Raw genomic sequence first — 49484 nt, 5'->3', positions numbered from 1 at the left:
ATTCGGGGGTAAAATTACGTTTTATACGTTTAGTCATACGATCACCTAAATAATAACGAGGCCATAATATCAACCTCTAACTAGATGGCCAAATTAACTATGCCACTTCAAGCTTAACCTTAATGTTGTTTAATATAGAGATATTAAAAGGATTAACGAGAATGTTGTCCATGATAGTGGCGAGCAAACAATATAGGGAATATGACGAGCGGTTAAAAAGTGGTGCTAAAAGACTGTTTTTAGGACGGATAAATGCAGAGGCGATCTGTGTCTAGTGAATGTAGGCGCAATCTATAGCTAAAAGAAAGCCCAACATTTAGCTGGGCTTTTCACTCAAGAAATCTGAGGTTTTACTTAGCTGACATTAACGCAACAGCGTTATCCAACATGCGGTTACTGAAACCCCATTCGTTGTCATACCAAGACATCACTTTGACTAAACGACCATTAACACGGGTCTGAGTCGCATCAAAGTTAGATGAGAACGGGTTGTGGTTAAAATCAATAGAAACCAAAGGTTCATGATTAACCGCTAACACTTCACTCAACGGCGCGATAGAAGCCGCTTTTTCAATGATAGCGTTAACTTCTTCAACCGTTGTGTCACGAGCCGCAACAAACGACAGGTCGACAAGAGAAACGTTAATTGTTGGAACACGAACGGCTAGACCATCAAACTTACCAGCAAGTTCAGGGACAACAAGACCTACTGCAGCAGCGGCACCAGTACGTGTTGGGATCATATTAAGCGCGGCAGCACGAGCACGACGCGGGTCAGTATGATATACATCAGATAAACGCTGATCATTGGTATAAGAATGGATGGTCGTCATAAGACCAGATTCTATGCCAATTTCATCGTTCAACGGCTTAGCAAAGGGTGCTAAACAGTTAGTGGTACAAGATGCACTTGAAATAACCGTCATGTCGCTTGTAATGATGTCGTTGTTCACACCGTAAACGATAGTTGCATCAACGTTTTTACCTGGAGCAGAAATAATAACTTTCTTAGCACCGGCCGTTAAATGTGGTTGGACTGATTCTTTAGAAGTGAATATACCTGTACATTCAAAAACAACATCAATCTCTAGCTCTTTCCAAGGAAGTTTTGAAGGATCACGTTCCTGGAACGTTAGAATTTTATCTTCATTAACAAAAATAGCTTCATCAGTATGTTCTACCTTCGCATCGAAACGACCATGAACAGAATCGTATTTAGTTAAGTGAGCATTGATTGAAGCATCACCAAGATCGTTTAGAGCAACAATCTTGATTGGGTGGTTCTTTTCGCTTTCATATAAAGCGCGTAGAACATTGCGGCCGATACGGCCATAGCCGTTAATTGCAACTCGGATAGTCATCTCATATCCCTCAAGGAAAAGTATAAATAGAATCTGGTTGTAAAATTACCAAACTGACAGCTACCGTCAAGTAATATCGGCCAAATAGGCCGAATTCTCTTAACAAAGTTGGTAATTTTTTTACATGGATCGCGTATTGAGCTATTTTTCTACTAAATATTGAAAAAAACTGTAAGTTGGCAAACATATTGCCGAATACAAATTACATGATGCTTTTTACTCAGTTTCTTGGTTTAAGTCCTGTTCCAATACGATTCTTAGCTTACTTTCTGCATACTTTCCAGATTTTAGTACATCTGCCAAATCTTTAGCTTCTTTATCTAATTTATCTTGCAACAATCTATTACCTTGGAGCATGGCTAACATCTCTTTTTCGGCAAAATTAGCTTGGGTAATAATGATATTGGTTTTTGACAGTAAGTAATGCATTTCTGGGCGCTGTTCTTGCTGGTAAATGGTCGCTAAGGCGAGCAACCAGTCAGGATCGAATGTGTCTTTATCACTTCCATCTAATGCTTGAGCATATAAACGTTTCGATTTTAGCGGATTTTCTCTTAAAAAATGTGCCGCAAGTTGGGCTTTTAATCTGATATCTTTAATAAGGCCGTTTCTTTCTGCTGCAAATAACACCTTGCCAGACTCGACATCATTAAATCGTGACCAATGATAATAGGCTAAATGGGGATCTTGACTATGTCTGGTGGTTTCTTGAAGTTGCATTAATGTTTGGGAGCTAAGGCCAAATGCTCGAGCACGATCATTAGAACGTTCAGGATGCAGTATATGTTGTACTCCTGCGGCTAGCTCAATGCACTTGTTATAATCTTCAAGGTACAATAACTGGTCAAATAATTGCTCACCTCTGGGCTCTTTAGTCTGCTTTAACTTGTAACGGCCACGAATAAGGTCACCTTTTTCGAATCGACACCAACTATCTTTATGCAAATCCGAACAAAGTTCAGGATTTTTGTTACATATAGCCTCTGTATTTGAGCTAGGTTCACAGCCAAACAGCCCAAAAAAAGCAATAAATACTAAAAATGATGTAAACATTACAAAGTTTCTACTCAAAAGGGGCTCCAAGCGTATTTTTTTCTAATAAAATTACATTGTTATATAAAATATCTAACTAGCCTGAAAGGCGACTTTTCATTACAATAGCGCCGACCAAACGGGGAAAGATAGCCTACATAACCTAGATTATTGGTCTTTTCTTTTTGTTACTCAAACATTTCTGATAAAAAATCAGAAAAGTGAGATAAAGGATCTGTTAATGAGCGCTGATAAACACCTACAAAGCTGGCAAGAACGTTTCGAAATGGCTGAGGCTATGCAGCCTCTACTTGGTAAGTTATATCGTAACCAAGGTGTAGAAGTTGTCGTCTACGGTAAACCCTTACTAAATGCCTCTACCATTGAAATCATTAAATCACATCGCCTAGTACGTCGCCATGTTGGTGACAAACTAAGACTACGTGAAAGCTTTCCATTTATCGAAGCTTTAAGCAAATTAGCGGTAAAACAGTGCAAAGTAGATATTGGTAAGCTTGCTGTTAACTACTGGCGCGAATATAAAGATGCTAGCCAAATCGAAGCTTACATGAGCAGTGAACTGGCAGCAGCAATCACACAAGAAGATACAGAAGCGAGAGATGTTGTACTTTACGGTTTTGGCCGTATTGGACGCCTATTGGCTCGCCTGCTAATTGAAAGAACAGGTGTAAGCAACAAGCTTAGACTTCGTGCCATTGTACTTCGTGGTGGCCGTAAGGGCGACTTAGAGAAACGCGCAAGTTTACTGCGTCGTGATTCAGTTCATGGACCCTTTAATGGTTCAGTTGAAGTTGATGAAGAGAACAATGCCATTATTGCAAACGGTACTTATATTCAAATTATCTATGCAAACTCTCCAGATGAAGTGGACTATACAGAGCATGGGATCACTAATGCGCTGGTAGTTGATAACACGGGTATTTGGAAGGATGAAGCGGGTCTTGGCTTACACCTTAAATCAAAAGGTGCTAGCAAAGTGTTGTTGACCGCGCCTGCTAAAGGTGCGATTAAGAATATCGTTTACGGTGTAAACGAATCAGACATTCTTGAAGAAGACACCATTGTATCAGCCGCAAGCTGTACCACAAATGCGATAACACCTGTGCTTAAGGCTGTTAACGATAAATACGGTATTGTAAACGGTCACGTAGAGACTATTCATTCTTATACCAATGACCAAAATCTGATTGATAATTATCACTCAGCTGACCGTCGTGGCCGCAGTGCTCCGCTAAATATGGTGATCACTGAAACCGGTGCTGCTCAAGCGGTTTCTAAAGCGCTACCGGTTCTTGAAGGTAAGCTAACGGGTAATGCTATTCGTGTTCCAACGCCTAACGTTTCAATGGCAATTATTAACTTGAACCTAAATGGTGAAACTAATAAGCATGAAATAAATGAATATCTGAAAGATATGGCACTACAGTCTGATCTGCAGAACCAAATCGATTTCACCGATTCTACAGAGATAGTATCAAGTGATTTAGTCGGTTCTCGATATGCAGGTGTTATTGATTCTCAAGCAACGATTGCAGATGGCAAGCGTGCGATTCTGTATGTATGGTATGACAATGAGTTTGGCTATAGCTGCCAGGTCGTTGGTGTTATGCAAAAGATGTTAGGCCTTAACTATCAATCATTGCCGCTTGGCTAAGATTGATTTGAGTTAATGCTATTAAAAATGCCTCTATTACAGAGGCGTTTTTGTTTTTAGTCTCTTACATTTATATCGGTATTGAATTTCAATTATCCAGCAGCCAATCACTCAGTAACTATTTCTAGATTAAACCCATTTGCTTGAATCATCGGCTTTTAATGAACATTGTTTTTATTGATAGCGATATAAAGGTAAAAGGGTAAAGCGAACTCTTCATTTATTCGTCTGAGTTAGCCGGGTATTGTTGAGCGGGCAGGGCGTTAAGCATTATCACTGAGCAAGTTTCGATCAATAAGAACAAAAAACGTTATCTTTGATGAATTTAACATCAAACAGTCATAAAAATGATTTTTGGAGATTGACTCTCTAGGGCAAATCGGTAGAATGCCATCCCGTAGTCAAGGGGAAGCGAACTAAGCAAGAACTAGGTTACAGATTAAATTGAAACGCGACATTAGCTCAGTTGGTAGAGCGATACCTTGCCAAGGTATAGGTCATCAGTTCGAACCTGATATGTCGCTCCAATTTAACACCGGCGCGATGGCAGAATGGCTATGCTGCGGATTGCAAATCCGCCTATCTCGGTTCGACTCCGGGTCGCGCCTCCAAAGATTAAGAGTTTGATGAGTGGTTAAGTGATTAACTACAGTGTTTCTACCGATAACACGCATCATCAAAATCAACGAGTTTGCCCGAGTGGTGGAATCGGTAGACACAAGGGATTTAAAATCCCTCGCTTAATAGGCGTGCCGGTTCAAGTCCGGCCTCGGGTACCATCATTTAAGCCTCGACATTAGTCGGGGCTTTTTTGTGTCTTTAATTTAGCAATCCTCGATAAAGACACTCGTCTTTACTGTGTGAATAAACTCGCCCATCACCAAGCTATCCGCGCTTATACACGCTTTAGATAGCGGTACGGACAGGGGAAGGGGAAAGTAACTCATGTACAACCATCAAATTACAACTCGATCCCCATTCATTTAGGTTCATGCACTACATTCATTGTTAAAGATCGTACTATCAATTGGCATTTCGCTGCCTTAGCCAAAAGCACTAGCCACAAAAAAGCCCTACTGATAGGGCTTGATGGGTCAATATTGATGATGCAATTGATTAGAACATCACTAAATGCATTTTGCTGGCTTAGGCAGTCCCGCGATTTTAGTTGCTTGTTTAGCGGGTCCAATAGGAAAAAGGGTATACAGGTATTTTGAGTTACCTTTATCGGCTCCTAGCTTTTGTCCTATCGCTTTGACTAACACGCGGATCGCTGGGCTTGTTTTAAATTCTAAATAAAAATTGCGGACAAAGTTAATGACTTCCCAATGTGCATCCGTAAGCACTATTTGTTCATCTTGAGCAATGAGCAACGCGAGTTCTGGACTCCAATCCTTGGCGACTTTTAAATAGCCTTGGTGATCTGTTTCTATCTGCTGTCCGTTATATTCAATCATCTATTACCAACTAATCACTTTCTTATGGGTTAACGTCTGTTCTACAAAGTCACTATAGTCAATGTGCTTATAAGCGCTTAAGCGGGCTTGTAAGCCACGCGCAATAACATCATCAGCGAGCAACATGAGTTTGTATGGACTCAATCGTTGTTGCCACTCTTGAGTCAGCAGGCAATTTACCGCGTTTCCTGACAGTAAAATGGTGTCAGAGGGGTCTATGTAGCGTAAGCATGTTTTTAACGCTGAGCTTTGCATTGGTGAAGACTGGATGTGATGTAAAATCATTAAAATACTAAGACCTCATCAACCTGGCTAAAGTGTGACGCTATCATGCGTGGTTCGCAGACCTCAGCCGCAAGTTTAAGATCATCTTCCACTAGCGATAACTCTTTCATCGAGTCCTTACACACCAAAATAGTATCAACATCATAAAGAGGTAGGGCGCCAAAAGTCGCAATATAATCCTTAGCACCAATGGTTTCTGGAGATTGATGATTAAGTAGGTTCAACAGGCCTTCATCAGTAAAAACAAGACTGACTTCCTGCTCAAAACTGGCACTCAACAACGCAAGATCGAGGGCTTCTCTACCTTGTGCAGTTCCATGAGGACCTTGGCGAAACACAATACACAGCTTTTTCAACGCTAACTCCTAAAAACTAATCAAGCGATCGGCAGATTCAATTCCAATCACCAGCTCACCTAAACCGCCCATTATAAATGGAGGTTCCATATTCCAATGAGATAATTGGTTTTCATTAGCGTCAGTTTGTGACAATACGCCACGGCGCAGAGCCGCTGAGACACAATTAATCAATGGCACGTTATAGCGATCACTGAGCGATAACCACGCCTTACCCAAATCAAATTCATCACTTGCTGGGCTGTTCAGATGATTAGTGTTGAGTACACCATCTTGATAGAAGAAAACTTTATCAACGACATGGCCATTCTTTAAGGCTGTTTCGGCAAAACGATAGGCATTATAACTCGATGAACTGCCGTAGGCAGGGGAGTTAACCTGGATAATAAATTTACTCATAATAAAAAAAATGGCCCTTAAGTAGGACCATTTTAACTCAATAAAAATTAATTGGTATTAGTCATCACTTCCGATACCCATTAAATGCAGTAGAGCGACGAAAAGGTTTAAGAAATCTAAATATAGTGAGATAGTCGCGCGGATGTAGTTTGTTTCGCCACCATTAATGATTCGACTGGTATCGTAAAGAATAAACCCGGTCATCAATAATGCAATACCCGCGTTAAGGGCCATAAAGACCATACCATTACCCAAGAACATGTTTACCAGCAAGCCGACAACCATGATCACCAAGCCAGCAATTAGGAAGCCGCGCATGAATGAAAAGTCTTTTTTAGTGGTAACCGCGTAACCAGACAAGGCCACAAAGATAACCGACGTTAAGCCTAGCGCTTGCATAATAAGCTGTGGGCCGTTAGCCATGCCAGCGTAATGGTTAAGGATATAACCCAGTGATGCACCCTGCATACCAGTGAACGCAAATACCCAGAAGAGACCCGCGCTAGATTCCGCTTTACGTAATGTCACGAACAGCAGTACCAAACTACCAATTGATAATCCCAAAGACATCATTGGGCTGATCGCAAGTGCCATTGCTAGACCTGCACATACTGCAGAAAAAGCTAACGTCATTGATAGCAGCATATAGGTGTTTTTAAGCAGTTTGTTCACCTCTACAGTCGTACTGCTGTAGGCGGTTTGTTGTGTCATATCTTTCATTTCTTTCTCCGAAGACAAATGCTCGAGCTGTATGTTTGAACCTTATTTAATCCGGTAGTTCCCGATAATCTCAATAAGTGTCAATTCTCTCGTTAAGTTACTGAATCATACCCTAGCTTTACGGTCGGATAAAGCTAATGGCCTGTATATCGGTATTATCAAGACGGATCACCATCGATTGACGAGCAAAATCTTTAGTCTAACCAATCTTTATGCAGTTTTTCGGTATCGCCCAAGTAATCCAATACCCACGCCATGGCAGGGGATTTATTGGCATCGTTCCACGCTAAACAGCAGGGACTTTTCTTTTTCGGACGCTCTAATTGTTTTTCAATTAACGCTCCTGTTTTTATGAAAGGATAGGCAAAATGTGCGGGCATGTAACCAATTCCTAAGCCTTCTCTGAAGCAATTAATGGCGCGGATCCAATCAGGTACCACTAATCGTCGTTGGTTCTCTAATAACCAGGTCATACGTTTAGGGATTTCTCGAGAAGTATCCTCTAAGCAAATCGAAGGGTATTGACGTAGCTCGTCATCAGTAATTGGCCGGTCAATAGTTGCTAATGGGTGATTTTTGCCGACAAGAAAACACCAGTCAATATTACCCATGTCTTTAAAATGGTAATCTCCACCCACTGGGATCGCGGTAGTTGCGCCAATGGCAATATCGCTTCGTCCCGTTGCAATCGACTCCCATACACCATTGAAGACTTCAATTCGAATAATCAACTCAACATTGTCAAATGTGCGATAGAAATCAGCAATTAAATTACTGATCTTATCAGCACGAACAATGTTATCTAACGCAATAGACAAAGTAGGTTGCCATCCATTAGCCACTCTAATAGTGTCAGAGCGCATGGTTTCCATTTCAGTGAGTATGCTGCGTGACTGTTTTACAAAATGTTCACCCGCTGGCGTTAAGCTAACACTGCGGTGATGCCTAATAAATAGGATCACCCCGAGTTCTTCTTCAATTTGCTTAACGGCGTAACTTACAGCTGAAGGGACTTTGTGAAGTTTGTTGGCGGCAGCGGTAAAGCTACCTACGCGCGCAACCATATCAATTAACCGCATAGATTGTTCTGAAATCATGGTTCACATCCTGCTGTGAGTTTTTTTGAAGGCTAATATGAAAAATAAACGTTTCACAGCCATTTAGCAAGTGTTTACACTGCCCGACTTAATTAATCCAAATTCAATTTTTTACTTATGAAATCTCTAATGAACGTTAAATACTATATATTTCTATCCTACCTAGCGCTGTTAAGCATGCTTGGATTCATCGCCACTGATATGTATTTGCCTGCTTTCAAAGCAATTGAAGACACAATGGCAACATCCCCCTCACAAGTGGCAATGTCATTAACATTTTTCTTGGCTGGGTTAGCATTAGGTCAACTTATATATGGTCCAATAGTTGAACGTTTTGGTAAACGAAACGCGCTTATTTTTGGCTTATCCTTATTTACATTGGCGAGTCTTTCACTTGCGACAAGCGAGTCAATGTTGGTGTTTAACCTTTCCCGATTTGCGCAAGCTATCGGTGCCTGCTCTGCCGGTGTTATTTGGCAAGCCATTGTGATTGAAAAATACGATGCTAACAAAGCACAAAATGTATTCTCAAACATTATGCCTTTAGTCGCGCTTTCACCTGCATTGGCGCCACTTTTGGGTGCCTTTATACTGCAGTATTTTGGGTGGGAAAGTATCTTCATTACATTGAGCTGTTTAGCAGTAGCCATGATTGCGTTAACATTTTTCTTTGTCCCTAGTGAAACTAAGGTCACTGAAAAACAAACCAGCCAGATTAGTTACCTTTCAATTTTAAAAAATACCAAATATTTAGGTAACGTTATTATCTTCGGTGCATGCTCAGGTGCATTTTTCTCCTACCTTACGGTGTGGCCAATGGTAATGGAACAGCATGGATTCGATGCAACAGCAATCGGCCTTAGCTTCATTCCACAAACACTAATGTTTATTTTAGGCGGTTATGCGAGTAAGACGCTTATTCGTAAATCAGGTTCTGAGGCTGCGCTTAAAGTACTTCTGAGTATATTTGGTCTCAGTGTTTTTGCCATTGTTATCGTTACTATTTTGGTTAAAGGACTTTCCATATTTCCATTGCTTGCAGCATTTTCTGTTTTAGCAGCGTGTAATGGTGCTATCTATCCGATAGTGGTAAATGGTGCGTTACAGGAATTTTCGAAAAATGCCGCTAAAGCTGCAGGACTTCAAAATTTCATACAAATTAGCTTATCATTCGGCGCTTCAAGCTTAGTGGCTATTTGGGCGAGTAAAGGCGAAACGGCAATAGGCTGGGGCATCATGCTCAGTTCATTTATTGTCTTTGTTGGCTTTAAACTGCGTAACTATAAGTCATGGGAAGAGGCTAATAAAAACTTTGTTTTCCCTGATCCGGCTAGAGTTGGCGTAGATAGAGACGAAAAGTAGTCAATTTGCAGTGTAATTGACCAAGTACATCAAAATCTACAATTAAGCCTTTACAAGATTAATCGAGCGCTATATTATTCGCGGCGTTCGGAGAGATGGCAGAGTGGTCGAATGCACCGGTCTTGAAAACCGGCATAGGTTTGTAGCCTATCTAGGGTTCAAATCCCTATCTCTCCGCCACATTAGAAAAGCCCGATATCGAAAGATATCGGGCTTTTTGCTTTTTGTTTTTCAAAATGGCCAAATAGAACCCAGGGGTTCCATTGTTTAGGTCAGCTATCTCGGCACAACATCAAGAAAAATGGCTAGCAGAAATGGAGTCCTTTCTATATACGTAATAACAGAGACGAGTGTGTAGCATTATCACGTAGGGTTACGATTGCCTAAGTCTGCTATCTCAGTGTCATCCTAAGAAGAAGCCCTCTACAGCAATGTTGGGGGCTTTTTTCGTATGTAAAATAAAAGTCTTTGCATTCGAGAGACGATACTTCGGAAATGTTAACGCTTTATTCTCCTCCTATACCTCCAATTAAGTTTTTCTAACTAGTCAATAAAACTTAATTGGCTTTTAAGCCATGCTAATTATTGCTAACCGACCGCTCGGTTAGTATGCGTTTGTCGAGTTAAAGAAGAGCCATTAATCGATAAAACATAATCAGTTTAAATTTTTAGAGGTATATAAAATGAATTTCTTAAAGCAACGTTTTGATGTCATTAAACAAGCTGCTAATCAGTCACCAGCATCAACCATTAATTATAGAGTAGAAAAACTAATCGAACTAAGAGCTGAGTTAGTTTTTAACATCCCGCAACTCGTTGCAGCATTGAGCGATGATTATGGCCATCGTAGCGCGGAAGATACACTTGTCGCTGACATCGTGCCATGCCTATCACATATTGATTACACACTAGAGCATTTGGATGAATGGGCCTCTCCATCGATCCGTGATGCCGGTAAGTTGCTTGAAATGACCTCGGAAGTTGAAGTTATTTATCAACCAAAGGGAGTTGTTGGCATTATTACACCTTGGAACTTTCCAATCTTACTTTCTATAGAACCCTTGATCGCCGCGTTTTCAGCAGGCAATCGCGCAATGATTAAGTTAAGCGAGTTCACTCCACGCTTGAATACAGCCCTACAGAATGTTCTTGCTAAGGTATTTAATGAAACCGAAGTGGTTGTGGTTGAGGGCGAGGCACAGATAGGTGCAGAATTTAGCGCACTCCCTTTTGATCATCTATTTTTTACTGGTTCACCTCGAGTAGGGAAATTAGTAATGAAATCTGCTGCGGATAATTTAACACCTGTCACGTTAGAACTGGGCGGCAAGTCACCCGTTATCGTAGATAGCAAAGTGTCTATCTCTATGGCAGTAGAGCGTATTATCTGTGGAAAAAGTCTCAATAGTGGTCAAGTTTGTGTCGCGCCTGATTATGTCCTGCTTCCTGAAGGAAAAGAGCAAGAGTTCATTACCGAATATCAAGCTCAGTTTAGTGTGTTATATCCAGAAGGTATAGACAGCCCTCAGTGGACTTCAATCATTAACAGCCAGCAGTTTGAACGTCAATTTGCATTATTACATTCCGAAATTGACCAAGGTAAATGGGTTGTCTCCGCCCATTCCAATGCCATTAACAAGGCTGAACATCGAATGGTGACACATTTAGTGATAAACCCAGAATTAACATCAACGGTCATGCAAGAGGAAATATTTGGTCCTATTCTGCCGATTATTACTTATCGAGAATTGGACGATGCACTCGCTATTATATCAAGTAAGGATAAACCGTTGGCGTTGTATCTGATGTCTGAAGATCAAGAGTTACAAGAACGAATTAAGCAAACGATGCATTCCGGTGGAATGTGTATTAATGACAGCATCTTCCACATTGCAGCTGATGATGCTCCTTTCGGTGGAATAGGAGGGTCAGGTATGGGGCACTACCATGGCAAAGAGGGTTTTTTAACCTTCTCACATGCTAAAACGGTACTCAAAACCGGAAAAGTCCACAACATGAAGTCACTGTTTGTGTCTGGTGACAATGACTTGAAATCAGCTATTAAAGCACATTTTAATTTTTAATAACCTAAGGGCAAGGATGCTGGTTTTTGAATTTATTGAGGTTTTACAATGAGTATTCAACATTGCGCTTTTACATTTAAAAAATATGTCTTCATTGGTTACGCTAAATTAATGAAACCGGTTTTTAATTATCTTAGTTTTCCTACGCCTAAAGTTATTGCAAACCATCATGCGGTTTTAGACATGATGGAACAAATACAGGAAAGAGGGGTTAAGCGGCCAATTATTATTACCGATAGTGTTTTTAGTACTTTGCCTGCATTTCAATTTTTAACTGAAGCACTTGATGACGCCTCTATCAATTATGCGGTATTTGATGGCGTAGAGCCGGATCCAGACTTTGCCCTGATTGAAAAAGGAATTGAAGCGTGTAAGCAGCACCGTTTCGATGCGGTTATTGCGATTGGAGGGGGCTCCTCTATTGATGCCGCGAAGGTCATTAATACTTGTGCCTGGAATAATTACGAGCCAAGAAAAACGGTTGGTATGTTCAAAATCAAAAATCATGGGGCTTATTTCGTTGCTATCCCGACCACTGCTGGCACTGGTTCGGAAACAACTGTGGTGTCAGTGGTTACAGACGAAATAGATCACCAGAAGAAACAAGTCATTAGTATGAAAATCGTGCCTGATCTAGCGGTGTTAGATCCAAGACTTATGGTTGGATTACCGCCAGCGATTACAGCTGCTACCGGAATGGATGCATTAACTCACGCAATGGAATCTTATTTGAGTTTGTATTCAACTCCACAATTGGATGAAATGAACCTAAACACCATTCGAGACATATTGACTTATCTGCCTCAATGTTTTGGTGATGAAGCTACTTCATTAGAATGTCGTTTGAAAATGGCTCAAGCATCACATAATGCAGGAGTCACATTTACCCAAACCAGTGTAGGCTGGGTTCATGGAATCGCTCATCAGCTTGGGGCTTTATATAATATGCCACATGGCTTAGCCAACGCATTAGTACTTCCTTACGTACTAAAGTTTTATATTCCTTCCGCGACCAAACGATTAGCTGAAATGGCTGAAGCACTTAACATAACCGATGGCAGTGAGTTAGAGAAAGCCAATAAACTGGTCGGTAAGGTGATAGAGCTTTGTGAATCGCTTAATATTAGACCTAAACCTAATATGATAAAGCTTTCGGACTTATCAATAATGAGCAAAAATATCATTAACGAGGTGTACGTGAGCCCTTATCCTGTTCCGCGCTACTTTAATTCTCAGATTGAGTTAGAAGATTTTATTTATACTATCTTTAATAAATAAGATAAAATTGAGATAAAATTGAGATAAAAGAGGGAACTATCTCTCTTTTGTATTTTACTTTTTAACATCAAATGGTATTTCTATGACTCAGAAACGACAGCAGATTTTAGATGCTACTTTGGAGCTAGCCGTTGATACCGGTATTGATGCTATATCTACGCTTAATATTGCAAAAAAAGCGGGCGTAGCCAAGGCCACACTATTTCATCACTTTCAAACTAAGGCTGAGTTGATTGATGCAGTATATAAATCAATCAAGTCTGATTTTGATTTTTTTTCAGCACCAGAAAATCTAAGTTTTAGCGACCAATTTATATATATGTGGCGAAGCAACCTTGGCTGGGCAATCGAAAACCCCCATAAAATTGTCTTTTTAAATGCCTACTATACGGCGATGTCGATCCCAAATGAACGGCGCTTAGTTGCAAAAAAAGAATCCACTATAGGACTTTATAACTTGATTGTCAGCGGGCAAGAAAGCAAACAAGTCGCTAGTGAGAAAGCAGATATACTCGTTGAATTTATATATTCATTATTTATGTCTACAGCCTTATTGATCCACTCTCAACTTGAGATTACAGCTGAGGAATATATAGAAGATAGTCTGAGTGTCATACTACGGGTTGTTAAGCCATAGACTCTAGCTTTAGACTTATAAGCTCACTTTAAGTCATTGAAATAAAAGTGTTCCACACTGTGCGAGCATTTAAACTCAACCTTCGTTAAAATGCCCATCCAAAAATCCAGAAGAGTAAGGTAAGAGTGGTGTTATTGCAGATGCTATCAAGGATCTTAAACCTTCTCTCGTCTCGACATGCTTAATTGTGCATCTTTGACAGCCTGTCTATTTATCACTCCATGCCTTCTCTCATTCAGCTAACTCATAAAAGTCACTTTGGTCTCTTTTAAAGACCTAATTAGCTTATTTCACCAGTACATTAACACTTCATTAGGATAGATAAGTAAAACTAAATTCAGATCTTAGGTAACCTAATTGATGGTGACCGACCGAGCGGTTAGTATATATCCATCAGATGAAGAGAGGAATTATGAAGTGCTATTACCTCTCCTTATTCTCTTTTTAATAAGTCAATTAACTTACAAGTAAGGTCTATCATGAAATTAACTAAAATAGCGGCTTTGATCCCTGCAGCATTACTGTTTTCAACGAGTGTCTATGCAAATGAGCATATTTCATTCAATGTAAATGTGGAGTCGGATCACCATCAAGTGAATGACTCAAACGTTTCGCTATGGCTTGCACAAGCTGGCCAATCACCGTTGATCATTGCTGAAGGAAAAAGTGGAGCTTCTGGTGATGTTTCTTTTTCTGATGTTAACAAGGTGGCGGGGGGCATTTATTACTTCATTGCTAAGGGCGGTAAAATCGATGGAAAAAGGGTAAATGACTACCACAGCTTATCTATTCTTAACCATGAACAACAAGGAGAAGTGGTACTGAATGAAATAACCACTGTCGGTTCGCTTTGGCCAAATGCACAGCTGTTTTCTACTAAAAAAGGGTTAACGGGCTCAAAAAATGGATTACTGATAGGTTCTGAGCAAGTACAAAACTTAACGAATGTACAGACCGGAGGCTTCGGAGAAACGGTATTGAACGGGTCTAATGTCGGTGAATCTGAAACGATAGGCAGAATGAATACCTTAGCAGCATTAATTACGCTGTGTGGAGCAGAGCAAAGCCGCGGGAAATGCGATAGCTTTTTGGAGATAACATCGAGCGACAATACGTTAGAGGCACTCTCAAAAATTGCAAAGCGACCTTACGAAAATAATGATGAGTTATTTGAATTATTTGCAAAAGCGTACCCATATCCTAAAGATGATGGCCGCAGAGATACTGATTACTTACCCTATTTGAGTTATCAGCCAGAAGACTTTTCATTGATGGTTCGATTGACTGGCGGCGGGATCTATTCACCAGGGCGAATGATGTTTGATAACCAAGGTCAATTATGGAGTGGTCAAAACTGGATGCCGGGATCACAATCGGGTTTGAATACCGCTATTGGCGGTGGGGTGGTTCGTTTAGCGCCTAGTGGTAAAGCGTTATCACCTGCACTTGTTGGCTACAATGGACAAGGACTCGATGGTGTTGGTTGGGGGACCACTGTTTCTAAAGATAAAGTTTGGATCTCTACGTTTAATGCAAAAGTGGGGGTTTTTGACTTAAACGGTAAAGCATTGGGGCCTGCAACGATTAACGGCAAAAATGGTCAATTACAAGGGTTAGCGACCGCACCTAATGGTGATGTATGGGTAGCAGATAATCAATTAGATCAGATGATTCTATTCCCTGGTGGAGATTACACTAAAGGCAAAATTGTGACAGTACCTGGTTTAAAACGTCCATTTGCCGTTGCCGTCGATAATAACAATGTTGTATGGGTGACTAATAATGGCTCAATGACTGTGACTCGATTTGAAGCCGATAAACCAACTGAAGCGATTCAAATTAAAACCGGGGTTGCACCAAGGGGTTTAGCGATTGATTCAAAGGGTAATGTTTGGGTTGGCGCAAACTTAACTCCAGGTTATCCATTACCAAACATTCCTAAAGGGACAAGTATTATTGATGAATTCCATATCTCTATAGATAACCTTTTTGCAAATCAAGCAAAGATCCCTAAAACGGGTAATTTAACAATGATTTCACCGGCCGGTAAAGTTTTAAAGTCTAACCTGTTGGATAAACAAGTTTACGCAGCTTGGGGCGTGAGTATTGATGGTGGCGACAATGTATTTGTGGGTGACTTTTTAGGGACTGGATTCATTCAAGTCTGTGGTGAGCATTCTGGGGATTGCCCTTCAGGTGTTAAGGTCGGCGAGCAAATTCACTCTTATAAAAGTGGTATTATGCAAGAAACTACTGACACTATGATCGATGATGCTGGTAATGTTTGGGTTGCAAACAATTGGAATGTTATTCCGGCGTTACTTGATAAGAATCCTGATCGTCGTACCGCGACTATGGGTGGTGGCACAGGTATGGTGGTTGTGTATGGCATTGCACAACCGGTTAAAAACCCACTTATCGGTCAAGTGCGTGCTGTAAACTAATTTAAAGACTAATTTAGTGGGTTTGAATATGATTATTCAGACCCATTTTTTTAATTAAAAAAGTAAAATATTGGCTTAACTTTGACGGTTTGAGCATCAATAGAATGGACCCAAGTATGAGTCTGTCTAGTCCTAAAAAAAAGCCTGAAGATTATCTTCAGGCTTTTTAAACAAAAACAGCTCGTATTAAGTGTTAATGTTGCTCTGCCAATGTATTTTGCAATACAGGTTCGGCATTAATAGATTCAATCGGCTCTTCCACTCTTGATTTACTGCCAATCAATCGCTTTATGTCTTCGATAGTCACGTAAAGACAAGGAATAAGCACCAAAGTAACCACTGTGGCGAACAACACACCAAAGGCGAGTGATACAGCCATTGGAATGACCATCTGCGCCTGCATGCTGGTCTCAGCCATAATGGGCACTAGGCCGATAAATGTCGTTAGTGATGTTAACATTATGGCCCTAAAGCGTCGACAACCCGCCTCTAGTACCGATTTTTTCATCGGAACCCCAGACTCTCTAGATTTGTTGATGTAATCGACCATCACCAAGGAGTCGTTCACCACGACACCTGCGGCGGCGATAATACCAAATACGGAAAGGGCACTCAGATCTAAACCTAACAACATGTGTCCTAGTACTGAGCCAATCACCCCAAAGGGTATAACAGCCATTATCATTATCGGTTGTGCGTATGATTTTAGCGGCACGGCAAGCAAGCTGTAGATCACTAGCATCGAGATGAGGAAATCTCTTAACTGAGTATCGGCACTATCAAGTTGCTCTTGGATATTGCCAGACACTTCACTTTTAACCCTTGGGTACTTAGTCAGTAATTCAGGTAAGAAGTTATCTCTAACATCTTTGGCTAACTTAAACGGTTCAGCCTGGTCTGCATCAACAGAACCCCAAACGTTGATGGTACGATTACCATTTTCACGTCGAATGCTGTTAACACCGTCGGTGACAACAATCACAGCCACTTCAGACAAGGGAATTTCAGCACCCTGTGGTGTTTTGATATTGACATCAGACACCTGAGCAATTGAATTTCGCTGCTCTTCAGGATAGCGAAGCATCACTTTTATCTCTTCACCATTACGTAAAATTCTTTGGGCTTCTAAACCATAAAAGCTGTTTCCTACTTGGCCTGCAATATCTGCCAGTGTTAACCCTAAACTATGTGCCAGTGGCTTAAGTTCGAACTGGATCTCTTTCGCACTCGATTGACGGCTATCGTTAACATCACCTACACCTTTTAAGGTGTTAAGCTTCGCTTTTAGCTCTTTAGCCGCAGCGACTAATTGAGCGTCGTCTTTACCTTCGAGTCGGAAGCTTATATCACCATCATCACGCCCACCACCAAAGAGGTTATCTTGAATGGTGAATGACTTCATACCAGGGATCTTTGGCATGTTCTGACGCCAAAGTTCGGCAACAGCAAAGGTATCCATCGGGCGAAGTTCAGGGTCAACCAACTTCGTCATTACCTGCGCTGAAGTTCGACCTCGCAACTCAACCTGCATGTCGGAGATCATTTTCTGGCCGTATTGAGCTTCAAGATCAACATCAACCTCTCGCAGCGCACGCTCAATCTGCAATGCCGCGGTTAACGTTGATTTTTCAGAAGCATCAATATTCATCTCAAAGGTAATGCGTGGAAAGTCATGAGGGATTTTTGGCTGACCAATAAATCTGACCAAACCGCCTGCATATAATCCGGCACAGATTAAAATCAAACTGATAAATATCATAATCACCGTGTAGCGATATTTAACGGCAAGTTCTAGAGAGGGACGATAATACTGACTGATCAGTATTTTCAGGCCGGTATCGACCTTTTTCTGCAGGTAATTAACAATATTACGCAGCCAATCTAATGGGTTTTTAGAACCAGGTTGGACGACTTTCGGTTGTTTCATGCGTGCCAAATGGGCTGGCAAGATGAGTTTAGATTCAACTAATGAGAATATTAAACAAAGAATAACCACAAAACCAATCGCCTTACCAAAGGCAGAAGAGGGGCCATCATCCAGTGTTATCGGTAAAAACGCCGCTATCGTGGTCAAGACTCCGAAGGTCGCAGGCATTGCAACCCGCTTAACCCCCCGAATGACATTGTCGATGTGCTGGCCTTTCTCTTCGCATTCGGCATGGGCACTTTCGCCCATCACAATGGCATCGTCGACTACAATACCGAGCACTAAGATGAAAGCAAACAAACTAATGACGTTAATTGTGACATCGATCATTGCTGTTGGCATGAAGAGTAACGTACCAAGGAAGCAAACAGGTAAGCCCATCATCACCCAAAATGCTAGTCTTACCCGTAAGAACAAAGCCAGTAGGATAAAGACTAAAATAGCGCCACTTTTCATGCTGTCTAACATCAAGTTAAGACGGCCTTCCAAGTAGTAGGTCATATCAACCCAGGGCTCTAGCGTCACGCCATTGGGCAGCTCTTTTTGCTTATCCGCAATGTAGCCTTTTACCACATCAGCAACGTCGGTTAGGCTTTGGTCATTGGCGGCACCAACAAAGAAGGTAACCGAGTTTTTACCATTAAACTTTGAATATTGAATGCCTTCTTCAAAGCCATCAATAACAGTCGCGACATCACCCAGCAATAGGGTTGTGCCATCTTGTAACGTGAGCAGCGGTAAACTTTCAAACTCATAACCGACGTAAGCCTGATTTTGTACTCGCAGATTAATATAACCATTTTCAGCGCGTATTTGCCCTGCTGACATGTTGCGCGAGTAACCCCGTACTGCCGCAGCCACATCATTAAAGCTTAAGCCAAACTCCCTTAAGCGATCTTTACTGACTTCAATGGCAATTTCATAGCCTAAGCCACCGTAAAAATCGGTGATACTGACTAAAGGAAGTTGCAGTAATTCGTCGTGTATTTTCTCACCAAGATCTTTAAGCTGACGTTGGTTTAAATCTCCATAGAGGCTGATGTACATCACTTCTTGGCGAAGTTTAATACGCTCTACTTTCGGGCGTTCCATACCATCGGGAAAGCTTGAGATAGAATCAATTTCTGATTTAACCTCTTCGAGTACCACTTGAGGATCATAAGAGTCTTCAACTCTAAAATAGCCAGATGAAACGTTGCGGTTCGAGTAGGTAATCACGCGTTTAAGACCTTGAACGCTCTCGAGCGCTTCTTCGATCTTAATCGTTATTCCTTCTTCAACTTCTTGCGGGGCTGCGCCAGGATATACAGCGTTGAATTCTAGCCAGTTTATTTCAACAGCGGGGAAAAACTGCTTGCGTATCGTGTTTGCCGTTAGCAAACCGCCTACAATAATGATGATCATTAATAAGTTTGCAGCAACACTGTTGCGGGCAAACCAAGCGATTACGCCTTTATGGGTATCTATCATGGTTATTCCTTCTCACCCATCGCTATTTGCGTTGGTTTTGGGGCGAGATCTTCACCATCAAGCACTTTATCTTTGGGAAGGGCGAGTTGCATGCCTTCTATTGGATAATCAAGCGCCGAAGTAATCACGTTCATACCCACGTCGAGTCCATCAGTGATAATCACCTTAGAACCCATTTGACGCACAATAGTCACATCTTTGTACCTAAGTACGCCCTTATCATCTATAACAGCCACTTGGTTATTAATGACTAAGTGACGGGCGACTTCAGTGACTTGTCCCGCGTGCAATCCTTCGATGGTAGCAGTCACATAGGTGCCATAGCGCAGTTCGTTCATCTTGCTCTTCAGTCCATAAGGATCTGAAACCTCTGCAACCAGGTATGTCATACGGCTGCGACTATCAATAACGCCTTCACTGCGGACGATAGTGGCTTTCCATTCCTGAGGCTTGCCGGCGAAATCACCTTTTAAGATAACTTCTGCGTTCTTACCTTTATTGTTTAAAAATTGAATCTCTTTATCGGCAATTGGCAGACGTATTTCGGCATCCGCAGTGCTTAACACTTTCCCTAGTTGGGTGCCCATACTGACATAAGAGCCCAGTCCAATTTTGCGTGATTCAATTAGAGAGTCATAAGGCGCTTTAATGATAGTGCGTTCAACATTACGTTTTGCCCGTTTAAGGCCTGCTTCAGAAGAGTTTAGTTTGGCTATTTCCTGTGCAAGTTGTGGCTTACGCAAACTCAGCTCAGTAGGCACTCCGTCTTTGATACGTTTCCATTCCGCTTCGGCAACCTTACCAAAAGCTTTCTCTTGCACCAACGTCGCTCGTGCCGATGCCATGCTAGCTTGTGCATCAATGAGTGCAGCGTCATAATCGCTTGGATCAATCTTAGCTAGTATGTCGCCTTTTTTGACGAAACCACCGCGGACAAACTTGTCTGACAAATAAACAATTTCACCATTTACTTGCGAAACCAATTCAGTTTCATATTTTGCTGCAACAACACCGTAAGAATTGACTGAAAAGTCCATCGGCTTGATTTCAACAGCTTGCACCGACACTAAAGGGGTCGTATCAATCTCCGGTTTCTCTTCAGGGGGCTTTTTCAATGCCGACATTCCAATAAATCCAGCGACACCTAATGCAATCACTACCACGGGTAGAATTATCTGTTTTTTCGTAGCCACAAACACGTCCTCTTGTTGAAGCAGTTCCAACACACACTGCAATTGAACCTTGATCCTTATGCTTGTACGGCCAAGGTCAGTGCAATCTAATAATTATTTTGAGCATATGTTAATGGATATAAAGAAATGTAACAGTGTGATTGTGTAAACGTGTGTTTCGAGAGGGCACTGTATTGTTCTATTTTGGGGTGTCTTTTAAACTGAGATGGAGAGTATGGAGCTAAATTAAGCAATGCTTTCAATGGTATGACGTTTTCGCAATATAAGGTAAGTGCCTAGCTTTAGTTTGACGTGGTCTGTTTTTGCTATATTTAGTGATATTCTAAATGGTTAAAAATGTAACAAATTCAATCTTAGTATTGCCTGGAAATGGTTAACGCGGGAGGGATAAGTAAAAGATGTTTCAACTGTACAAACAAATATCCGCTCGGCGAAGGACATTGCATCCTTCACCAAAAACATCTTTTACAAAAATAGAAATAGCGTACAACAATAAAAAATGCTTTCACTAAACCGGTGAGTTTATGGGATTAACCACAGCACTTTTTAAACTTGTTGCCACTACCACACGGGCAAGGCTCATTTCGATTAGGTTGTTTTTCAACGCGTGTCGTTTCAGGTCGATTAAGAATACCCATTAAATCGATAACGTTTTCTTCAATAGTCGCGTCAATGGTCACGTTACCAAGAAGCTGGTTATCAGACAGTAAGAGGTTTACCTCTTTAAGGCGCTCTTCACTTTGAACCGTTAAAACAAGAGGGTTTACGTCGGTACCAAGCTTGGCTACACGTTTAGTATTGAATCCGTAACTTTCATGTTTCGGTTTTGGGTTTTTGCGACCTTTAAAAAAAAATTTGTCTGACATCGTTACCAAGCTCTAGTGTAAAAAGTGTAATAGGACGCATGCTTATACAGGAAAATGGCACATTTTGATATATTTGGGGCTCAACTCTATCGTAATTTGGTATATAAAGACCCTTTTTGGGTATTACATCGCAATTAGCAAATAAGTTTGGCTCTGTGAGGCGTGATGACGATTAGGCGTTAGACTTCCTATACTCAGCGCTCGGCAGTAAAGAGTGACTTAAAAAGGAGTATATTGGTGTATGGACAGCGTATTCGACCTTTTTGCTAATTCCGCATTGCCAAAAAGTTTGTTAAAATCGCTGAAAATTAAAGGAGAGCGTTATTTATGCCAGTTTATGTCGTGGGCCACAAAATCCCAGATTCAGATTCAATTTGTGGTGCAATTGCACTTGCACATCTAAGAAACCAAATTGGAGAAGCTTCTATTGCTTCTCGTTTAGGTGACATATCACCTGAAACTGCGTTTATTTTAGAAAAGTTTGGTTTTGACGCACCAGAACTCAAGATGAGCTATGCTGGCGAGGAAGTGTACATTGTCGATCACTCTGAGCTTACTCAAGCGCCGGATGATATCGCTGAAGCGACAATTGTCGGTATTGTTGACCACCATAAATTGGGTGATCTAACAACTTCTACACCGCTCGAATGTTGGATCCGTCCGGTAGGCTGTAGCAACACTATTATTAAAATGATGTATGACTTTTATAATGTCGAGATCCCTAAAGGGATTGCTGGCATTATGATGTGTGCCATCCTAAGTGATACCGTCATCTTTAAATCACCAACCTGTACTACCGCTGATATTAAGTGTGTTGAAGCACTTGCTGAAATCGCTGGTATTGAAGACTTTAAAGAACTTGGCATGGATATGTTTAAAGTGAAATCTGCAGTGCAGGGCACACCAGCACGTGATCTCGTACTACGTGATTTTAAAGACTTCAATATGAACGGTAATTTAGTCGGCATTGGCCAGCTAGAAGTGATTGATTTGTCGGTATTTGATGATATTAAAGCCGGTTTAGCCGCTGATATCGCATTATTAAAAGCTGAAGGCAAACGTCACAGCGTTTTGTTGCTACTCACTGATATCATGAAAGAAGGTTCAGAAATGCTTATCGTTAGTGACGATTTAAGTATTATCGAATCTGCTTTTGATAAGCAATCAATTGATGCTAAGTTTTGGCTTGACGGTGTGCTGAGTCGTAAGAAGCAAGTTGTTCCGCCGTTGCAAGCAGCTTTCGCTTAAAAAGAAAAAATCATCAAAAAGGCCGAACTCATGTTCGGCCTTTTTATTTTCATCACAAAAATGTAATTTACGTTTTTGGTTTATAAAGTGACTTCAACCGTAGCTGAGCTTTACCCAATAAGCTTTTAGGATCGTAGTTTCCTTGCTTATCCGCTTTACCCGCTTTAATTCCAGTGAGCAGCTCAATCGCCTCGTCTACGTGACTGATTGCCCAGATATGAAATTTCCCTTTTTTAACGGCGTTGACGATATCAGCTCTCAGCATCAAATTATGAATATTTGAAGCTGGAATGATCACACCTTGACTGTTCTTGCGGCCTTTAATTTTACAGACATCAAAGAAACCTTCAATTTTCTCGTTCACCCCGCCAATAGGCTGAGATTCACCAAACTGGTTCATTGAACCGGTAATCGCAATATCCTGTCTCAGTGGCTGGTCAGCAAAAGAGGACAACATCGCGCATAGCTCTGCCATCGTGGCACTATCACCATCAACACCGCCATAGGATTGCTCAAAAGTCAGGTGTGTCGACAAAGGGATTTTGTCTGTTTTACCCAAGATAGAAGCAATATAAGCGGTTAAAATCATCACGCCTTTTGAGTGAATACTGCCGCTGAGTTCAACCGTGCGTTCAATATCAAATACGCGCCCTTCACCAAAAGAGGTGGTCGCTGTAATCCGACTTGGTGAACCAAACTGGTAGTCAGTCGTCGACATGACTGATAGTGCGTTAACTTGACCGGTTTGCTTACCTTCAGTGGCGATTAAGGTGGTGCCGTTAATGAAACTTTGCATGTAATCATCTTTAGCACGACATATACGTTGTTCTTTGTTGATTAATGCTTGCTCGACATGACTGGTACGGATCATATTTGAACTGACGGCCTGGGCGCAGTAGTTTGCCTCTCTGAGTAAATTAGCAATATCAACCGAGTGCAAAGAGAGCATATTCTGATCGTCGGCTTGCCGAGAGCTAAACTCAATTATCCGTGCTATCGCTTTGCGATCGCAATGCAGCATCTTATTGCTGTGTACAATGCTAGAGATAAATTGCGCGTAATGGCTTTCAGAATCATCGGTTCGTGGCATTCTATCTTCAAAATCAGCTGTGACTCTGAATAGCTCGGTAAACTCAGCGTCATATTGCTGTAATAGTTTGTATGTGGCAAAGTCGCCAAATAGAATGATTTTAACATCTAACGGTATTGCTTCCGGCTCAAGAGAGATAGCGCCGGACAACGTCACTTCACGCTCAAGAGAGGTCAAACTCAATTTACGTGAACGTAATGCGCGTTTAAGGCCATCCCAAACATAGGGATGTTCAAGCACTTTAACCGCATCTATCATCAATACGCCACCATTCGCTTTATGCAAACTACCGGGACGGATCAAAGAGAAATCGGTAAATACAGTGCCCTTGTAAGTCGCTGTTTCCACGTAACCAAATATAGTGTGGTAGTTAGGGGTCTCTTCAACAATTATCGGCTGATACGGAGACTCCTGTGCGACCAGTACGTTAATGAGGTAGCGCCTTGGCATCTTCTTGCTCATTGATGCGTAGGCTAGGGCGGCTTGCTCTTCACTTTCTTCAAGAAAGATATCAAGGTTGTCCAAAATATCTTTGTGCATCGCTTTTATAAAAGCTTTAACATTTGCTTGATCTTTATAGTTTTCTTTTAGCTTGGTAAAGGCAAGCGACAAGACTTCTTCAGCGACTTGTTCATCATGCTTTTGCTGTTTTTCAGAGTATTCATCTTCCCAAACCGTTATCTGTCTAACGATACCGCGAAGTTTTGATTCAAGTCCGCTAATCGCAGTTTGCAATGTGTCTTGCTTTTTTGCCGACAGCATTAAGTAGCTAGCTTCTGTATGCGGCTCTTCACCGTCAAGAGCCACTAGCTCATAGTTTCCTTGCGCAGAAATTGATAAAGAGATGCTCTCTTTTTTGGCTTCCTCGGTGAGTAAAACTAACGCTTCTTCTTGCTTTGCGGCTAATTGATTTTTCAATTTATCAGAACGGGAAAAATACATGTCATTATCAAACGCTAAAGGTAAACCTTTAGCTAATTTGAGCATCAACTTTTCAATCTGCTTTTTAAATTCGAGTCCACTTCCAGCGGGAAGCTTGAGTACTTTCGGGCTGCGCGTATCGTCAAAATTGACGACATAGCACCAATCGTAAAGCGTACGCCCGTTAGCGTTTTCTTTTTGTCGACTCAGGTGGCGTAACACCATAGTACGTTTGCCTAGTCCATTACGGCCTAGTGCATAAATGTTGTAACCTTTTTCTTTCATGGATAGTGCGAATTCAACAGCTTGCTGCGCTCTTTCTTGGCCGACTATTTTGTCTAGTGGCTCTAAATGCTTGGTTGATTTACAGGTAGGCGCAAGCTGATTAAGTCCTGAAGTTCGATATAGCTGGTCACTGCTGAGAGGTGTTATTGGCATAGTCGTTCCTCTTATGACGGTTAATAATTCCACTCTATACAGTTAGATAGCATTTATCCGCAAAAAATTGATATGAATGAGTAAAATCACCGCTATATGGGCTCAAGTGCTGTATTAGTAAACAAAGTGACCTTATTCGATTTTCATTTACTGAGATGCGGATGTTCAATTCTGGCTGAATAGTTCTAAAGATGTGTAAAAAGTAGACGACTATAGTGGGATTTGCTCAGCAAGCATTGATCAAATGTAAGGGGTAGCTTGTCATAAAATATTGATTAGGACTTAAAGTAGCCAATAGCAGCGTCGTTAATGCTGATGCAATTAACGACATAAACCTCTATTACTTCGCGGCGATAATTAGTGCGCTAGCGATCATAAACCTTTTAAGTATTGAGCTCGGGTTGAAGCTGAAAGCGCTTGCTTAAGAGAGTTAACCTGCTCTGGTTCAGAGCCTGGGGCCAATAATCGCTTAACAGCGCTAACAAGATCTGCTTTTGGCCACACAAATTGACTCTGGGTTTCTATTGCCCGTAGATCCAACAATATATGCTCAAATCTATTGGGGATTTCATGATGATGTCTGGGTTGAAGAAGTGCTCTGCACCGATCAAGTTATTGTGATCTCGCCTTTTTTTATCAATGATAAAACTGACGTCTTTAACATTAGTAATTGTCGTCTGTTTTTTGCAAACCGATAGGCACTCGCTATCCATTACAGACTTATCGCAACCAGAAGACTGCAAGAATAAGCACTGTCGACTTGTCATCAGCAATACGGGATGCAATGCGCTGTAATGTAGGCTGAAATTCTGTGGAGGATTAATGGCTTTTATCTGTTTTGCATTAAGTTCATTAGAGATAAATGCGCCAACACAACCGACTTTTTTCAAACTTTCTAAACTAAATGAATTACTGGTATTGAGGTGGGGCCCTGCAATCCAGTTAATACCCAACGTATGGGCGGTATGGCCTACACCGCTATTATTAGTGGCTATTAGTGTTTGGGGAATACTCTTAAGCAGTTGCGCTACGGCAATAAAGTCTGCTTGCAACACGATGGCGCCAAACCAGGGGGTGAGTTCTGGGTATACGTTGAATAGCGTAATGAGTTTTTCCTGTTCAGCGGCAATTGAGTCGGGCACCGCGTAGTAAAATCTCACTTTTTCTGTCGAGCTTTGCTGCTTTAGCTGTGTGTATAAGGCCAGATCTTTGCGATTACCGATCAAAACAGATAACTCAGTTGGCTGCGCTGTATCTTGAGATGTGTTCAATGCAGCATTAGCGAGGCGCTGTTTACGAATATCACTAAATTCAATCGGCTTATATAGCGCCTTGTTGCCGTTCAAAAACCTTACAATGGCCGTTTTCATCTGAGTCAGCTCTTTAAAAGAGAGATAAATGCTGCTTGCCAAGCCTGTGCAGTTAACGGTCTTTAGCGCATGTTTATAAGAATTTAGGCTAGCGAAGCGGCTGGCGAGTTCCTCAACCGATAAATGATACTTGTCCGCAGCGGTTAAACAGCTTGTTGATACCACACTGAAACTTGGGGTGTTACTCGCCGCGACAAAAACGCTAATGTTAAGAGGAGTGCCAATATCGCCGCTGATCTGCAGCTCAATTTCAGGCTTACTAATATCCAGTGTCTTTATTTGTTCTGTCACTGAATCAATAATAAGGGTTTTCTTATCATAAAGCCGTTGCTTAACGACCTGAATAACCTCACTTGTCGGTTGGTCACTGTTAGACGCTATCGCGCTAAAGTGTTGTACAGCGTTATCTCGAGGGTTGTCGATGTACATCTCTTTGCCCACGTTCCCCGTTAGATAGCCATTGGTAAAGTCACGGTTAAACACCGTATATAGTGCAGTTTTATCACTTGTTAATGTTTGCTGCTGTTGCAGTTTTGTCAGTTGCTGCCGCCAAGTATCAATAACGCTATAAACGTAATGGGATTTTTTTATCCGGCCTTCAACCTTTAATGAATCAACACCCGCATTAATGAGGCTTTCAAGATCATCAAAGGCGGAATTATCTTTCATATTTAGAGGATAATCGGCGCCTACATCAGTACGTTGATATTGATCTCTGCAGGGCTGACTGCAACGGCCGCGATTACCCGAATTACCGCCGTGTGCGGAGCTGAAATAACAAAGGCCAGAGAAGCCAATGCAGTTGGAGCCATGTACAAACACTTCCGTTAGCATGTCGAGCGTATTCGCCATCGTGGATAACTCGGTGATCTCACCAAGATCCAATTCTCTAGACAGGTTTGCTCGCGTAGCTCCCATCTCCTTTAAAAATGCCAGCTGACCGCTATTGTGAGTGGTTAATTGAGTTGAGGCATGTACTGCTAAACTGGGGTAATAACGGCTAATTATGTCAAACACACCTAGATCTTGCACAATGACACCGTCAATATCGGTGTTCACAAGTTGGTTAAGTAGTTTGAAAAGAGCAGGTAATTCATGCTCTAGCACAATAATATTCAAGGTTAAAAATAGCTCACAGTGATGCTGATGAGCGACTCTTAATAATCCGCATAACTGTTCAAAATTGAGGTTTTCTGCGCGTTTTCGAGCATTGAAATTATCAAGGCCGCAATAAACGGCATCTGCCCCTGCAACGATGGCCGCTTTGATTGACTCAATATCACCACCCGGTGCCAACAACTCGATTTTTCTCACGATAAATATCAACCTAAAACATGTATGACTAAGATCTTCAAATAGGCAAAACGATGTGCTGTATTAGAAGCTGTTAACAAACAATTTTAGTGATTCAATAATCCCGTGGCTACGGAACATGATTAACTTATGACTAAACTATGAAGTTGATCGCCTTTGACTCGTCTTTTCGACCCATCCATTGTTGAATGATGCTCTGGCATACAAGATTTGAGCAATTGAAGCGGCAATTTGCTTAGACAGAAATAGGGGGTAACAGAGCTGCAAATGTTAGATTTATCGCTATGCTGTGGCTCGGGGCTGTTTGCTGAGGCGTTAATAAATCAAAATCTGGCAAAAGATTGCACAATATTGACTTTTATTGCACAAGGTCAATTGATATAAAGTGAAAAAGCTCTTAGGATCAGCATTCACTTATCAATATCAAGATTGAAGTAAATGAACAACGATACCAAACTTAACGATGCCCAGCTTGAGCTGTATTTTATTTATGACAGTCATTGTCCATGGAGCTATGCAACAACGCCTTTAGTTAATGCTCTATGTGAAGCTTTTCCAACCATACAACTTCACTTACTGCACTGCTGCCACTTTGACGGCACAGATTCAGCGGGTCTTGACCAAGTTGACGCGATTAAAAAGCTGTCTAAGGTTAAGTTTGGTAGAGAGCATATTCGTTATGCAAACAGTCCAAAAGATGCCACTAAAGTCGCTAATCTAATGGCTTGGCTAGAAACCAAACAACCAGATAAAATGCTAACCGTGCTGACTGCATTGCAGCATGCTCATTTTGTCGAAGGTAATCCACTGACCAACAAACATGATTTTAGCACCATCATTGATACTCATAAGCTATCGCCATCGAATAAGGTGTTTAGAGAAGAGTTACTCAATGATGCTGAGCAGACCCTGGCAGGGATTGCTGAGATCTATGAAGTTATTGGTACCACATCATTTCCAGTGTTAATGTTAACCGTTGATGACCAAGGTATTTTCATTGACCATTCCAAGTATTTAGGGGCCCCTGAAACCGTTGTAGAAGCAGTACGACAAGAGGCTGAACACCTAGACTAATACTGAGTGCTAAGGCTTGTAACTTATTGCTGCGGATTGTGATTGAGTTGCAGGCCTTTTTATTAAGAATAAGGCCATGGTATAAACCCATTCGCGCTGTCACCCCGTCGGATCTACTCGCTAGGGTTAACCCCGCCATAGATATCGATAGCTAAGCCTCTTTCTTCAATATAATTTTTCGGTGTTAAGCCAATCTGCTTTTTGAGTTGTCGAATGAGATGAGGTTGGTCACTAAAGCCGAATGTTAATGCCACATCAACCCAATCAATGTCCGTTGCATCGCGCTGATACAAGTATTCTAACATCGCTTCCAGTTTGTCCATCGACTGGCATTGTTTCATCGTGAGCCCGGTGACTCGATTAAAACTGCGCTCTAAGGTTCTCTGCGAGCAACACAGCTTTTCACCCAGTGTTGAAATAGGCGTTGAATCTAATAATGGCAGCGCTTTACGGGTTATTTCACTATGTTGATCTTCAATAGCATTGTTTAACAATGGTAAAAATAGTTCATCTAGCTTGGCACAACACACTAAAGGCTCAGTACGCCCTAGTTGCAAAAGTGATTCCACCGAAAAATCAGTGACAGAAAGCCATTCCGCTATTTCTATGCTGGCCGCTGAATTTAGGCTTGGGTGATTGTAATTGGGAATATCAACAGAGTAGAGAGCGCCGACATGAAATTTAACACCAAGACAAACGAAACGCTGGGTATGATCTAAGCGTAATGTTTTCTGCTGAGGATAAAGCCAATGACTGCCATTTCCATCTGAGGCGATCGCTGCAGTGTCATAATGATAATGTTGCGCTTGCGGGCAAATAATCAGATGAGCAGAAGGATCTGGATTCAGTTTCGGAAAATTATGAGTATCTTGTAAGGTTGTTTTTTCTATCAGCCAGTAACACTTGATGTACTTAGCCACCTGTGTGTTTTTAGGGCTGTGTATCCATTGCAGCATGCTTAAAACCTTTGATGTTAAATCTACTGTTATTATATGGTATGTAGCCCCCACCTGCTGGGTTCTCTATTCCGTTCAAGCTCATCTTCAACTCTTTTGTTTAAACAGCGGTGGAGCATAGAGGGCTACTGACTATATTAGATTTACCCACACTAATTACACAAAGGGATAAGCGCAAATAGATGCAACATGACAATCACAACACTAAGTTACTGTATTAATATTATATATCTGCCAAATTAGGTTAATGCTAATTGGTTGAGTCTGCATTTTCTATAATCGTTTTGTGGGTTACACCTCATTTTTAGTCTAGGTGGTTTGGTTACTATGGCTAATAGGCTTTACTTTTTAGACATCATTATTGTTAAGTTATTAGCTGACCGTTTATGGCTTCGTGAGTCGTGCTCCAGTAGTTCTTCTATTCCATGTAGAGAATAATTAAACCACCGTTAAGCGCCGTATCACGATTATATAAAATGTTACTTATCCACTTAATATCGTCGTTAAATGAGCTCCTGTGTGGCGCTGCATCAACCTTAAGTTGTATTATAAATAACAGATTGGAATAGTTTTCACATTATGAATATTAGGCGCGCAAGTATTAAATTAGTAAAGAGTGAAGGTGGATTCACCTTAATCGAACTTGTTGTCGTTATTATTATTTTGGGAGTTTTAGCTGTTATTGCAGCACCAAGATTTATTAACTTACAAAATGATGCGAAAACAGGGAGTCTACAAGCTGTTAAGGCCGCGATGGAAAGTGCGACAAAGCTTGTGTATTCGAAATCAAATATCAAAGGTAATCAGGGTTTAGCTAGGGCTTCAGGCGTGAATGTGGATATTAATGGCACGATTTTAGACATAAAATACGGTTACCCTTTAGCTAACTATTCATTAGCAAATGGCAGTTGGGAAGACCTCATTGAATTAGATAATGAAGTATATTCAAGTGCGATAATCGGAGGTCACTTTATTGTATACCTTGGCACAACGGCTCCAAAGGGTTTACAAGATAAATGTATGGTCGGTTACAAGCAAGTCGATGGACCATCTAGCTTACCCATAATCACTTTAAATAAGTGTTAACTTATCATCATACTAACGAGAATAGGGCGTGCGTAGTGGTGTCTTTAGTTTCAATGACAAACCAGCCATAGGCCAAAGCGGCTTGATTTGGAGGGAACCCAACTTAAAAATATCGTGTAAATGAACTTAATACCCAGCATAACCTCAGATATATTAGCCCTCAGCTTGTGTGCCACCCGTTAATATCTAGAGGTAAGTCATTGAACTAATTAGCTGTCTTCCAAATTGACATGTTCTGTATTGTTCACAGATGCACTAAGACAGAACAACTAGGATAATGCTCCCAAATCGAACCTAATGAAGGTTAGAAAGATATCAACTGACAGCATCGGTTTTTTAACCGTGCCTTTACGTGGGCTTTAGATTGGTTTTTCTCTTTTTATGCACGACACAAAAATTGCCACGCTTTGTGCGGCATTTTGAGCATCTTTCACAATCAACAGCGGCTTTGTTACCTTGCTTCCAGCGCTTAATTAAATGAGGCTCTGCCAGCAAAGGTCTTGATATTGCGAAGTATTGGATATTGGTTCTATTGGCAATATCTTCTATCGCAGCAATGTCACTCAATCCGCCTACGGTAATAATAGGGACATTAACGTCTTGGCTAATAGCATGGCCGTATTCATGGAAGTAACCTTCTTGCTGAAGGGTATATCCATCATAAGTCTCGCCAATCATAGTGCTGGCCTTGCCATGGATATTTCCTGAGATGATGATTGCATCCACCCCAATCGCTTCTAATTTTTTACAAATTATGCGGGTTTCAGCAAAGGTTAACCCGCCCTCGAAAAACTCAGATGCGGTTAATTTAACTAATATTGGATAGTCATCACCTACAAGCTTTCTTACCTCAGCATAGATCTCTACTAAAAATCTCATTCGATTGTCTAAGCTGCCACCATATTTATCTTCTCTTCGATTGTAATATGGACTTAAAAACTGATTGATTAAGTAGCTATGTGCTGCATGTATTTCGACTCCATCAAACCCAGATTTTTGGGCTCTTCGGCTTGCTTGAGCAAATGCCGCAATGATGTAATCTATTTCATCCTTAGTCATCGCTTTGCCTAAAGTTTGTGTACCTCTTTCGCACACTTCACTCGGCGCATAGATCACTCGTTCGCCTACATTATGCGTAGTTTTTGTGCCACCGTAGGCAAGTTGCATCACTATTTTGGCATCGTTGCTGTGTACCAACTCGGTGAGTTTTTGGTATTCCGCGATAAAGGAATCATTGTACATTCCCATCATGCCGGCATTTGGCTGTTCTTCTTCTACAATATTTGCATAACCCGTGACAATGAGGCCGACTTCCCCTTTAGCGAGTTCTGCGTAGATGGCGTATAACTTATCCGTCATATGACCATCTTCAGTCGCCATATTTTCCCAGGTTGCGCTTCGAATGAAGCGATTTTTCAACGTCATGTTGCCAATACAGGTTTCTGCAAACAAAGTACTCAAGTCTCATCCTCTTAAAATCATTATTTGTATTATTCTTTAGCGTGATCATGAAATAAAAAAGAACAGCCATGCAATAAGCATGGCTGTTCTTTTTTGCTATGCACGAATCAGCAATGACTCATATTACCTGCAATATAGAAGACAATCCTTAATCTGGATTAAGATAGTGCCATATACCTAATCTTAAAACGGGTTTCAATCGAGTGATGTCCATACTCAATATATGAGTCGAATACGCATACCGCCTGAGCATCGCAGGCTGAGAGTTGAGGTTATTTTTTCTGTTCAAAATCACTGTCGTTTGCAGCACACAGGTCTGTTAGTACTGCAGTCCCTTTCAATCATTAATGGCTATTGATCTTGAATCTGTCTTCAAATGGTTAAAGCGCTATTTGTGCTTTGCAACGCTGTAATGCGAAGAATATTAAAGGAGAGGGCACTTAAAATATTGAAGCAACACCACTGATTCTAATCATGATTAATGTTTAAATGGTCTTTGTGTATTCATTAAAGACGTATTATCAGGATATTATGAAAACCATTGGACTGTTAGGCGGGATGAGTTGGGAATCAACGAGTAACTATTACAAAGCACTCAATGAAGGCGTTAAATCTAAGCTTGGTGGATTACATTCAGCCAAAATATGCCTTTATAGTGTCGATTTCGCTGAAATTGAGTTACTGCAACATCAAGGGAAATGGACAGAAACTGCAGACATTCTTGTTGATGCCGCTAAAGCGGTAGAACTAGCAGGTGCTGATTTTTTAATGATCTGTACTAATACCATGCACAAAGTTGTCCCTGAAATAGAAGCTAAAATTACCATTCCTATCCTACATATTGCCGACGCGACGGCAGAGCAACTGGTTAAAGATGGCATAACAACGGTCGGGCTTCTAGGGACACGCTTTACCATGGAACAAGACTTCTATAAGGCTCGGTTAACTGAAAAGTACGGCATTAACGTTAACGTCCCCAATTCAGCTGACCAAACGGTAATACACAACATCATCTACGATGAGCTATGCCTAGGCGAGATAAATCCGAGATCTAAAGATAAATACTTAGAGGTTATTAATACGCTATTTCAGCAAGGGTCAGAGGCTATCATATTAGGCTGCACGGAAATTGCGTTACTTATTCAACAAGCAGACACCGATATTTCATTGTACGATACGACTGAAATTCACGCAAAAAGTGGTGTCGAGCAGGCATTAGCGTCTGCTTAATCGTACTCATCCTTTAAGGTTAACGGCTTACAAATAGAGCATTTCAGCTTTAAAACGTTATGTGGAGCTCTCTATTTACCGCTAATATCGACTTGTTTGACAGTTCATCAGCTCAAATTTTGTTTAACGACGGTTCAAATAACACTTAGATGGCAATCAACCGAGTACAAAAGCCCCTACAATCAAATGTAATCTTTTTCTTAAATAGTTGAATTTCACATTTATCAAAAAAACGAGTGTAATTTGTTGTGCGATAGGATAGGAGCGGCTTAATAACGAATTATCAGTTCAAGTTTAGGTCGATTTAAAATTCAATAGCCATTCAGACCCGTGCAAACTGACAAAGTGCTTTCAGGAAAAATTTACAATCTATTACCTGGAAAGCAACATCAGAGATGATTGATTTCAGCAATAAGCTGCAAGTTGCCGTCTAATAACGTAAAATAAAGTTACATTTTCGAATGAAAGTTGTTCTAAACGAGGATCAATGAATACTAAAAAAGATAAATACAGTATTGATAATACCGATTACACAGTCGGCCAAGATAACATTCAAAAATGGGGTTTTGATGTCCACAACCCTGTTTTTGGGATCAGCGCTTCCTTAATCGGACTCTTCTTAATCGCCATCTTAGTGGTCGATCCTGAAACATCAAAATCCGTATTAGATGGCATAAAATGGAAAATCATTGGCGCTTTTGATGGTTTGTTTATGTGGTCAGCCAATATTTTTGTGGTATTTTGTTTGGCGATGATTGTCTCGCCATATGGCAAAATTCGCCTTGGCGGTGATGAAGCAAAAACTGACTACTCGATGATGTCATGGATTGCCATGTTGTTTGCAGCAGGCATGGGTATCGGTCTGATGTTTTGGGGCGTAGCAGAACCTGTTGCTTACTTTACCGGATGGTTTGAAACTCCTCTTAATGTGACACCAAATACACCCGAAGCCGCTAAGTTAGCCCTTGGCGCGACCATGTTCCATTGGGGACTTCACCCATGGGCCATTTACGGTGTAGTGTCACTGTCGTTAGCCTTTTTTGCTTACAATAAGGGCCTACCGCTTTCCATGCGTTCAGTCTTTTACCCAATCCTAGGTGATCGCACTTGGGGCTGGCCAGGGCATATCGTAGACATTCTAGCGGTGCTTGCCACTCTGTTTGGTCTGGCGACTTCTCTTGGACTTGGTGCTCAACAAGCCGCGAGTGGTTTTCACCATGTGTTCGGCATTGAAAACGGCTTAATGCTTCAAGTCGGCATTATATTTGTAGTGACTCTGTTGGCCGTTGGGTCAGTAGTCCGTGGTATTGATGGTGGTGTTAAAGTCATCAGTAATGTCAATATGCTGTTGGCACTTGCTTTAGTCCTGTTTGTCACTTTGGTTACTTTTGCTGTTTCGATGGGTACCATTCCGACAACAGTCATGGGATACATTGAAAACATTATTCCATTAAGTAACCCGATTGGCCGTGAAGACGAAGCTTGGATGCATGGCTGGACAGTTTTCTATTGGGCATGGTGGATTTCATGGTCTCCTTTTGTGGGCATGTTCATTGCGCGTATTTCACGTGGACGTACTATTCGTGAGTTCATGACGGCTGTGTTACTTGTCCCTACGTTAGTTACAACGCTTTGGATGTCAGTATTCGGCGGTGTTGCGATTGATCAAGTCATTAATAAAGTCGGTACGTTAGGCGAAAAAGGCTTAACAGAAGTGCCACTAGCAATGTTCCAAATGTTTGACGCATTGCCAATGGGTAACATTTTATCTCTACTTGCTGTTGTGTTGGTGCTGGTTTTCTTTGTGACCTCATCAGACTCTGGTTCACTGGTGATTGATAGCATTACATCAGGTGGTAAAGTCGACGCACCCATCCCACAGCGCGTATTTTGGGCATTTATCGAAGGCGCGATTGCTGCTGCTCTAGTTTGGGTGGGTGGCACAGAGGCCATTGAAGCCTTGCAAGCGGGTGCAATTTCAACGGCCTTGCCGTTCACCATTATTCTGTTGGTGATGTGTGTCAGTTTGATAATGGGACTACGAACAGAGAAGCGTATTAGTTAATCTGTTGCAATGTTCGATAAAAATAGAAACCGAGTGATGCGCTTATTATGAAATAAAGCATTACTCGGTTTTTTTATGGCTATAACGTTATAGTCAGCGCTTTATCATTCAGGGTCAATACCCCTTATTTTATCGCCACAGCTTTATAGTTAAAGCTTCATAACCATAGCTTCTTAATCGGCGTGTCTGGGCTGAAATGGTGGTGGATTTGCGCTTGTAGTAGCTCTGCGGTAGCAATAGCATCGGTTAAGGCATCGTGTGGCGGATAAGTGGGCAGATTATAACGGGTACGACTATTGGCAAGGCGAATCGATTCCGGGCGAGTATTTTTAAACCAGTCAATAAACTTTTTCGGACGAGCCTGTTGGATATCTGCTTCAATTTGCATGGTATCAACGACCGGGAAAACAATACCTTCATTGATCAAGCTTCTAAGTGCAGCATCAAAAAAGTCACGTTCAATTCTGCGGTAATGCACCACCACAATTTTCCCTTCCAGCTCGTCCAATAGCTGCTCTAAAATCCGCAGCAGATCGGGTGCTCCCTTAAGATCAGAATGAGTAATCCCGTGAATGATAATTGAATCTTCCTTGAGTTTATCTTCCGGTGTTATAAACCAGTGTTTAGCCCGTCTACAAGCAATTCGTTGCAGGGTAAAAGGAACCAAACCAATGCTAATAATGCTATTTTGATCAGCATCTAAACCGGTGGTTTCAAAATCTAAGGCAACAAAATCGATATCCTTAAGTTCGGTTTCACCATGGTAAGTACTGGCATTATAAAAGTTAGTTAGGCGGCTATCTTTACTTTCAAGCGCTTTAATGTGCAAAAACGCTTTCCAGTTTAATACCTCTTGATTGGTAAAATTACGCATTATTTACCCTGCATACTGTTGGCTGTATAGCGGAACTTTAAAAAGTTTTGTGCACTGCTTAACACCAAAAAAGCATCTTTTAAATTACGCCTTTCAAAATCAGACATGTTTTCAGGTTCGATATTGTTATCCGGCTCTTGATCTGACTCGATGTCTAATGCTTGATGACGAATACGAACCAAAGAGATGAACTCCATCGCATGTTGCAGATCTTTGCCTTTTGATGGCGGTAAAATGCCTGCCTCAATGATGTCTTCTAATCGATCAAATGAATTTTGCGATTGAGAACCAATAGCAAGGGCGTGCACACGGATCAAGTCGGCTAACGGTGCAGTACCACGTCGCTTCAAATTAATAGTGTTGTTATGACGACCATCTTTTTCCATTACAAAATCTTTAAAAAAGCCAAGTGGAGGTGTACGGTTTAATGCGTTTCTAGCAAGACAGGCCAAGAAGCGGTTGTTCTTCTTCGCTTTTCTAAGGATAAAGGCATTCAACTGTTCAGCCCATTTTTGTCTGCCATAGACACCGTACAGGTCAAAAAAGATGGAGCTATTAAGTAGCGCTTGCGGGTTTGGATTCTCTATCCAGTCAGCAAAGCACTCTTCCCATTGAGACTGGGTTTTTCGATACTCAGGATTAGTCGCCATGATGTCACCGGTGCAATAGGTGTAGCCGCACGCAGCCAAACCATCACAAACATAAGTGGCAAGCGCCTTAAAGTAGTCCCCATGCAGTGATTCTTGATACTCGTTATCAAGAATAATCGCATTATCTTGGTCGGTAACAATAAGTTGTTCATCGCGCGCCATAGAGCCTAATGCTAGGAAGCAGTAAGGCACAGGTGGTGGGCCCAGCTTCTCTTCCGCTAACTCAAGAAAACGCTGTTTAAAACTTCTGCCAATTTCCGACATGGCTCGACCCACCATGTGTGAGTTGGCATCTTCGTTAATCATGCGCACAAAGCAGTCTTTGAGTTGACTCGACAGAATAATAAGATCATCAATACTGTTTTGTTGAAATATGCTGCTGACAATTAACAGGCTATTTTGAGACTCATAACGAATGATGTCGGTGACTTCTATTAAGCCAATCGGTTGTTTGTTTTTGAGAATGGGCAGGTGATGAACGTTATATCGAAGCATTAATAGCATCGCTTCAAAGATATAGGCGTTGTGGTCCAAAGAGATGAGTTCTGTAGACATTACTTCGACCACTAGGGTATCAACATTTAGCCCTTGCGCGATCACTTTAGCGCACAGATCGCGCTCAGTAATAATGCCAACAAAGCTATTACCACCTTCATCCGCTAGGTTAGGATCATTGATGATTGCCGCAGAGACATTCTCAGCAGACATAATTTTGGCCACATTCTGAATCGTGGTCGTGGTCGGCAGCATCACTGGCTCGCCACTGAGTAAGGTTTTTACTTTTGAGGTCGTTAGTGAATTAGCATCATCACTATTATCTTCAACGGCTTGCTGTAATCGAATACTGCCTTCTACTTCAACAAAGTCGGCAAAGGTGTCGAAGCGTTCGCAAAAATCAGCAAAGATGTCATCTGGAATGCAGTACAAAAGGGTGTCTTTAAGCGATTTGGCTGGGAAACGCACTTTATTATTGGTCAATAGCCCCATCTGGCCGAATAAACCACCTTGATCAAGCCGGTTATAAAGCTCACCAGTACGGCGATATATTTCTACCACACCGCTGCGGATCATATAGAGGTCGTGGATCTTGTTACCAAACTCAATGATCATACTGTCAGCTCGGTAGTATGAGATCTCGACACTTCTTGAAACTTCAATTAACGCTTTTTCTGGCAGTTGATCAAAAGGTGGGTATTGGCGGATGAAATTTCGAATTTCAAGTAGCTCGACTTCCATTGTTCGCTCGATATTGATGATTTGAATATATATTAACAGTATATGGTATCTACGACATATATGCAGCTAGCCCGTTTATCAGACTGTTATTAATAATGCTCATCTGTTCTTTATCGAATCTGAACGGTAAAACTGATTATCATTCGGATGGTTCCGCTTTGATATAGCGAGCCTATGAACTAAGCGGTATAGGGTAAAAAAACGGAAATAATAGCAATGATTAGACAATGGCTAAACAAAAGTAATTGACCTAACATTCGGCCTAATTTGGGTTCAGTGCTAGGTTGGGGCAGTAACCTAACGGTTAAATTCATGCTTTAAAATACTATCGGGTAGCTAGCCTGTACAAAACTCGCTGCGTTCCATATTGCTGTTGTCTAATGTGGAATCGATTGAATTGTTAATAGAACAAAATGCCATAATCATGGGTATCATGGTAAAGCCTCTATTGTTCGGTTTGTTCCTGGCATCTTATTGCGTAATGTCATCAATCAACTAAAATAGAGCAAAAAAAACACTAAGTATTATAGGTAATACTATGAATATGAAAGATTTTTCAAATATAGTTGGTCTATCGCCTCATACCCTGCGTTACTATGAAAAAATAGGTTTACTTAAAAACGTGCACAGAAACACTAGCGGCCACAGAGCATATACCAACAGAAATATAGAGTGGGTTAGTTTTGTTAATCGCCTGAAGGAGACTGGAATGCCTTTAGCGAACATCATCGAGTATGCAACGCTCCGAGAATTGGGTTCAAATACCGTATTAGAGCGCCAAATGTTGTTAGAACAACACCAAGAAAGCTTGAAAATTCATATTCAACAGCAACAAAAACATCTAGCGGCTTTAGCGCATAAAATCAGCCAATATAAAGAGGGAAAAGTGAGTTGACTTAGAGTTAACTCTAACTTGTAAGCTGTGGCTTCAATTTAAAGATTGGAGTTTACTCATGAAAAATACCAGATTCACCTTAGGTTTAGCGCAGCTATCAAAAATTGACGGTGATGCGGGACATCAAGTTATTGAAAGCCTACAAGAGATTTGTCCTGATCTCGCTAGGTTCACGATTGAATATCCTTTTGGAGACATCTACACCCGCCAAGCCCTTGATTTGAAGTCGAGAGAAATAGCAACGGTTGCAGCGCTAACCGCATTAGGTAACTGCACTCCACAGCTTAAGGTTCACTTAAACGCCGCTTTGAACGTGGGTTGCAGCGAGGAAGAGGTAAAAGAGGTGTTGTTGCAAATGTCAGTTTATGCCGGTTTCCCTGCAGCGCTAAATGGAATGTTTGCCTTTAAAGACGTTCTAAACGAGCGAAAAGCTTAAGCTTTAACTTCCTTTAACTGATCTGAATTAAATGCGTTAGGCACTTTACCCTAACGCGTTTATGTCTTTAAGTGGGCTTAGACAGCACAACTACCGTGAACCCACAAGAGAGCTACAACTTTGGTGTAGATTCAAAATATTTTCCTATTACTTCCCATACTACTAGCCATTTTCGAGTCGAATTAGAAATGAGGGGTAAATTTACGCATACATGGGAAGGGTACTTGTAGAGATTAAACTTAACGGTACTTAATCAACCTACTACACTTACTTGAGCTTGCCAGTGTTCACTGCCAATATTTGGCAAGTAATAGCTCGATAAAACGGCTAGAGAAACGACTGTTTGAAAAATATGAAGCGGCGCTTTACATCTGGCCTGCTGTTAACTTCAATACCAGTATGTGAGGACATTGAAGTGACCGTCAGGATAAATAATCTCAAGGATAGAGACGATACATAATGCCATTATCTAAATTCAGAACCAAAGAAGATCATCTGCGTTTTTCTAAAAAGCAGAGCCATGCGTGGATAGAACATTCTCCTATTTGTACAAAAATTATCGACCTTGATTTTAACCTGCAGTTTATGAGTTCTGCAGGAGTTAAAACGCTTTCCATGAGTGATGTTACGCAGTATTACGGCAAGGCTTATCCTTTTGATTTTTATCCGCAGTCTTTTCGGGACCAAATGTCCAATAATTTAAGAAAGGCGCGAGATACCGGCTTGGTTATAGAACAAGAGGCTAAAGTGGTAGACACGCTAGGAAATGAAGTGTGGTTTCATTCAACTATTTCGCCAGTCAGTGAGAATGGAGATCAAATAGATTACCTAATGGTAGTCTCAATCGATGCTACCGCAAGGCATACCAGCATTCGGGAATTAGAGCAGCTTAATGATGAGCTTGAACGCAAAGTTTATAGCCGAACACTTGAACTTGAGAGTGCTAATAAGTTGTTACATCAGCAAGTTGAAACCGATTTCTTAACCAAGTTACCTAATAGACTTGCCTTCGATAGACACATAAGTATGAGCATAACATCTGCTAAATTGAGTAAAAAATACCTTTCGCTGTTGATGATCGACGTTGATAACTTTAAAACCTATAACGATAAATATGGGCATGACGTTGGTGATCTTGTTTTAGCAAGTATCGCGGAGTCTATAGACAATTCATTACTTAGACAAACCGACATTGCAGCTCGACTTGGCGGTGAAGAGTTTGCAATTTTATTGCCCGGGACTGATGTTAACGCAGGCTTTTGTATTGCAGAGCGGATCCGTACTAATATTGAATCATTACAGGTTTGGAATAGCGACTCAGATATGATTGCTAATATGACGGTTAGTATCGGCGTAGCGTCTTTAAAAGATGATGAGCTAAATGCCACGCACTTACTAAAACAAGCAGACAAAGCTCTTTACCTCGCTAAACATTTGGGGAGAAACAACTCACAGATCTACTTTGCAGATGTAGTCAGTAAACTGGCATAAACCTGTATATAAGCTGCTTTTTGTGAAACACTGGATTCAAAAAACAGGGTGAGTAACTAAGCCAATTAAAACGAGGCTCTCAACTAAAGTCCTAATGATAGGAGAGAGAAAATATGATTCTCAATATAGTATAAGAGCCTTTTTAACGAGTTTGAAAGGATTGCTGATGGATTCAAATCACTCTTTAAAGATTATTAAAATCAACAAAATGCCACTTAATCTCTCCACGTACCATCAGGCTGCCAGTTTGCTGCCCATTCGGGAATATCTTTAGCAATCATAGGTCTCGCAATGCCATAGCCTTGCGCTAATTCACAGCCCAATTTCAACAGAGCGATACCATGAGCGATAGTCTCAACACCCTCTGCAATTACTTCACGTTTAAATGACTTAGACAACACCACAACACTTTCGACAATTGCCAAGTCATCAGGGTCAGTCAACATATCACACACAAAAGTCTGGTCGATCTTAATTAAGCTCGCTGGTAAACGTCTCAAGTGACTCAGTGAAGAGTAACCCGTACCAAAGTCATCTAATGCAAAGTTAACCCCAAGTTCGATGCAGGCGAGCATGGTTTCAGAAACCTGTTGCACATCGGCTATCGCACTCGTTTCTAGTACTTCTAATTCTAAAGAGCTGGGAGTAACCTCGGGGAACTCGGCCAACAGCTCAGCTAAGCGAGATACAAAATTCTTACTTTGTAATTGAAGCGCGCTAATGTTGACACTGATAGGAATATCCAAGCCCAACTTTTGCCACGTTGAAATTTGTGTAAGTGCGGTGCTAATGACCCATTCACCGATCTCTATACTGAGAATGTGATTCTCAATGACGGGTAAAAAATCGTTAGGGGGGACTAAACCTCGTTCAGGAGATTGCCAACGAATTAACGCTTCGGCACCAATCATCTTCCCCGTTTTCATATTGACCTTAGGTTGGTAATAAAGCACAAATTCATTTTTATTGAGAGCTTTACGAATACAATCTAACTTTTCATGTTGAGTGATCATTGCAGCATTATGTGCAGAATCAAACAAACGATATCGGTTCTTCCCCTCTTGCTTCGCGACATACATGGCTTGATCTGCATGACGCATAAGTTGGTCTGCATCGACGCCATCTTGCGGGTAAATGGTGACACCAATACTAGCAGAGACCTCCAGCCTGACTCCCCCTATTACTACAGGTTCTGATGCGGCCAGCAACAGGCGTTCCAACATGGGTTCACAATCCTCCACCGTTTCTATATTCTCCATCACAGCGACAAACTCATCCCCGCCGATACGGGCCAGGGTGTCTACATCGCGTAAAGCTTCCCTCATACGAGATGAGACCACAATTAATAATTCATCACCAATCACATGACCGTAGGTATCATTAACGTCTTTGAATCCATCCAAATCAAGAAAGGCGACCGCTAGTAATGAGTGTTGACGTTGGCAATGGCTCATGGATTGCGTTAGACGGTCTGCCAATAATGTCCGGTTAGGTAAGTGAGTTAACATATCATAGTGGGCAATACGTTCTAATTGCCCCTGATGCTCTTTAATCGCGGTGATATCGTTGAATAAGGCCACGTAGTTTTGCACTACGCCAGTATCATCGAGTACCGCGCTTATCGTGAGTATTTCCGGATAAACCTCGCCATTCTTACGTTTGTTCCAGACCTCCCCCGTCCAATGCCCCTTTTCTTGCAAAGCGCTCCACATCTCTTTATAGAACTCAGGCAAATGACGTCCGGATTGAAGGACCCTTGGATTTTGTCCTATCACTTCATCACGGGTGTAGCCTGTGATCGCGCTAAAAGCATCATTCACGTCTATGATGACACCAGTAGTATCAGTGATAGTGATCCCTTCTCTGGCATAGGTGAATACGCTGGCAGCAAGTTTGAGTTCTTCTTCAGATTTCTTGCTATTGGTGATGTCTTGGTGCGTGCCAGACATTCTCACCGGATTGCCATCACTTTTCCATTCAACCACTCGTCCACGGTTGAGTATCCAGACCCAACTGCCATTTTTGTGCTGCATCCGGAATTCACATTCATAAATGTCAGTCTCACTCCTGAAACAACGCCTTAGCAGTTGAAGGGCGTTCTTTACATCATCGGGATGCAGTCGTGTCTCCCAGGTGTCGATGCTAATGGGTTCAAGCTCTTTAAGGTGGTACCCCAACATCTCTGCCCAGCGCTCATTGAATGCGGTTTTGCCTGTCTGTACGTTCCATTCCCAGGTGCCAATGTTGGCGCCCAAAATCACTTCGGCATAACGCTGGCTTTGGTCACGATATTGCTTCTCAGTCTCTCTCAAGGCTATTTGGATTCGCCTATTTTCGGTAATATCTTGGATCAATGACGTCACGCCGATAACGTCACCGCTCTCACTTATAATTGGCGTGTTGTACCATTCACAGATGATAGACTTGCCATCTTTTGTCATGTTCTCATTTATATTTCTGGTCGCTTTATTTTTTTCAAACAATACCTTATTCAGGTTATTGATATCACTTCTAAAACCTTCAGGCACCAAGACGTCGAATAAGCAATGCCCCCTAACTTCGTCGGCGGTGTATCCGAATATTGCTTCGGCTGATTTGTTGAATTCAACACAGTTAAGGTTTTTATCCCACGAAATGTACCCCAGCGGCGTATTCTGAACATGGTGGGATAGCATTGCCTCACTAGCCTGTAATTCCATCGCAGTTCTGTTGCGGTCAGTAACATCCCGAATGAACCCCATATAGCCTTGAACTTGACCATCCTCAGCTTTGATCACAACTCTAGTGGTTTCGCCGACAAGGATACTGCCGTTCTTGTGCCGGTAGTTTACTTCATAAGGTTTGACTTTATCGCCAGCGGATAGATTGAAATATATACGACCATATCGCTCGAACTCTTCATCACTTTCGTAAATTACAGCTGCTTTTTCCCCTACTAGTTCATCCGCACGATACCCTAATAAGACTTCCATGCCCTGATTTATCGAGATGATATAGCGATCAGTGTTCGCAAAAATGAAGCCATCGGTTGCACAATCTGAAATTGATTTGAACAATCTTTCATTATTTATTGATGTTGTTTTAGTTTCCTCAAGGGCACGCATTGTTTCTTCGCGTTCGCGAATTTCTCTTGGAACCCAGTGCTTGAGTAGAAGTAAAATGACTAGCAAACCAGCAGCAATATTGATTAATTTTGGGAGAATGAGCAAAGAGGGTTGCGACAACAGCTCGTGGATAGCTTTTGGTACCAGTCCGTATAGTGAGTTGAAATACAACCCAAAATAGACACTTTCAATTATGGTCCTGAAGGCATCAATGGTAAGGACCATAAGGAGAACGCCAACCGTTCCACCAATAGCGCCATCAACAGCGTGTAATTGTCTAAGTTTTACCAGATAAATACCGACTATGACCAACCATAAGGAGGTCAATATCCAGTATGAAAACGGGGTAATGATGTCAAACGGATCCATTTCTATTTCTCTAATAAACTTACAAGCAGACTTTCTAGGTCTGATGCCGATCAGGCTAAAAAAGAGCGTATGACAAAAGCTATTAACGCTTTTAGCGGCTCTTATATACTTTAAATTCGAATGTTAATCTCGTTAGTCATTACTTGAAGCGGCTCAATTATATTGTGGTCATTGATGCACCCAGTATTAAAGCAAATTTTCAACATTAACGTTTCATGATGGATCTTAATTGATTTAGACCGTTAACATACATAGAAAAAATTATTCCGGAACCTTCATCACCTTTTTATTGGTATTTCATGCTCCCGCTGTGACAGGAGGCTGACATTTCTAATAATAAAAGAAAACCTGCTTTATCGAATTACAGCAACAAACAGAGTTATTCCAACAAAATTGAATTTATACAACCTCTGTTCTGCTCAAAACGAATAAACGCATTAAAGTTGACGATAACAATTTGGAATTAATTCCATAAATAGACCGGGTTTACAGATATTTACCATGTTGTAGAAGACTTCATAATTTAGGCCAAACTACGTTGCCCATTATGAAGATTATTTGTATCTTGCCTTTAATTAAAATGAAGTTTTTATGATTAAGTCTGTAATGACTAAGTGAAAACTCTCTGTTTATTCTTAAAATATGGGCTTAAATATCTATGCTGCTGAAACACAAAATAACGGGACTCTTTACTTCGTTATCATTTTTTATGGTGCTCTTTGTATCCATCCTTGCTTATCAAAATTTTGCTGAATTCAGTCAAACCAGTTATCAGGATAAGGTTGAAACGCAATCAAAGCTTGTGGCCCAAGCATTAGATGAAAAGTTAATGCGTTTTTTCGACGTAATCGATTCTGGTACATTCTTTTTCGATGATTATGGCGACCTCGATCTTGAACGAGCCAACCTCACCGTTGAAGAGATCGCTAATACGATTGAGGGGGAGGCCGGTATCTATTTAGGTTTAAAAGATGGCACCTTAATTAGTGATGGTAAGGCCGTACTTAATTTTAATGCCATCACCGCTAAACGTGAATGGTTCTTGAAGATTTTTGAAGGGGAACACTACGTAGTTACTCGATCTTTTGTTGATGTCACTAAGAATGTTGAAGTGTTTGGTCTTTCTGTGCCGATCATGCACCAAGGACGAATTTCCGGAGTAGTGTTAATCAATATCCCAGTTAAATTATTCAGCGATTATGTAGCCTCTCTTACCAGTAACAATCAGATGTTCGTCTACCGAAGCGATGGCTACATAGTATCGAGTGAGGTAAAGGACAATATTGGTAAGAATATATTTGAATTACGTCCGCAGTACAAAGTGATATCTGAATCAAACAAGTCGATGACATACAGTGCTCCGGGTTTGGGAGAGTACTTTGTAACAAGTAATAAGATGAAGGTTCGTAACTGGACAGTGGCTAGTTATGAAGCGATGGAAGTCATAGAAGCTGCCAGCATGAATAACCTATATGACGCACTAATTTTGATTGCAATCTCACTAGCTGCACTGATGATCGTTATCTACCAGATGGTTATTCGTCTTATCTATAAACCTATCGGTGGGGAGCCACTGGAAATATCAAACATGGTCAAACAAGTTGCAGAGGGTGATCTAAGTATGGATTTATCCACTTCAGGGGTGGAAGAAGGTATATATGGCAATGTGATCTCCATGACACAGAATCTTAGGACTATTGTCGCCAATATTAATGAAACGACAATTGCACTGAATAGCTCCTCAGCCTCCCTTTCATCATCAGCACAAACTATGAGTGATGGCTCAAAGGCACAAACAGTGCAGCTTGAGCAGACTTCGACGGCGATGAACGAAATGACCTCCACAGTCGATGAAGTAGCACGAAGTGCACTGCAAGCAGCTGAGTCGGCCCAGGGTGCGAGTGAGCATTCTGAAGTTGGAATGAAGGTGGTAGAGGATATGAATTCTAATATCCGCTTACTGGTCAATGAGATGGACGGTGTTACCCATGTCATCGAAAACGTTGAGGCCGAAACCGTCAATATTGGTAGCATTCTCGATGTGATTAAAGGTATTGCTGACCAGACTAATCTTTTGGCTTTAAATGCTGCAATTGAAGCGGCACGAGCCGGTGAGCAAGGTCGTGGTTTCGCGGTCGTGGCTGATGAAGTTCGAAGCCTTGCAAGCCGGACGCAAGAGAGTGCTAATGAGATCACGTTGATGATTGAAAAGCTACAAACAGAGGCAAAAAAAGCGGTAACACAGATGGGGGAAAATACTCAGCTTGCTCAACTGACTTCGACAAAGACAGAGGAAGCGAATCAATCCCTGACACAAATTACCACCTCTGTTTCTATTATTCTCAATATGAATGACCAGATAGCCACGGCATCAGAGCAGCAGACTCAAGTAGCGGCGGAAATTAACCAGAGTGTTCTGGAGATCAATGATTCGGCCAAAGAAACAAATATCCACTCTAATAGCACTACGGAACTTGCACAAGAGCTCGGTGGAATGGCTAATACCTTAAATGGGATAGTGAGCCAATTTAAACTTTAAAAGCGGGCACCTATTCAGAAGCTTACTCTTCTGAATATGGCTATCTGTTTGAAAAAATCATTGTGAATAACTCGTTAGATAAATTTTAAAGGCGAACCTGAAATGGTTTGCCTTTTTTCATGAGGTTTATAAAGGTCTGAATTCAGATAATAATCATTATCTCAAATGTACTTTTATCCTTTAATCTAAAACCCTATCTGATGAGAATTTTAAAATATGTATTTCTATGTGAATCCTAAGTTACCGTGGTAACGATAAAGGCTATAGAATAATAGCCATTAACACGATCACGATACTAACTTTGTAAATTTTGGATTTATCTTTGAGACTATTCAGTGATTTTTGATTTTTCTCTGTCCTCAATTATCCATTCAGCCTGTTTGATTATCAGTAGACACTCAGTGTTTGAAATATAGTGTATACCTAATATTGGCAATTGAATTAGTAAAGTTCTCTAGCAAGGTTGTGATCGGGAATGGGCTAGGGCAGTTACGGTCATAATAAGATCTAGAAGTGAGTTATGCTGCGGTTATCATTTATCTTTGATTACATCCTTTCTGTTGACCACGTAAATTAAATAGACGTTGTTCACTAAGTTGTTGATTCTTTTGTCCAAATAAAAACTCACATTGTTTTTTCTAAGTTTAATAGTGTTCAACTTTATGTTCCATAAACGATATCATTTATTTGAAGCAATCAGTTGAAACTGACAAACATAGTGTCATACAAAACAACATTAGCTGATGTATGTGTCAATGGATAAGTAAGCCCGAGTGTTGAGTATCATTTTCCTGCATAAGCGTATTAGTTGATAGAGTTAACAGCTCAAACGTTATGGATAGACAGAAACATCCCAATATTCAGTCTAACTAAATCTAGGAGATAGTATCTTTTTCTATTAATTTGCTAAAGGAGATATTTTTTGATTAGATTTTCTGTAATCGAATACTGGAAAAGATAAACAATAATTAACTGTTTCACTGTTACTTATGTCAGACATAATACTGATCCACAGTGTCGAGAATCTCCTTTAAACTCATGGTAGTCACTTAAGTTGAGAAATATCGGTAAGCGCTTTACCTTCAAATCAATATGTTAAAGACCCTATTTTACAACTTTGACGTAGAGGATAGACTGGTTGTTGATTGAGATTAAGCGACGATATCATCAGGAATAGACAGAAAGTAGCACGCGCTGTGTGAATTCTTTAACGATTTTGCTGGCATAGTACTGCAGAACTGACGCAGGCGCGGATGAGTTTATATCAATATCCGTGCTATTAGTATTTTAGGTCACAGATAGCTATAAAATACTTCTATGCCTGTATCCAACTCAATACACATTAATGCGCACAATGTATATTATGTTAAATAGGGTCCAAAAGTAATTAAAACACCACTGGAATTGGTCATCGCCACTCATGTTGAGATTTTCCGGCACTGTGAGATTTTTATCAATAACGACCTGATTGTCCAAGAACCTTTTAACTCTTTCTTCTATATATGAGTTTTGATGTTTTATTAAGTACGATTGATGAATCGTTAAGCCAATAACTGAGAATCTTGCCCAATCTAAAGTTAACGTGTGTCATACCGTCAGTTTTAAATATGTTCCATAGTTGGTAAATTCAGTTACTGGAATCTTGCGGACTATTTGATAATCTCAATCAGTGACTCTGAATTATTGATGGCAGGACTACATGTGTTATGCACCAGATAAGGTCTTATCCTAGATATCTGTGAGTCGTTATCTTTATGTATTCAATCACGCTTAAGCTTCTTACTAAGGTGCAATCATAAGCAAAGTTACTCAGACGTTCTCTTCAGCAAGCACGTCATTACTTCAAACCATAAAATTTCCTCCAAAACACATAACTTAAACTATGAAGTGGTCAACTAATTTTGGCCAAGGACTTAGAGTCATTCTGAAATAATCGTTCAGACTCTGCAGGCGTCAAACCACCGTTGTACTGATGTGGCCTGACTTGGTTGTAA

General features: G+C 41.1%; 33 protein-coding genes and 4 tRNA genes. 19 read left to right on the top strand and 18 right to left on the bottom strand.

What is annotated here, in order from left to right; translation table 11 throughout:
• Window positions 1-350: 350 nt before the first annotated feature.
• Together gap and L2729_RS19775 are read right to left on the bottom strand one after the other, a co-directional pair.
• A complete protein-coding gene (gap, locus tag L2729_RS19780; protein ID WP_248989798.1) occupies window positions 351-1361 on the bottom strand; it encodes a type I glyceraldehyde-3-phosphate dehydrogenase in 1011 nt (336 codons plus the stop codon).
• A gap of 216 nt (window positions 1362-1577) precedes the next feature.
• A complete protein-coding gene (locus L2729_RS19775; protein WP_248989797.1) occupies window positions 1578-2414 on the bottom strand; it encodes a DUF2989 domain-containing protein in 837 nt (278 codons plus the stop codon).
• A 220-nt stretch (window positions 2415-2634) separates the two neighbouring features.
• Between L2729_RS19775 and L2729_RS19770 the strand changes: the two genes are divergently transcribed.
• From L2729_RS19770 to L2729_RS19755, 4 genes are all read left to right on the top strand, one after another.
• Window positions 2635-4068: a glyceraldehyde-3-phosphate dehydrogenase gene (locus L2729_RS19770; RefSeq protein WP_101090198.1), complete on the top strand. Its 1434-nt coding sequence runs from the start codon at window positions 2635-2637 to the stop codon at window positions 4066-4068.
• Between the two features lie 451 nt (window positions 4069-4519).
• A tRNA-Gly gene (locus L2729_RS19765) sits at window positions 4520-4595 on the top strand.
• A 10-nt stretch (window positions 4596-4605) separates the two neighbouring features.
• Window positions 4606-4679: transfer RNA gene (locus L2729_RS19760), tRNA-Cys, on the top strand.
• 82 nt (window positions 4680-4761) lie between these two features.
• Window positions 4762-4847 (top strand) — tRNA-Leu (locus L2729_RS19755).
• 348 nt (window positions 4848-5195) lie between these two features.
• Here L2729_RS19755 and L2729_RS19750 read toward each other — a convergent pair.
• From L2729_RS19750 to punR, 6 genes are all read right to left on the bottom strand, one after another.
• Window positions 5196-5525 carry a TusE/DsrC/DsvC family sulfur relay protein gene (locus L2729_RS19750; protein ID WP_248989796.1) on the bottom strand — a complete coding sequence of 110 codons (330 nt, stop codon included), beginning with the start codon at window positions 5523-5525 and terminating at the stop codon, window positions 5196-5198.
• A gap of 3 nt (window positions 5526-5528) precedes the next feature.
• Window positions 5529-5810 carry a sulfurtransferase complex subunit TusB gene (gene tusB / locus L2729_RS19745; protein ID WP_248989795.1) on the bottom strand — a complete coding sequence of 94 codons (282 nt, stop codon included), beginning with the start codon at window positions 5808-5810 and terminating at the stop codon, window positions 5529-5531.
• Window positions 5810-6166 (bottom strand): sulfurtransferase complex subunit TusC, encoded by a 357-nt coding sequence (tusC, locus tag L2729_RS19740; RefSeq protein ID WP_248989794.1) that lies wholly within the window; start codon window positions 6164-6166, stop codon window positions 5810-5812. The genes tusB and tusC overlap by 1 nt, the downstream gene beginning before the upstream one ends.
• Before the next feature lie 9 nt (window positions 6167-6175).
• Window positions 6176-6565, bottom strand: a complete 390-nt coding sequence (gene tusD, locus L2729_RS19735) for a sulfurtransferase complex subunit TusD (RefSeq protein WP_248989793.1) — start codon at window positions 6563-6565, stop codon at window positions 6176-6178.
• Between the two features lie 57 nt (window positions 6566-6622).
• Window positions 6623-7276: a Bax inhibitor-1/YccA family protein gene (locus L2729_RS19730; RefSeq protein WP_101090264.1), complete on the bottom strand. Its 654-nt coding sequence runs from the start codon at window positions 7274-7276 to the stop codon at window positions 6623-6625.
• Window positions 7277-7479: 203 nt separating this feature from the next.
• Entirely contained in the window at window positions 7480-8382 is a 903-nt protein-coding gene (punR, locus tag L2729_RS19725) for a DNA-binding transcriptional activator PunR (protein ID WP_248989792.1), read from the bottom strand.
• A 117-nt stretch (window positions 8383-8499) separates the two neighbouring features.
• Here punR and punC point away from each other — a divergent pair, with 117 nt between their 5' ends.
• From punC to L2729_RS19695, 6 genes are all read left to right on the top strand, one after another.
• Window positions 8500-9744: a purine nucleoside transporter PunC gene (gene punC / locus L2729_RS19720; protein ID WP_248989791.1), complete on the top strand. Its 1245-nt coding sequence runs from the start codon at window positions 8500-8502 to the stop codon at window positions 9742-9744.
• Between the two features lie 89 nt (window positions 9745-9833).
• Window positions 9834-9924: transfer RNA gene (locus L2729_RS19715), tRNA-Ser, on the top strand.
• A 503-nt stretch (window positions 9925-10427) separates the two neighbouring features.
• The gene (locus tag L2729_RS19710) at window positions 10428-11828 is read left to right on the top strand and encodes an aldehyde dehydrogenase family protein (RefSeq protein WP_248989790.1); all 1401 of its coding nucleotides are present in this window, start codon (window positions 10428-10430) and stop codon (window positions 11826-11828) included.
• A 48-nt stretch (window positions 11829-11876) separates the two neighbouring features.
• A complete protein-coding gene (locus L2729_RS19705; RefSeq protein WP_248989789.1) occupies window positions 11877-13106 on the top strand; it encodes an iron-containing alcohol dehydrogenase in 1230 nt (409 codons plus the stop codon).
• A gap of 82 nt (window positions 13107-13188) precedes the next feature.
• Window positions 13189-13743 carry a TetR/AcrR family transcriptional regulator gene (locus tag L2729_RS19700; protein ID WP_248989788.1) on the top strand — a complete coding sequence of 185 codons (555 nt, stop codon included), beginning with the start codon at window positions 13189-13191 and terminating at the stop codon, window positions 13741-13743.
• A 479-nt stretch (window positions 13744-14222) separates the two neighbouring features.
• Entirely contained in the window at window positions 14223-16187 is a 1965-nt protein-coding gene (locus L2729_RS19695; protein ID WP_248989787.1) for an NHL repeat-containing protein, read from the top strand.
• 193 nt (window positions 16188-16380) lie between these two features.
• Here the strand turns inward: L2729_RS19695 and L2729_RS19690 are convergent, their stop codons facing one another.
• From L2729_RS19690 to L2729_RS19680, 3 genes are all read right to left on the bottom strand, one after another.
• Window positions 16381-19584 carry an efflux RND transporter permease subunit gene (locus L2729_RS19690; protein WP_248989786.1) on the bottom strand — a complete coding sequence of 1068 codons (3204 nt, stop codon included), beginning with the start codon at window positions 19582-19584 and terminating at the stop codon, window positions 16381-16383.
• A 2-nt stretch (window positions 19585-19586) separates the two neighbouring features.
• Window positions 19587-20777, bottom strand: coding sequence for an efflux RND transporter periplasmic adaptor subunit (locus L2729_RS19685; protein WP_248989785.1), 1191 nt, complete (start codon window positions 20775-20777; stop codon window positions 19587-19589).
• 530 nt (window positions 20778-21307) lie between these two features.
• Complete coding sequence (locus tag L2729_RS19680) at window positions 21308-21643, bottom strand: PBPRA1643 family SWIM/SEC-C metal-binding motif protein (RefSeq protein WP_101090190.1); 336 nt, start codon at window positions 21641-21643, stop codon at window positions 21308-21310.
• Between the two features lie 327 nt (window positions 21644-21970).
• Between L2729_RS19680 and L2729_RS19675 the strand changes: the two genes are divergently transcribed.
• Window positions 21971-22891, top strand: coding sequence for a manganese-dependent inorganic pyrophosphatase (locus tag L2729_RS19675; protein ID WP_248989784.1), 921 nt, complete (start codon window positions 21971-21973; stop codon window positions 22889-22891).
• Between the two features lie 67 nt (window positions 22892-22958).
• On the opposite strand, the gene L2729_RS19670 is transcribed toward L2729_RS19675, so the two are convergent.
• Both L2729_RS19670 and L2729_RS19665 read right to left on the bottom strand, forming a co-directional pair.
• Window positions 22959-25340, bottom strand: a complete 2382-nt coding sequence (locus L2729_RS19670) for a Lon protease family protein (protein WP_248989783.1) — start codon at window positions 25338-25340, stop codon at window positions 22959-22961.
• Window positions 25341-25861: 521 nt separating this feature from the next.
• The gene (locus tag L2729_RS19665; RefSeq protein WP_248989782.1) at window positions 25862-28024 is read right to left on the bottom strand and encodes a peptidase U32 family protein; all 2163 of its coding nucleotides are present in this window, start codon (window positions 28022-28024) and stop codon (window positions 25862-25864) included.
• A 438-nt stretch (window positions 28025-28462) separates the two neighbouring features.
• Between L2729_RS19665 and L2729_RS19660 the strand changes: the two genes are divergently transcribed.
• Window positions 28463-29098: a protein-disulfide isomerase gene (locus L2729_RS19660; protein WP_248989781.1), complete on the top strand. Its 636-nt coding sequence runs from the start codon at window positions 28463-28465 to the stop codon at window positions 29096-29098.
• A 113-nt stretch (window positions 29099-29211) separates the two neighbouring features.
• On the opposite strand, the gene L2729_RS19655 is transcribed toward L2729_RS19660, so the two are convergent.
• Window positions 29212-30054: a helix-turn-helix domain-containing protein gene (locus L2729_RS19655; protein ID WP_248989780.1), complete on the bottom strand. Its 843-nt coding sequence runs from the start codon at window positions 30052-30054 to the stop codon at window positions 29212-29214.
• 579 nt (window positions 30055-30633) lie between these two features.
• Between L2729_RS19655 and L2729_RS21745 the strand changes: the two genes are divergently transcribed.
• Window positions 30634-31140, top strand: coding sequence for a type II secretion system protein (locus tag L2729_RS21745; RefSeq protein WP_283104296.1), 507 nt, complete (start codon window positions 30634-30636; stop codon window positions 31138-31140).
• A gap of 348 nt (window positions 31141-31488) precedes the next feature.
• Here L2729_RS21745 and L2729_RS19645 read toward each other — a convergent pair whose 3' ends face one another.
• Window positions 31489-32601, bottom strand: a complete 1113-nt coding sequence (locus L2729_RS19645; RefSeq protein WP_248989779.1) for an NADH:flavin oxidoreductase — start codon at window positions 32599-32601, stop codon at window positions 31489-31491.
• A gap of 531 nt (window positions 32602-33132) precedes the next feature.
• Between L2729_RS19645 and L2729_RS19640 the strand changes: the two genes are divergently transcribed.
• Complete coding sequence (locus L2729_RS19640) at window positions 33133-33831, top strand: aspartate/glutamate racemase family protein (protein ID WP_248989778.1); 699 nt, start codon at window positions 33133-33135, stop codon at window positions 33829-33831.
• Between the two features lie 487 nt (window positions 33832-34318).
• Window positions 34319-35896 (top strand): BCCT family transporter, encoded by a 1578-nt coding sequence (locus L2729_RS19635; protein ID WP_248989777.1) that lies wholly within the window; start codon window positions 34319-34321, stop codon window positions 35894-35896.
• A 157-nt stretch (window positions 35897-36053) separates the two neighbouring features.
• Here L2729_RS19635 and L2729_RS19630 read toward each other — a convergent pair whose 3' ends face one another.
• Both L2729_RS19630 and L2729_RS19625 read right to left on the bottom strand, forming a co-directional pair.
• Window positions 36054-36770 (bottom strand): 3'-5' exonuclease, encoded by a 717-nt coding sequence (locus L2729_RS19630; RefSeq protein ID WP_248989776.1) that lies wholly within the window; start codon window positions 36768-36770, stop codon window positions 36054-36056.
• Window positions 36770-38656: a DUF294 nucleotidyltransferase-like domain-containing protein gene (locus tag L2729_RS19625; protein WP_248989775.1), complete on the bottom strand. Its 1887-nt coding sequence runs from the start codon at window positions 38654-38656 to the stop codon at window positions 36770-36772. The genes L2729_RS19630 and L2729_RS19625 overlap by 1 nt, the downstream gene beginning before the upstream one ends.
• Window positions 38657-39194: 538 nt before the next feature.
• Here L2729_RS19625 and L2729_RS19620 point away from each other — a divergent pair.
• The 3 genes from L2729_RS19620 (at window position 39195) to L2729_RS19610 (ending at window position 41478) form a co-directional block, all read left to right on the top strand.
• Window positions 39195-39551, top strand: a complete 357-nt coding sequence (locus tag L2729_RS19620) for a MerR family transcriptional regulator (RefSeq protein ID WP_248989774.1) — start codon at window positions 39195-39197, stop codon at window positions 39549-39551.
• Window positions 39552-39609: 58 nt separating this feature from the next.
• On the top strand, window positions 39610-39987 hold the full coding sequence (locus tag L2729_RS19615) for a carboxymuconolactone decarboxylase family protein (RefSeq protein WP_248989773.1): 378 nt from the start codon (window positions 39610-39612) through the stop codon (window positions 39985-39987).
• A gap of 459 nt (window positions 39988-40446) precedes the next feature.
• A complete protein-coding gene (locus L2729_RS19610; RefSeq protein WP_248989772.1) occupies window positions 40447-41478 on the top strand; it encodes a sensor domain-containing diguanylate cyclase in 1032 nt (343 codons plus the stop codon).
• 215 nt (window positions 41479-41693) lie between these two features.
• Here the strand turns inward: L2729_RS19610 and L2729_RS21805 are convergent, their stop codons facing one another.
• Complete coding sequence (locus tag L2729_RS21805; protein WP_346347770.1) at window positions 41694-44951, bottom strand: bifunctional diguanylate cyclase/phosphodiesterase; 3258 nt, start codon at window positions 44949-44951, stop codon at window positions 41694-41696.
• Window positions 44952-45609: 658 nt separating this feature from the next.
• On the opposite strand from L2729_RS21805, the gene L2729_RS19595 reads away from it, so the two are divergent.
• On the top strand, window positions 45610-47490 hold the full coding sequence (locus L2729_RS19595; RefSeq protein WP_248989771.1) for a methyl-accepting chemotaxis protein: 1881 nt from the start codon (window positions 45610-45612) through the stop codon (window positions 47488-47490).
• Window positions 47491-49484: the final 1994 nt, after the last annotated feature.

It is taken from the genome of Shewanella gelidimarina (genome assembly GCF_023283945.1).
In the GTDB taxonomy this organism is placed as follows: Bacteria; Pseudomonadota; Gammaproteobacteria; order Enterobacterales; family Shewanellaceae; genus Shewanella; species Shewanella gelidimarina.
This window is presented reverse-complemented; position numbering and strand designations above follow the sequence as displayed.

Bases quoted from the DNA above. Each gene is read 5' to 3' on its own strand.
- L2729_RS19610 (WP_248989772.1), top strand. From the start codon at position 40,447: ATGCCATTATCTAAATTCAGAACCAAAGAAGATCATCTGCGTTTTTCT.
- L2729_RS19705 (WP_248989789.1), top strand. From the start codon at position 11,877: ATGAGTATTCAACATTGCGCTTTTACATTTAAAAAATATGTCTTCATT.
- gap (WP_248989798.1), bottom strand. From the start codon at position 1,361: ATGACTATCCGAGTTGCAATTAACGGCTATGGCCGTATCGGCCGCAAT.
- L2729_RS19660 (WP_248989781.1), top strand. From the start codon at position 28,463: ATGAACAACGATACCAAACTTAACGATGCCCAGCTTGAGCTGTATTTT.
- L2729_RS19680 (WP_101090190.1), bottom strand. From the start codon at position 21,643: ATGTCAGACAAATTTTTTTTTAAAGGTCGCAAAAACCCAAAACCGAAA.
- L2729_RS19750 (WP_248989796.1), bottom strand. From the start codon at position 5,525: ATGATTGAATATAACGGACAGCAGATAGAAACAGATCACCAAGGCTAT.
- tusD (WP_248989793.1), bottom strand. From the start codon at position 6,565: ATGAGTAAATTTATTATCCAGGTTAACTCCCCTGCCTACGGCAGTTCA.
- L2729_RS19630 (WP_248989776.1), bottom strand. From the start codon at position 36,770: ATGCGTAATTTTACCAATCAAGAGGTATTAAACTGGAAAGCGTTTTTG.
- tusB (WP_248989795.1), bottom strand. From the start codon at position 5,810: ATGATTTTACATCACATCCAGTCTTCACCAATGCAAAGCTCAGCGTTA.
- L2729_RS19775 (WP_248989797.1), bottom strand. From the start codon at position 2,414: ATGTTTACATCATTTTTAGTATTTATTGCTTTTTTTGGGCTGTTTGGC.
- L2729_RS19620 (WP_248989774.1), top strand. From the start codon at position 39,195: ATGAATATGAAAGATTTTTCAAATATAGTTGGTCTATCGCCTCATACC.
- L2729_RS19635 (WP_248989777.1), top strand. From the start codon at position 34,319: ATGAATACTAAAAAAGATAAATACAGTATTGATAATACCGATTACACA.
- L2729_RS19595 (WP_248989771.1), top strand. From the start codon at position 45,610: ATGCTGCTGAAACACAAAATAACGGGACTCTTTACTTCGTTATCATTT.
- L2729_RS19770 (WP_101090198.1), top strand. From the start codon at position 2,635: ATGAGCGCTGATAAACACCTACAAAGCTGGCAAGAACGTTTCGAAATG.
- L2729_RS19670 (WP_248989783.1), bottom strand. From the start codon at position 25,340: ATGCCAATAACACCTCTCAGCAGTGACCAGCTATATCGAACTTCAGGA.
- L2729_RS19730 (WP_101090264.1), bottom strand. From the start codon at position 7,276: ATGACACAACAAACCGCCTACAGCAGTACGACTGTAGAGGTGAACAAA.
- L2729_RS21745 (WP_283104296.1), top strand. From the start codon at position 30,634: ATGAATATTAGGCGCGCAAGTATTAAATTAGTAAAGAGTGAAGGTGGA.
- L2729_RS19625 (WP_248989775.1), bottom strand. From the start codon at position 38,656: ATGGAAGTCGAGCTACTTGAAATTCGAAATTTCATCCGCCAATACCCA.
- punR (WP_248989792.1), bottom strand. From the start codon at position 8,382: ATGATTTCAGAACAATCTATGCGGTTAATTGATATGGTTGCGCGCGTA.
- L2729_RS19675 (WP_248989784.1), top strand. From the start codon at position 21,971: ATGCCAGTTTATGTCGTGGGCCACAAAATCCCAGATTCAGATTCAATT.
- L2729_RS19710 (WP_248989790.1), top strand. From the start codon at position 10,428: ATGAATTTCTTAAAGCAACGTTTTGATGTCATTAAACAAGCTGCTAAT.
- L2729_RS19695 (WP_248989787.1), top strand. From the start codon at position 14,223: ATGAAATTAACTAAAATAGCGGCTTTGATCCCTGCAGCATTACTGTTT.
- L2729_RS19655 (WP_248989780.1), bottom strand. From the start codon at position 30,054: ATGCTGCAATGGATACACAGCCCTAAAAACACACAGGTGGCTAAGTAC.
- L2729_RS19640 (WP_248989778.1), top strand. From the start codon at position 33,133: ATGAAAACCATTGGACTGTTAGGCGGGATGAGTTGGGAATCAACGAGT.
- L2729_RS19615 (WP_248989773.1), top strand. From the start codon at position 39,610: ATGAAAAATACCAGATTCACCTTAGGTTTAGCGCAGCTATCAAAAATT.
- punC (WP_248989791.1), top strand. From the start codon at position 8,500: ATGAAATCTCTAATGAACGTTAAATACTATATATTTCTATCCTACCTA.
- L2729_RS21805 (WP_346347770.1), bottom strand. From the start codon at position 44,951: ATGGATCCGTTTGACATCATTACCCCGTTTTCATACTGGATATTGACC.
- L2729_RS19700 (WP_248989788.1), top strand. From the start codon at position 13,189: ATGACTCAGAAACGACAGCAGATTTTAGATGCTACTTTGGAGCTAGCC.
- L2729_RS19690 (WP_248989786.1), bottom strand. From the start codon at position 19,584: ATGATAGATACCCATAAAGGCGTAATCGCTTGGTTTGCCCGCAACAGT.